The following is a 56,687-nucleotide window of genomic DNA, read 5'->3' on the forward strand; positions in this document are numbered from 1 at the left end:
TGTTCCCGCTGGATGGCGTGATCCTGGCGATGGGTATTTTCTACGGCGGTATCGCGCAGATTTTTGCAGGTCTGCTGGAATTTAAAAAAGGCAATACCTTTGGTTTAACCGCCTTTACCTCTTACGGCTCTTTCTGGCTGACGCTGGTCGCCATTCTGCTGCTGCCGAAAATGGGTCTGGCGGCTGCGGCTGACGGCCATTTCCTCGGCGTGTATCTGGGCATCTGGGGCGTGTTCACCCTGTTTATGTTCTTCGGTACGCTGAAAGGCCCGCGCATGCTGCAGTTCGTATTCCTGAGCCTGACCGTGCTGTTTGCCCTGCTGTGCGCCGGTCACCTGGCGGACAACGAAAGCATTGTGCATATTGCTGGCTGGATTGGCCTGGTCTGCGGCGCAAGCGCCATTTACCTGGCGATGGGTGAAGTCCTGAACGAACAATTTGGCCGCACCGTGCTGCCAATTGGTGAAAAGCGCTAATCTCCCTGCTTATTAAAATGCAGAGCCTGGCTCTGCATTTTTTTTGCCCTCGCGCCGCGTCATTGTCCTGCCGCGCAAAAATGCGGTATTTTCATCAGCTCTTTCTTTTTAACAAGGACTGCCGATGATGCGGTTATCTCCCCTTCCGTTGGGGTTACTCTCTCTGGGGCTGATAGCGACAGCACCGGCGCGGGCGATCCCCATGCCACCCGCTCCCGCCGTCACCAATGTTGAATGGCTACCCGGCAGCACCGTGCGCATGGGCGATACCATTAACGCTATTTTTCGCGTCTCGCTGGCGAGCGGCGACGCCAATGATATGTGGATGAATATTGACTGCCGCACACAGCAAAAGACGTTGCTGTTTATGGACGTGCAGGCAAAATCCCGCCCCTCTCTGCGCGTCTATGGCATGAATTCCATTTCCCGTTATACGCCGGGCGTTCCCTTTGAACCTGATGCTGACAGCCTGTTCGCCACCAAAACCGAGCTGGACGTGTGCCAGAAAAATGTGCCGGAACCGCGCTGGGCGGGGCTATCCTCCGCCGACGAACAGGCTGACCGCCTGTATGTGGATGTGAACAACAGCCAGCGTGAAGAGCGGATGCTGAAAGTGCGGCTCGCCACGGATTACGCGCGCATTTACCGTGACGAGAAGTACGCCGCGCCTTACTCAATGAAAATTGACGAGATGATGCTTAACTGCGAAACCGGCGAGGGCATGGCGCTTAACCACTTTGCGCTGGATAAGCAGTTTGTTACCGACAGCCAGACGCCCATCGCGGCAAAATTCACCCCGCTCGCCCCGCCGCTGGCAAAAGTGGCGAAAACCCTGTGCAGCGTAAAAGATCTGCATGAGTTTACCGGCAGCGGCCCGCTGGCGGCGCGGGAAAAAACGCCTGCGGAAAACCAGCTGACGCCGCCGGATTTCCCGCAAAACGAACCTGGCCCCATTCAGCGCTATCCGCTGGGCAAACAGGCCGCTGAGGGTGTCAGCCAGGCGATGACCCGCCCCGATCAGCATCCCGCCTTCACCCGCCTGACCTACACCCAGCACTGGGCCGATGATGCCAGTGAAACCTCCGTCACCCGCATCGACGTGCTGCCGGATGGCTCCACCCTGGCGCTGGATACGCTGACGCTGGGCAATGTGACCTTTTATTCGCAGTATCAGCGGCTGTTTAATATCGTCAACATCCGGGAATGGGATTCGATGAATCCTGCGCCGCTGGTCGGACAGACGCTGGACAACAGCTTCAGTCTGCCGCCACAGCCGGGCGGTGAATACCGCTGGCAGACCCTGCTTGCCGACGGCAAAAGCGCCGGGAAAGAGAAAACGAAAAGCCAGCTGTGCCGGGCGGAAGATGAGTGGCAGTCTGCCTCCGCGCTCAGTAAGCGTTTCAGCGGACGTTATCTGGAACTGAGCTGCACCGACGATCGCGGCGATGGCAAAGCGATGAGCAGCGATTACGCGTGGATAGAAGATCTGCGGGTGTTTATCCGCATCGGCTATCAGGAAGACGGGAAGAAAAAACGCTTCACCTTCTCAGACGTCACCATCCTGCGCTGAGCGTAAAACAAAAATGCAGAGCCAGGCTCTGCATTTTTTTACATCTGCTGAAGCGGCCGCTCCGCTACCGTATCGTCATGATACAGATCCTGGCGCAGCCAGACGCCCAGTCCTAACCCCACCAGCGACAGCGCCAGCACGTACCACGCGGGCGCCATTGGCGAGACGCCCATCAGCATGGTGACGGCGATCGGCGTCAGGCCGCCAAAAATGGCGTAAGAGACGTTGTAGGAAAAGGAGATGCCGGTAAAACGTACTTCCGCGGGGAAAGCCCGCACCATCACATAAGGCACCGCCCCCACCACGCCGACGCACAGCCCCACCAGGCCATAGAGCGCGAAGAGATACTGCGGATGCGCCCCCGCCAGGTGGTAAAACAGCCAGCTTGAGCAGGCCAGCAGCAGGCTGCCGGTAATAAAGGTTTTGCTCGCCCCAAAGCGATCCGCTGCCAGCCCCGCCAGCAGACAGCCGATGCACAGCATAATGGTGGCGATACTGTTGGCCTGTAAGGTAAGCGCAGGCGCAAGGCCATACTGTTTTTGCAGCCAGACGGGGGACATCAGGATCACCACCACGATCCCCGCCGACAGCAGCCAGGTCAGCAGCATGGATACCACCACCGCTTTCCGGTGCCTGACCACCACGGCCTTCACCGGCAACTCCTGGGCCAGCGCTTTACGCTGCTGCATTTCGAGGAAAATGGGCGTCTCCTGCAACCAGCGGCGCAGATACATGGCAATCAGACCAAACACGCCCCCCAGCAGGAACGGAATACGCCAGCCGTACTCGTGCACCGCCTGTGGCGTCAGGCTGGTGTTAACCAGCGTCGCCACCACCGAGCCCAGCAGGATCCCGACGGTCAGCCCGGCGGTCAGCGTGCCGCAGGCGATACCGATACGGTTGCCCGGCACATGCTCGGCAACAAAAACCCAGGCCCCCGGCACTTCACCGCCAATCGCCGCCCCCTGCAACAGGCGCATCAGCAGCAGCAACAGCGGCGCTGCGATACCAATGGAGGCATAGGTCGGCAGCAGACCCATCGCCAGCGTCGGGATCGCCATGAGCAGGATGCTCAGGGTGAACATCTTTTTACGCCCCACCAGATCGCCAAAGTGCGCCATGATGATGCCGCCCAGCGGACGCGCCAGGTAACCGGCGGCGAAAATACCGAAGGTCTGCACCTGGCGCAGCCATTCCGGTATATCTGCCGGGAAAAACAGCTCGCCGACAACGGCGGCAAAGAAGACGAAGATGATGAAGTCATAAAACTCCAGCGCCCCGCCAAGGGCAGCGAGGGAGAGCGTTTTGACATCCTGACGATTCAGAGGGCGTGTGTAATGTGACATAACCGACCATTGTGCAGAGGTGAATTGACGTTATTTTCGATACAGCATGTAAAGTAAAAATTACTATATCGTAAATAATTCAGCACGCCACAGGCAGCTCAGGTTATGTCACAAAAGGCTTATTTTTAGCCGTTTATGTCGCGTATTGCGCTTTTAGGACGAAATGCTGCTACCACTTCCGGATGCGTCTCCACATAGGGGCCATCCAGCAGCTGTACACAATACGGTACACTGGCAAAAATACCGTGCACCAGCGGGCTGCCATCGGCGGCTTTCACGCCTTCCAGGGTTTCCTGAATGGATTTCGGCTGGCCGGGAAGGTTAAGGATCAGCGCCTGTTTGCGGATCACCCCCACCTGGCGGGAAAGGATAGCCGTGGGCACATAGTGCAGGCTGATCTGGCGCATCTGCTCGCCAAAGCCGGGCATCTCGCGATCCGCGACCGCCAGCGTGGCGTCCGGCGTGACGTCACGACGCGCCGGGCCGGTGCCGCCGGTGGTCAGCACCAGGTGACAGCTCATCTCATCCACCAGCTCGCACAGCGTCTGCTCGATGATCGCCTGCTCATCGGGGATCAGTCGGGTTTCCAGCGTAAAGGGGGTTTTGAGGGCGCGCGTCAGCCAGCTTTCCAGCGCGGGCAACCCTTTGTCTTCATAGACACCGCTTGATGCGCGGTCTGAAATTGACACTAAGCCAATGCGTAAAGTATCCATCGTCATTCCGTTTTTAGTCATTCACTATCACGGAATAATACACGTCGGGGAAAAGGACAGACAGGGGGGAAGCGGATAAGCGTGACCGGAGGCCCGGCCACGCTTCGGGGATTACAGCAGATCGCCGATCATTTTTTCCAGTTTTTCCTGGTCGACCGCAAACTTACGGATACCATCCGCCAGTTTGTCTACCGCCATCGGATCCTGGTTGTGCTGCCACAGGAATTCAGATTCGGTGATACGTGCCGGACGCGCTTTAACTTCGCCGCTGAAGGAAAGTTTACGCTCGATAGTGCCTTCGCTTTCCGCCAGCTCTTTCAGCAGGGCCGGAGCGATGGTCAGACGATCGCAACCCGCCAGCTCAACGATTTCGCCAACGTTACGGAAGCTTGCGCCCATGACCACGGTTTCATAGCCGTGCTGTTTGTAGTACTCGTAGATTTCCGTTACGGAAACCACGCCCGGATCTTCAGCCGGTGCGTACTCTTTCTTATCGGTATTCGCTTTGTACCAGTCGAGGATACGGCCGACGAACGGAGAAATCAGGAACACGCCCGCTTCCGCACAGGCACGGGCCTGCGCGAAGGAGAACAGCAGCGTCAGGTTACAGTTGATACCTTCTTTTTCCAGCTGCTCAGCGGCACGAATACCCTGCCAGGTGGACGCCAGTTTGATCAGGATACGGTCATTGCTGATGCCCGCATCGTTATACAGTTTGATCAGGCGCTTAGCTTTGGCGATAGACGCTTCGGTATCGTAGGACAGACGCGCATCCACTTCAGTTGAGATACGGCCCGGGATCAGTTTCAGAATTTCCAGACCGATATTGACGGCCAATTTGTCCGAAGCATCGACGATCTGCTGCGCGCGATCGCTGCTCTGGCTTTTCGCCCAGGTGACAGCGTCGTCAATCAGTTTGCGGTATTCAGGGATCTGGGCTGCGTTAAGGATCAGAGAAGGGTTGGTTGTGGCATCCTGCGGCTGATACAGCTTCATTGCCGCGATGTCTCCAGTGTCGGCCACCACGGTGGTGAACTGACGAAGGGAGGTCAATTTATCCGTCATAATAGTGTTTCTCTTTAAACAGCTTGTTAGGGGGATGTAACCGGTCTGCCCAGATAATATCACGCCACTCTGTCAGCGCAACCGCAGTCAATTGGCAAGCGCAGAGTATGATAAACTCGCGGTTCGACAGCGCCGCGCGCGGTAAGCGGGCGTGGCCTAACGGCATGAACAAGAGGAATGTGAATGCCTGATTTCTTTTTATTCATCAATGAAATACTGTGGGGATCGGTGATGATCTACCTGCTGTTGGGTGCAGGGATCTGGTTCACCTTTCGCAGCGGTTTTATCCAGTTTCGCTATATCCGTCTCTTCGCACGCAGCCTTATTACCAGCGTCAGGCCGCAGCCCGGCGGGCTCTCCTCCTTTCAGGCGTTATGCGTCAGCCTTGCCGCCCGTTTTGGCAACGGCAACCTTGCCGGCGTGGCGCTGGCGGTCACCGCTGGCGGACCGGGGGCGGTGTTCTGGATGTGGGTTTCTGCGCTGATCGGCATGGCGACCGCCTTTGCCGAATGTTCCCTCTCCCAGCTGTATAAAGAGCGCGACCAGAACCAGCAGTTTCGCGGCGGTCCGGCGTGGTATCTCGCCAGAGGGCTGGGAATGCGCTGGCTGGGCGTGCTGTTTTCCGTTTTGCTGTTGATCGCCTACGGTCTGATCTTCAACACCATGCAGGCGAACGCCGTAGCCGGTGCCGTTCACTTTGCTTTTGCGATGCCGGGCGGCGTGGCGGGCCTTGTGCTGGCGCTGCTCAGTTTGTTGTTTATTCTGCGCGGGATGCACGGCGTGGCGCGGCTGATGCAGTGGGTGGTGCCGGTGATGGCGGTGCTGTGGGTGGGCGCCAGCCTGCTGATTACGCTGTGGCATGCCGACCAGCTTCCGCACATCCTCATGCTGATTGTGAAAAGCGCCTTTGGCTGGGAGGAAGCCGCCGCCGGGACGCTGGGCTATACCTTAAGCCAGGCGATCACCAGCGGCTTTCAGCGCGGAATGCTCTCCAACGAGGCCGGGCTTGGCTCAACGCCCAACGTCGCCGCGGCGGCAGTCTCCTGGCCGCCTCACCCGGCAGCGCAGGGGATCGTGCAGATGATTGGCGTGGTGATCGACACCATTGTGGTCAGTACGGCCAGCGCAATGGTGATCCTGCTGGCGGATGAATATGCCACCCGGCCTGCCAGCGATGGCATACAGCTGATGCAGCACGCGCTGGTGTCGCTGACCGGCAACTGGGGGGCGGGTTTTGTCGCTTTTGTCATTCTGCTTTTCGCCTTCACCTCTATTGTGGTGAACTACCTCTATGCCGAAAATAACCTCGTCTTCCTGCGGCTACATAACAAAAAGAACGTCTGGCTGCTGCGCGCCGCGACTCTGACAATGGTGATGGCCGGTTCGCTGGTGAGTCTGCCGGTTGTCTGGCAGATCGCCGATGTGGTGATGGCGTTAATGGCGCTGATCAACCTGATGGCGCTGCTGCTGCTCTCGCCGGTGGTAACCATTATCGCCAGCGATTATCTGCGCCAGCGTAAGCTGGGTATCAGGCCGGTATTCAATCCCGGACGTTATCCGGAAATCGAACGCCAGCTGGCGCCCGGCACCTGGGACGAGGTGCCGCGCGAATAATGGCGGCAATCGCAACAATCGATCAATCAGGGTGATTTTTTTGCTACAGTCACCCAAAATTTCCCGCAAGGACTGGATATGCTGATTCTGATTTCACCGGCAAAAACGCTGGATTACCAAAGCCCGCTGGCGACAACCCGCTATACGCAGCCGGAGTTACTGGATCATTCCCAGCGTCTGATTGACGTTGCGCGTAAGCTCTCCGCGCCGCAAATTAAAGCGCTGATGGGCATCAGCGATAAGCTTGCCGATCTCAACGCCACCCGCTTTCACGACTGGCAGCCGGACTTCACTCCGGACAATGCCCGCCAGGCGATCCTCGCCTTTAAAGGCGACGTTTATACCGGCTTGCAGGCGGAAACCTTCAGCGAAGAGGATTTCGATTTTGCCCAGCAGCATCTGCGTATGCTCTCCGGGTTATACGGCGTGCTGCGTCCGCTGGATCTGATGCAGCCTTATCGCCTGGAAATGGGTATCCGCCTTGAGAACCCGCAGGGCAGCGATCTCTATCAGTTCTGGGGCGAAACCATCACCCAAAAACTGAACGAGGCGCTGGCGGCGCAGGGCGATCAGGTGATCGTGAACCTCGCCTCGGATGAGTATTTCCGCGCGGTGAAACCGAAGCTGCTCGACGGCGAGATCATCAAGCCGGTGTTCCTGGATGAGAAGAACGGTAAGTTCAAGGTGATCAGCTTCTACGCCAAAAAAGCGCGTGGGCTGATGAGCCGCTACATTATTCAAAATCGCCTGAAGACTCCGGCGCAGCTGAAGGATTTTGCGGTGGAAGGTTATGCGTTTGACGAAGAAATGTCAGGGAAAGGTGAGTTAGTGTTTAAGCGCCGCGAGCAGTAATCGCCCCCGTTGATGCCCTTGCTGCCCGGTGGCGCTACGCTTACCGGGCCTACGGGTGGTTGGGCTGGACATGCCCGGTGGCGCTACGCTTACCGGGCCTACGGTGGTGACGGGACGTTGTTGATTTGTAGGCCCGGCAAGCTTGCGCCGCCGGGCAACGTCATCACATTACGCTCTTGCCATCATCAGCTTACGCAGCGCCGCGAAATCCGCCGGCAGGGTATGGGACAGCTGCGGTAAATCGGCGCGTGCCGCCAGTTCCTGCGGCAGTTCCAGCGGTTCGCCGAGGATCGCTTCCACGCTCTCTTTGAATTTCGCCGGATGCGCCGTGCCGAGGAACAAACCGTATTCCCCCGGATGCAGCTGATCGCGCAGCGCGCGGTAGGCTATCGCCGCATGCGGCTCAGAAAGGTAGCCCTTCTCTTTCAGCTCGCGCATGGTGGACTTCGTGGTCTCATCGTCCACCGCCGCATAGCCCAGCTCGTTAAGACGCCAGATTTTGCGACGGAACAGCTCTTCCACGCGCGGCCAGTTATTTGGCTGGCTCACGTCCATGGCGTTTGACAGCGTGGCCTGGGTCGCTTTCGGCGACCATTCGCCCCCCTGCAAAAAGCGCGGAACGGTGTCGTTGGCGTTGGTGGCCGCGATAAAACGCTTCACCGGCAGGCCGAGGGATTTTGCCAGCAGCCCGGCAGTCAGATCGCCAAAGTTACCGCTCGGCACCGAGATCACCAGCTGGTTACGGGCTTCCTGCGGCAGCTGCGCCACCGCTTCAAAGTAATAGCAGATCTGCGCCAGCAGGCGGCTGATGTTAATGGAGTTGGCGGAGTTAAGCCCCAGCGCCACCTTCAGTTCTTCATCGTCAAAGGCCTGCTTCACCAGCGCCTGACAGGCATCAAAATCCCCGTCAATGGCGACGGTTTCAATATTGCCGCCCAGCGTGCAGAACAATTTTTCCTGCAACGGGCTGATTTTGCCCTGCGGGTAGAGGATCACCACGCGCACGTTTTCGAGGCCGTAAAACGCATGGGCTACTGCCGCGCCGGTGTCGCCGGAGGTGGCGGTCAGGATGGTCACCGGCTTGTCGCCGCTGATGTGCGTCAGCATCTGCGCCATAAAGCGCCCGCCGAAATCTTTAAAGGCCAGCGTCGGGCCGTGGAACAGCTCCAGACAGCCGATATCCTCTTCCACCTGGCTGACCGGCGCCGGGAAGGCGAAGGCGGCGCGCACGCGGGCTTCGAGGATCTCCTCCGGGATCTCATCGCCAATAAAGGCGGCGAGGATTTTGCTGCTGCGGGTGACGAAATCCATCTCCAGCATGGCATCGATTTCGGTCAGGCCGAATTCCGGCAGATCGTGCGGGAAGAACAGCCCCTGATTTTTACCTAACCCCTGCGTGATTGCCTGGGCAAAACTGACCTGCTCGTTGTGATCTTTAAGATTGTAGAGTTTCATTCGTTATCCCAGTACGCGTGCGCCAGCCGTATCCAGCCGACAAATATGGACAAAACCTTCGTTGTTTTGCAGATAATGCTGGCTGAGCCAGTCTGCCACGCGCTGCGCGGTGGCCGGGTTATCGCACACCGCAAACATCGTCGGCCCGGATCCGGAGATCCCGCAGGCCAGCGCCCCCATCTCTGTCGCCGCCTGACGGGCATCGTTAAAGCCAGGCAGGAGTTTGGTGCGATAAGGTTCAGCGATGACATCTTTCATTAATTTCGCCGCCAGCGCAGGCTGCTGCGTATGGCAGGCGTGGATAAATCCCGCCAGATAGCGGCCGTGCGCAATGCAATCCTGACGGCGGTACTGTGCGGGCAGGATGGCGCGCGCTTCGGCAGTGGAGACTTTAATGCCCGGATAGGCCATCACCCACAGCCACTCTTCAAAGCCTGGCACGTCCTGACTGATGATGCCGTTTTCTTCCAGCATCAGCTGCAGGCCGCCCAGGAAGCAGGGCGCGACGTTATCGTAGTGAATACTGCCGGAAATACGGCCTTCCAGCTCGCCCATCAGCGCCAGCAGGCGGGCGTCGCTGAGCGGTTTGCCGCAGAATTCATTCATCGCCATCAGGCCGGCCACCACTGAGCAGGCGCTGGAGCCGAGGCCGGAGCCAATCGGCATATTTTTTTCCAGCGTCATCGCCACCGGAATGGTTTTGCCGATCTCCTGGCAAAAACGTTCCCAGCACTGATAGACGATGTTTTCACGCGGTTCGGCAGGCAGCTTGCTGACGAAGCGCCCTTTGTTGGTCAGCGAGAATTCCCCCGCCGCCTCGACGCTGACGCAGTCGCCCAGCAGCTCGCCGTTGACCGGCGACACCGCGGCGCCCAGAACATCAAACCCCACGCTCACGTTGCCAATGGAGGCCGGGGCATACACTTTCACCATGTTAAACTCCTAACTTCCATGACAGGGTGCGCAGCAGATCGGCGAACACGCCCGCCGCCGTCACATCGTTACCCGCACCGTAACCGCGCAGCACCAGCGGCAGCGGTTGATAATAGTGGCTGTAGAAAGCCAGCGCGTTTTCGCCGTTTTTCACTTTATACAGCGGATCGTTGCCGTCCACTTCGGCGATCTTCACCCGACAGACGCCATCTTCTTCAATATTGCCCACGTAGCGCAGCACGTTTCCGGCATCCCGCGCTTTCGCAACGCGTGCGGCGAAGGCATCGTCCAGTTCCGGCAGACGGGCCATAAAGCTCTCCACGTCGCCACTGGCGTCGAAGCTTTCCGGCAGCACCGGTTCGATAACGATGTCAGACAGCTCCAGTTCGCGTCCGGTTTCGCGCGCCAGGATGAGCAGCTTGCGCGCCACGTCCATACCCGACAGATCGTCACGCGGATCCGGTTCGGTATAGCCCATTTCACGGGCGACGCGGGTGGCTTCCGACAGCGACACGCCTTCATCGAGCTTACCGAAGATAAAGGACAATGACCCGGAGAGAATGCCGGAGAAACGCTGTAATTCATCACCGGCGTTAAGCAGGTTTTGCAGGTTCTCAATCACCGGCAGACCCGCGCCGACGTTGGTGTCGTAGAGGAATTTACGACGCGATTTGCTGGCGGCGTTGCGCAGCTCGTGGTAGTAGGCCATCGACGAGGTGTTGGCTTTTTTGTTCGGCGTCACCACATGGAAACCTTCCCGCAGGAAATCCGCGTACTGATCGGCCACCGCCTGGTTAGAGGTACAGTCGACGATCACCGGGTTCAGCAGGTGGTACTCTTTCACCAGACGGATCAAACGGCCAAGGTTAAACGGCTCTTTCGCTTCCGCCAGTTCAGCCTGCCAGTTTTCCAGATCCAGCCCGTGCACGTTGGTGAGCAGCGCTTTGGAATTCGCCACGCCGCAGACGCGCAGATCGATATGCTTGCTCTTGAGCCAGCCCTGTTGACGCTTCAGCTGCTCCAGCAGCGCCCCGCCGACGCCACCGACACCGACTACAAAGACTTCGATCACCTGATCGGTGTTAAACAGCATCTGGTGCGTGACGCGCACGCCGGTGGTGGCATCGTCATTGCTGACCACCACGGAAATGGAGCGCTCGGAAGAGCCCTGGGCAATGGCGACAATATTAATGTTCGCCCGTGCCAGCGCAGCAAAGAACTTCGCCGAAATGCCGCGCAGGGTACGCATGCCGTCGCCAACCACGGAGATGATCGCCAGCCGCTCCATCACCGCCAGAGGTTCGAGCAGGCCTTCTTTCAGCTCCAGATAGAACTCTTCGCCCATGGCGCGCTGGGCGCGGGCGCAGTCCGCCTGAGGTACGCAGAAGCTGATGCTGTATTCGGAGGAGGACTGGGTGATCAGCACCACCGAAATACCGGCGCGGGACATGGTGGCGAACACGCGCGCCGCCATGCCGACCATGCCTTTCATGCCGGGGCCGGAGACGCTGAACATCGCCATATTGTTGAGGTTAGAGATGCCTTTTACCGGCAGTCCGTCTTCATTAGAACTGGCGCCAATCAGCGTGCCGGGGGCCTGCGGATTACCGGTATTTTTAATCAGGCACGGGATCTGGAACTGGGCGATGGGCGTAATGGTGCGCGGGTGTAACACTTTCGCGCCGAAGTACGACAGCTCCATCGCCTCCTGATAGGACATGGATTTCAGCAGGCGGGCGTCCGGCACCTGGCGCGGATCGCAGGTATAGACCCCGTCGACATCGGTCCAGATCTCACAACAGTCGGCGCGCAAACAGGCGGCCAGTACCGCGGCGGAATAGTCAGAGCCGTTGCGCCCCAGCACCACCAGCTCGCCTTGTTCATTACCGGCGGTAAAGCCCGCCATCAGCACCATATGATCCGCGGGAATGCGGCTGGCGGCGATACGGCGCGTGGATTCGGTGATGTCGACGGTGGATTCAAGGTAATGGCCGACCGCGAGCAGTTTTTCCACCGGATCGATAACCGTCACTTTATGACCGCGCGCTTCCAGCAATCCAGCCATAATGGCGATAGAGAGCTTTTCACCCCGACAGATGATCGAGGCATTGATGCTGTCCGGGCACTGACCAAGCAGGCTGATGCCGTGCAGTACATGTTTGATCTGGGCGAATTCCTGATCCACAACGCCTTTCAGGCGGGTGAGAGGGAAATCGGGCTGGAGGTCGGAAAGACCCTGAAGAAGTTCGGCAAAAATGCGCTCTGCGTCGCTGATATTAGGTACGGCATCCTGACCGCTGATGGTTTTTTCAATCATCGCCACCAGGTGATTGGTGATTTTAGCCGGGGCAGACAGCACGGTGGCGACCTGCCCCTGCCTGGCATTGCTTTCCAGGATGTCGGCAACACGCAGAAAACGTTCTGCATTTGCCACTGATGTACCGCCGAACTTCAAGACTCGCATGGAATTACCCCTTGATCTTTAGCCGAAAAAAAAGCCCGCACTGTTAAGGTGCGGGCTTTTTCCTGTGTTTCCTGTGCGCGTCAGCCCGCCCCGTTACCTGTGGTAATGGTGGTTGTCGTAATAATGGTGACGGTGCTGATGCGTTTCATGGATGTTGTGTGCTCTGTAATTATTATCTGTCTGTGTTGTATGCCTATATTGGTTAAAGTATCTGCCCTGCCAAGTCAATTTATTTTTAATTTTGCGACTTTTCCACTGGCGGGACGCTCACGCTGTTCGTGCGCAGATTTTGCTGAAAATTCGCCACAGCGTGGCAATCAGGCAGTCGATATGACTGCCATAAAGCATTATCTCAAACTTTTAACCGGCGAGCTTTTTTTCGATATCATGCAGCAAACGATGCAGCATTGCCGTGTCGCGCTGCTCAAAAAGACCAATGCGCTGTTCCAGCCAGTCGACCATTTTGATGTCGTCGTCGACGCCCAGTTTTTCCAGTAATGCCCGCGCGCGTATACGCAGAGCGCGTAACTGGTTCTCGTCACTGATAACGGCCGGCGCGACGGCCGTTTGTTGCATTAAAGTTGTTAACTGATAGCAATAGACCATCACGGCCTGCCCCAGATTGAGCGACGGATAATCGGCCACCATAGGCGCGCCGGTTAACACATCCGCCAGCGCCAGCTCATCATTGGTCAAGCCAGAATCTTCACGGCCAAACACCAGCGCGGCGTGATGGAGCCACTGGCTTTTCTCCTGCATCAGCGGCACCAGTTCGGCAGGCGTGGCGTAGTAATGGAATTTTGACCGGCTGCGGGCGGTGGTCGCAACGGTAAACTGCACATCATGCAGGGCCGCTTCAAGCGTTGGATAAACCGTAGCGTTATCAAGCACATCGCCGGATCCATGCGCCACTCTGCGCGCCCCTTCCTCCAGATGCGCGCGACTGTCCACGATGCGCAAATCGGTAAAGCCCATGGTCTTCATGGCGCGTGCCGCCGCACCGACATTTTCCGCGCGGGCGGGTGAAACTAATATGATGGATACCTGCATGTGGGACTCTCTTTTATTACGCCTGGCCTTCTGCAAGACCACTTTCGCCAAGATATTACGCGATGCAAATTTACATTTTTGCAACAGAAATCACTGAAATCAGCGTCCGGTATGCTTAAAAAGAACTACACTGTTGCATAGATTGACTACCTGATTTTATGTTAACAGAAGCAGTGCAGGCTCCTGTTTATGCTGGCTAATTATGCCATAAATGCTTATCTCTTTTCGGATTCACAACACTTATTAATTTACTGTTGCAACTGGTTGGTTTATTGATAGATTGTGAAAGCGGCTCATATAAAGCTACGAATATTTCATCAAAGTGTTAACGTGCTACAATTGAACTTGATATATGTCAACGAAGCGTAGTTTTATTGGGTGTCTGGCACCTCTTAGCCTGTTATGTTGCTGTTAAAATGGTTAGGATGACAGCCGTTTTTGACACTGTCGGGTCCAAAGGGAAAGTAACCACGACCAAGCTAATGATGTTGTTGACGTTGATGGTAAGTGCATCAAGAACGCAATTACGTACTTTAGTCATGTTACGCCGTGCATGTTAATTTGCGACATGTATCAGGCAGGTCAGGGACTTTTGTACTTCCTGTTTCGATTTAGTTGGCAATTTAGGTAGCAAACATGCAGACCCCGCAAATTCTTATTGTTGAAGACGAGTTGGTAACACGCAACACGTTGAAGAGCATTTTCGAAGCAGAAGGCTACGATGTCTTTGAAGCGACTGATGGCGCTGAGATGCATCAGATCCTCTCCGAAAATGACATTAATCTGGTGATCATGGACATCAACCTGCCTGGTAAAAACGGGCTGTTGCTGGCACGTGAGCTGCGCGAGCAGGCGAACGTCGCCCTGATGTTCCTGACCGGTCGTGATAACGAAGTGGATAAAATCCTCGGCCTCGAAATCGGCGCTGACGATTACATCACCAAACCGTTTAACCCGCGTGAGCTGACCATCCGTGCACGCAACCTGCTGTCCCGTACGATGAATCTGAGCGCCATCAGCGAAGAGCGTCGCACCGTTGACAGCTACAAGTTCAACGGCTGGGAGCTGGATATCAACAGCCGCTCGCTGATCAGCCCTAACGGTGAGCAGTACAAGCTGCCGCGTAGCGAATTCCGCGCCATGCTGCACTTCTGCGAAAATCCGGGCAAGATCCAGTCCCGCGCCGATCTGCTGAAGAAGATGACCGGCCGCGAACTGAAACCGCATGACCGTACCGTTGACGTGACCATTCGTCGCATTCGTAAGCATTTCGAATCAACGCCGGACACGCCGGAAATTATCGCCACCATCCACGGTGAAGGTTACCGTTTCTGCGGCGATTTAGCGGAATAAGAATAAAAACGGCGCATGATGCGCCGTTTTTCTTTTCTCCATCCGGACCCGTTTCCACGGCATCTGTGCAGCCTGCTATTTACCCCACGGCATAATCGGCACCGCGCTGATGGCGTTTTTCGGCGAGCCTTCCACAACTTTATCCGAGTACGTCAGGTAGGCCAGCGTGTTGCGCTTCGCGTCGTAGAAACGCACCACCTGCAATTTCTTGAACACCAGCGAGGTGCGTTTCTGGAACACCACATCGCCCTGCGCCTTACCGGTTTTCACCTTATCGCTCAGCTCAATCGGCCCGACCTGCTGGCAGGAGATCGCCGCGTCTGAGGTATCTTCCGCCAGCCCCAGACCGCCTTTGATACCGCCCGTTTTTGCGCGGCTCAGATAACAGGTGACGTTTTTCACATCGGGATCGTCAAAGGCTTCCACTATGATCTTGTGATCCGGGCCAAACATTTTAAATACCGTATCTACAGAGCCAATTTGTTCAGCCTGAACCGACTGTCCGGCAGCGCACAGGAACAGGCACAGCAGCAAACGCTTGTATTTCATATTGTTACCATTGATAAAAATTACGTTGAGTGATTATTGTCCGTTACAGAAGAAAATAGCTATAAATCACTGAATTACGAAAAATCAGAATAAATTCAACCATGAAAAGCATTTATGCGCAAAAAAAACACTGAATGCTAAAAGAACGAAAAATGCTATTATCCGCTACCTTAGTATCAGGCACCCGCTAAATAAGGATGAGGACACAATATGGATCAGGCTGGGATTATTCGCGAACTGCTTGTCTGGCTGGAGGGGCATCTGGATCAATCCCTCGCTCTGGATAATGTGGCGGCGAAAGCAGGCTATTCCAAGTGGCATCTGCAAAGGATGTTCAAGGATGTGACAGGTCATGCGATAGGTGCCTATATTCGCGCACGACGCTTATCCAAGGCGGCGGTGGCGCTGCGTTTAACAGCACGTCCGATTCTGGACATCGCCCTGCAATACCGTTTTGACTCGCAGCAAACCTTCACCCGCGCGTTCAAAAAGCAATTTAACCTGACGCCAGCACTATACCGCCGCGCCCCGGACTGGAGCGCCTACGGCATCCGCCCTCCGCTGCGTCTGGGCGAATTCCATATGCCCGAATATCAGTTTGTTACGCTGCCGACGATGGATCTGGTGGGCACCACGCAGAGCTATACCTGCTCGCTGGAGGAGATTTCGCGCTTCCGTAACGACATGCGTATTCAGTTCTGGCGGGAATTCTTAGGCAACTCGCCGCAGTTACCAGCCGAACTGTACGGCCTGCATGAAACGCGTCCGGGCAGCGAAAAGGATGACGAACAGGAGGTGTTCTACACCACCGCCGTGACGCCGGAAATGGCGAACGGTCACCTGCAAAATGCCCATCCGGTGACGCTGGAAGGGGGTGAATACGTGATGTTCACCTATGAAGGGCCGGGCAATGAGTTGCAGGAATTTATCCTGACCATCTACGGCACCTGTATGCCGATGCTGGATCTCACCCGCCGCAAGGGGCTCGATATAGAGCGCTTCTTCCCGCAGGATGAGGCCCGGAACCAGGAGCGGCCGATTGAACTGCGCTGCGAATACCTGATCCCGGTGCGTCGTTAACGCTGTAGCTCGTCCAGTGCCGGAGCATCCAGATGCGAGACGTCTCCGGCCGTTTCCACCACCCAGCCGGAAGCCAGCCACGCGCTTTCCTGGTAATCGATACGCGAAATAGAGCAGTTGCGCAGACGCAGGCGGCGTTCCGCCCAGGCTGGCAGCCCCAGAATGGTGCTCACCAGACAGCCCAGCGCCATACCATGACTCACCAGCAGCGGACGGCTGCCTTTCGGCAGATCCAGACAAGCCGCCAGCGCCGCGTGCATACGTTCGCTCAGCTCCTGCATGGTCTCGCCATCCGGAATGCGCCCTTCTGCGGTGCCGTTGACCATCTGACGACGCCAGCCTTCTTCTTCGTCCGTCAGGGAATCGATATGGCGGCTTTCCAGCACGCCCATATCCAGCTCACGCAGACGGGCGTCAAAAATAATGTCGCAGCCGCAGGCGTCGGCGATAATTTCCGCCGTGCGACGCGTGCGCCCTAAATCACTGGCGATGATATGGGTGATACCGAGCGTTTTCGCCCGTTCGCCCACCTGCCATGCCTGATGCTCACCTTTTGCCGTCAACGGACTGTCTGACTGCCCTTGAATACGACGCTCGGCGTTCCACTGCGTTTCACCGTGGCGAACAAGGTATACCTGTAACATGCGTTTTTTCCATTATACTGCGGGGCAAATTTATAAATCTGAGTGATATTGATTATGTACCATGTTGTCTCAGCTACCAGCAATCCAGCGAAAATTAAGGCTATTCTGCACGCATTTCACGAGATTTTCGGCGAAGGATCCTGCCATATGGAGTCTGTCGCCGTCGAGAGCGGCGTGCCGGAACAGCCCTTCGGCAGCGCAGAAACGCGGGCTGGCGCACGTAATCGTGTCGAAAACGCCCGTCGTGAAAGGCCGCAGGCGGATTTCTGGGTGGCGATAGAAGCGGGTATTGACGATGACAGCACCTTCAGCTGGGTGGTGATTGAAAGCCGCGATCAGCGCGGAGAAGCGCGCTCCGCCACCCTGCCGCTGCCGGCCGTCATTCTGAAGCATGTACGCGCCGGAGAAGCGCTTGGCCCGGTGATGTCGCAGTTTACGGGTATTGATGAAATTGGACGTAAAGAAGGGGCAATTGGCGTGTTCACCGCCGGAAAGCTGACGCGTACCAGCGTCTACCATCAGGCGGTGATCCTGGCGTTAAGTCCGTTTCACAACGACGTTTATCGCTGATCTTTAAGCAGCGCCTTTTCGAGCCATTCACGCAGCTCGGCGGGCGCCGCCTTCAGGCTGTTCGAGCCGCGGGTGATGGTCGCAATGCCGGTCCCCAGCTCATTTTTCAGTTCGCGCTGGCTCATCTCGCCGCGTAACAGTTCTTCAATGATCCGTACCCGCGTTCCCAGGGCTTCGCGCTCGTCCGGCGTCAGCATTAAATTGAGCAACGGAAGATGCAAATCCTGTTCGCAGGATTGGGTAAGCAGCTCAACGAAGCGCAACCATTCCTGGTGGCGCTGTTCGGCGACGGCTGCTGAATAAGGAGATTGCTGCGTCATGTCATACCGCCATACTCATCAACGAGTACAGCAGCATAACACAAACCCGGCAGATCAGTAACGACGCCCCCATTCCGTCGCCGTGAGCAGCATCGGTTTACCGCCCATGAAGTACTGATAATAGGCGTCATACGCCAGCACGTTCTTCACATACCCACGCGTTTCCGAGAACGGAATGCTCTCGACAAAAGCGATGGCGTCAATGCGTCCGCCGCTGTTGCCAAGCCAGGTGCGCACCCGTCCGGGGCCGGCGTTGTAAGCCGCCGAGGCGAAGATACGGTTATTGCCAAACTGCTGATAGACGTACTGTAAATAGCTGGTGCCGATGTTGATATTGATCTCCGGATCCAGCAGCTGGCCCGGCGAGCTGTAGCCCGGAATATTAAACATCTTCACCGTATGCGTCGCGGTGCCCGGCATGATCTGCATCAGACCGCTGGCGCCGACCGGCGAGCGCACTTTCGGGTTCCAGGCGCTCTCCTGACGTGAAATAGCCATGGCGTAGCTCTGGGAAATATCTTTGCCGCTGGTATAACGCTCAAAGAGATCTTTATACGCCAGCGGGAAACGCTCCTCCAGCTGATCCCACAGCTTACCGGCGATGGTCGCCTGCACGCTCAGATCCCACCACTGACGCTCAAAGGCATAGCGCGCCAGCTGCGCCTGCTGTTGCGTGGTGCGGCTGGTGACCAGATTGGCCCACTCGCTGCGGGCCGTATTATCCAGCCCCCAGTACATCAGCTCGCGCACGCGTGCCATCTCCGGACCCTGTACCAGCGTCGGATCGATGTTGCCGGGCGCTTTATCCACTTTCAGCGGATAGTCTTCCCCCAGGCGCTGCGCCGCCACCATCGGATAGAAACCGCGCTGCTGCATCAGGGATCGCAGAATGGTGTTCGCTTCTTCTTCACGGCCACGCTCCAGCAGCAGATCCGCCTGCCAGTAGCGCCACTCGTCTTTCTCTTTGGCATCCATCGGCAGACGGGCCAGCCAGGTATTCAGCCCGCGGCGATCTCCCTGCCCTAAGGCGATACGCACCCGGCGCTCCACCAGCGACGTGGACTGGGTACGCATAATGGCATCGTCACGCCAGCGCGCCTGCTCGTCGGTGACATCGTTGCCCATCAGTCGCCAGGCGATAATATCGCGCAGCGCCTGGGTTTGATCTTCATTAAGCTGCTGGGCCTGCACCAGCGACGGCAGCATCAGGCGCGCATTTTCCACATCCTGACGCGCCACGCTGGCGAAGGCTTCTTCCGCCATCTGGCGGGTAAAATCGGTGGCCCCGGTGGTGCGGGCGAAGGTCAGCACGCTGTTGGGATCGTTCGCCAGCGTCACAATCGCCGTCGAAATGGTCTGGTACTCCGCGGGCATCTGATTTGCCAGCACCGTCACCAGCTGGGTATTCCCGGCTTTCATTGCCAGGCGGATACGTTCCAGATAGGCCAGCGGATCCTGAGTGCCGGAGGCGCGCCAGGCGCCGAACAGTTTGTCACAGGCGTTAGGCTGGCTTTTACCCGTCAGCCAGAGTTCTTTTGCGCCCTGCCAGGCTTCGCTGGCCTGTCCGGTGTTCCATTTGGCGTAGTAATAGTTACATTGCGCTTCGGTGGTGCCCGGCTTTTGCGGGCTGAACGCCAGCAGGCCGCGCCAGTCTTCACGCCGCGCCAGCTCGTTCACAAAACGGTTTTGCAGGCTGCGCGCCGGGGGCAGCGTCGGGTTTGACTGAATAAAATTGCTGACCTTGATCGCCGGCTGGTTCATCAGATCGTCAGTAATCTGGCGGTATTCCAGGTAAGGGTAGAGGGGGTAATCGGTGAGGGTCGGCATCAACTGCGCCACCACGTCCATTTGTTTGCTATCCCACGCCTGCTTGATTTGCGCATAACGGTTACGCTGATCGTCCAGCGAATCGGCGCGTGCCGTATGGCTGAGGGTCAGTAAACAGCTGCCCACCACCAGCATCTGCCAGACGACGTGTTTTGCTTTCTGCACAGGCTTTTCCTCTTATAAATAAAACGCTTCACCGCATCATGCGCGCGAATACTTTATGCTAACCAGGCATCCCCTATCGCGCCACGCCCCGGACACTTTTTTACCTTTTCGGTGTGATTTAACACTCTCGCCCGGGCCTGCTGGGATTGCGCCGTGAAAACCGCTACACTGCGCAGTTAAAGACCATTCACATCCCGATAAAAGAGGCGAAGTCCAACGTGGCTCAATTCGTTTATACCATGCATCGTGTCGGCAAAGTGGTTCCGCCGAAACGTCATATCCTGAAAAATATCTCGCTGAGTTTCTTCCCGGGCGCAAAAATTGGCGTGCTGGGTCTCAACGGTGCCGGTAAGTCCACCCTGCTGCGCATTATGGCCGGCATCGATACCGACATCGAAGGTGAAGCCCGTCCGCAGCCTGGCCTGAAAATTGGTTATCTGCCGCAGGAGCCGAAACTCAATCCTGAACATACCGTGCGCGAGTCCGTTGAAGAAGCGGTCGCCGAAGTGGTTAACGCCCTGAAAGGCCTGGACGAAGTGTACGCCAAGTACGCCGAGCCGGATGCCGACTTCGATAAGCTGGCGGCGCAACAGGGTAAATTTGAAGAAATTATCCAGGCGCATGACGGCCACAACCTGAACGTGCAGCTGGAACGCGCCGCCGATGCGCTGCGTCTGCCGGACTGGGATGCCAAAATCGAAAAACTGTCCGGTGGTGAACGCCGCCGCGTCGCGCTATGCCGTCTGCTGCTGGAAAAGCCGGACATGCTGCTGCTCGACGAACCGACTAACCACCTGGATGCGGAATCCGTCGCCTGGCTGGAACGCTTCCTGCACGACTTCGAAGGCACCGTGGTGGCGATCACCCACGACCGTTACTTCCTTGATAACGTTGCGGGCTGGATCCTGGAGCTTGACCGCGGTGAAGGTATTCCGTGGGAAGGTAACTACTCCTCCTGGCTGGAGCAGAAAGATCAGCGTCTGGCGCAGGAAGCTTCTCAGGAAGCGGCGCGTCGTAAGTCGATTGAGAAAGAGCTGGAGTGGGTTCGTCAGGGCGCGAAAGGCCGCCAGTCGAAAGGTAAGGCGCGTCTGGCACGCTTTGAAGAACTTAACAGCACCGAATACCAGAAACGTAACGAAACCAACGAACTCTTTATTCCACCTGGACCGCGTCTGGGCGATAAAGTCGTTGAGGTTACCAACCTGAGCAAATCCTACGGCGATCGTCAGCTGATCGACGGCCTGAGCTTCTCCGTGCCGAAAGGCGCGATCGTCGGCATCATCGGCCCGAACGGCGCGGGTAAATCCACGCTGTTCCGCATGCTGTCCGGTCAGGAGCAGCCAGACGGCGGCACCATCGAGCTGGGTGAAACCGTGAAGCTGGCGTCCGTTGACCAGTTCCGTGATGCGATGGATAACAGCAAAACCGTGTGGGAAGAAGTGTCCGGCGGGCTGGATATTATGCGTATCGGCAACACCGAGATGCCAAGCCGCGCCTACGTTGGCCGCTTTAACTTTAAAGGGGTTGATCAGGGTAAACGCGTGGGCGAACTGTCCGGCGGTGAGCGTGGTCGTCTGCACCTGGCGAAGCTGTTGCAGGTTGGCGGCAACATGCTGCTGCTCGATGAACCGACCAATGACCTGGATATCGAAACCCTGCGCGCGCTGGAAAACGCCCTGCTGGAGTTCCCGGGCTGCGCGATGGTGATCTCGCACGACCGCTGGTTCCTTGACCGTATCGCCACCCACATTCTGGATTACCAGGATGAGGGCAAAGTGGAATTCTTCGAAGGTAACTTTACCGAATACGAAGAGTACAAGAAACGCACGCTGGGCGCGGACGCGCTGGAGCCGAAGCGTATCAAGTACAAGCGTATTTCGAAGTAATGCCGGTGCCCCTTTCCCACCGGGAAGGGGCATTTTTTTAGCCCTGCTCGCCCATCAGCTGCTTCACCAGATCCACACAGCGCAGGAAACGCGCGTCGTAGTCCGCCTCTTCCACATGCACAAAATCGATATTGTTCTGCTTCAGCAGTGACACCAGTAACGCCTGGAACTCTTTTCTGTCCACCGAGCTGCCGAGGCTGCGCAGGCCATCCGAGACCCATGGCGTGTTGTTTTCCAGCAGGATCACCAGGTCAAAACGGTACTCGTCGATCAACGCCTGCACAAACGGATGCTCGCGCCCCTCGTACTTTTTACAGAACGCCTGGGTGCTGACAAAGTCTGTATCCACAAAGGCCACTTTGTTCGCGTATTTCACCGCAAAATCAATGTACTGCGCATGGCCCAGCGCGATCTTGTCATAGTCCGAATACTGCAACGCCATCTCGTCGCCGCCCAGATGCGAGAAGACATAATCGCGGCCATATTCCCAGGCGCTGGTGGTGTTAAAGATGTTGGCGAGCTTGTTGATAAGCGTGGATTTGCCGCTCGACTCGCCGCCAAGAATGGCGACGGTGCGCACAAAGAAAGGTTTCACTTCGGTGGGAATGTAATCCCAGTAGCGGAACGGGTTCTCGCGGATCTGTGCGCCGCTGATGTTCATAAAGGTGCGTTCAGGATCGATGAGGATGGTTTCTGTTCCCAGATGTTCCAGATACTGCGGCGCATCCAGCGCTTCGGAGGTGTAGATCCGGTTCGGCTCGATGCCCTTCTCTTCCATAAAGGCTTTCATGCCCCGGCTCCACACGTCCCAGCCGTGGGGATACGGCTCCATGCCCTCTTCGTTAAAGGCATGAATATGAATGTTCTTCTGGTATTTGAAGGTCTGCAACAGCCAGCGCAGGCGATCCGGCACGGTCGGCTGCTGTGACATGGCGCTGTCTTCAAAGAGCGCGCGGTCACGGGTGTCGTCATAGCCCATGATGATATGCAGCTCGTCCACCTGGCTACAGGCGCGCTGGATCAGATAGATATGCCCGGTATGCAGCGGGTAAAACTTGCCGAACACCACGCCGACGGATTTGCGGCGGCGCGGGAATTCCAGCCCTAAAAAGCGGTGCAGCGCTTCCAGCTTCTGCGCGCTCGGGCTTTTGATTTTGGCGTTGAGCAACTGGCTGAGGTAGCCCTTGGTCATGCCGCTGGCATCCGCCACCTGCTGCAGGGTGCAGCCTTTCTGGCGGATCGCGGTCTTCAGGTAATCAAATGACGACATAGGTGCCTCCTGCATCAGTGCGGTTAATTTCCGCTTAATAAATCATTATAAGTCGTCAAAAACAGATAGCGCATCAGAAAGCTTCTTGACACCAAAGACTTGCATCCCTGCCGGCGGTTTTTTCGGCACGTTGGCCGCAGGCACGATGGCGCGTTTAAAGCCGTGTTTGGCGGCCTCGGAGATACGCTCCTGCCCGCTCGGCACCGGGCGGATCTCGCCCGCCAGCCCCACTTCGCCGAACACCACTAAATCGTCCGGCAGCGGGCGGTCGCGCAGGCTGGAGACCATCGCCAGCAACAGCGCCAGGTCCGCGCTGGTTTCGGTGACTTTTACGCCGCCGACCACGTTAACGAACACGTCCTGATCCGACATTTGCAGACCGCCGTGACGGTGCAGCACCGCCAGCAAAATCGCCAGACGGTTTTGCTCAAGACCAACGGCCACGCGGCGCGGGTTAGCCATCATTGATTGGTCCACCAGCGCCTGAATTTCCACCAGCAGCGGGCGCGTGCCTTCCCATACCACCATCACCGAACTGCCGGCGGTAACTTCATCGCCACGGCTTAAGAAGATGGCGGACGGGTTGCTCACTTCGCGCAGGCCCTGCTCGGTCATGGCGAACACGCCGAGTTCGTTGACCGCGCCGAAGCGGTTTTTATGGCTGCGCAGCGTGCGGAAGCGGGAGTCGGCATCGCCGTCCAGCAGCACTGAACAGTCGATGCAGTGCTCCAGCACTTTTGGCCCGGCCAGCGAGCCGTCTTTGGTGACGTGGCCGACCATCACAATGGCCACGCCGCGCGTTTTGGCGTAGCGCGTCAGATAGGCCGCCCCTTCACGCACCTGCGCCACGCTGCCCGGCGACGACTGGATATCCGCCATGTGCATCACCTGGATGGAGTCGATAACCATCAGCTTCGGCTGCTCTTCATCGGCGATAGTACAGATGTCTTCTATGCTGGTTTCAGACAGCATATTGAGATTCGCCGTCGGCAGGCCCAGACGGTGCGCGCGCATCGCCACCTGTTGCAGCGACTCTTCCCCGGTGACGTACAGGGTTTTCATCTGCTCCGACAGCTTGCACAGCGTTTGCAGCAGCAGCGTGGACTTGCCCGCGCCGGGGTTACCGCCGATAAGTATTGCGCTGCCCGGCACCACGCCGCCGCCCAGCACACGGTCGAATTCTTTAAAGCCGGTGGAAAAGCGCGGCAATTCCTCAAGGCTGATCTCGGAGAGCTTCTGCACCTTCGAGCCGCCCGCATTACCGGCATAGCCGCTCAGGCGCTCGTTACGGGCAACCACGGGCGATGCCGCCACACGCACTTCGGTGATGGTGTTCCAGGCATGGCAGGCGCTGCACTGCCCCTGCCAGCGCGGATAATCGGCACCACATTCATTACATACAAATGCGCGTTTCGGAGCTTTTGCCACTTTTACCTCGTTATTTCTGATTCATGCTGCCCGACAGGATGCAGAACACGCCCATCAGGTCAGCGTGACGGATCGTCACTTCTGTCTTTTCGTTCACTTTTGGCTTGGCGTGATAGGCAATGCCCAGCCCTGCCGCTTTAATCATCGGCAGATCGTTAGCGCCATCGCCAATGGCCACGGTCTGCTCAAAGGGCACGTCATATTTTTCCGCCAGACGTTTCAGCGTTTTCGCTTTGTACTGCGCATCCACGATGTCGCCCAGCACATGGCCGGTGAGCCTGCCGTCCATGATTTCCAGTTCATTGGCGACCACCGCCGTCAGGTGCAGCTTGTCGCGCAGGTAATCGGCGAAGAAAGTGAAACCGCCGGAGGCAATGGCGACTTTCCAGTCCAGTGACTGTAGCTTCAGCACCAGTTGCGTGAGGCCCGGCATCAGCGGTAAGTCATCGCGTACCTGGCGCAGAATATTGGCGTCGGCCCCTTTTAAGGTCGCCACGCGGCTGCGCAGGCTTTCGGTAAAATCCAGTTCGCCGCGCATGGCGCGTTCGGTGACTTCCGCCACCATCTCGCCGGTGCCCGCCAGTTTGGCGATTTCATCTATACATTCGATCTGAATGGCGGTGGAATCCATGTCCATCACCAGTAATCCCGGCGTTTTCAGGTGCGGGATCTTGCCGAGCGGCGCGACGTCAAGCCCCGCGTCGTGCGCCAGACGGGTGGCGCGCGGCGTCAGCGAACCGGCCAGGCGGATCACCTGATACTCATCCACGCCCCAGGCCGCCACAATCACCATGGCTGCGCCCAGCTTACGCTGATACTCCGTCAGGCGCGCTTTATTCAGATCGCGACCGTAAAGCAGCCAGCCGCTGCGACCGGCATGATAATCCAGCGGCATCACCTCATCGCCACTTAACGAGAGCGGCAATCCAGGCCACTGAGAAACCTCTTCAGGCAGATCGCACCAGGTCAGACTGTTAAGCATTAATGCTCCTGTTTACACGTTCGCGTCGGAAATTGTCTATACCCTGAATAATTCGGGTTGCAGGAAGGCGGCGACGCAGTGAGTCCCCGGGAGCTTACATAAGTAAGTGACCGGGGTGAACGAGGAAAGCCAACACACCTGCAACCTGAAGTATGACGGGTATAAGGAAAATAACGCATGAGGCTACCTTGTAACCATCGCTTCTGGCAACAGCTTCATGTGGAATTGTGCAGTGCTGCCGGGCCCGGAGAGAGGGTACCCGGCAGGACGTTTACCGTTACGCTACGCTTCCAGTTCCTGCACGCCCGCCTGCGTTCGCACCCAGCGCGGGGCTTTCATGATGTCCGTGAAATACCACACCAGTTCACAGAGCAGCCCGGTGAGGCTTTTTTCCATGTCCGGCGGCAGCGACTGGCTGTTGAGCACGCGCGTTAACGTCAGGCAGTATTCACATAACAGGTCAGATTCCGGTTCGAAACGGGGCGGTTGCGCGGGCGGTGTATCCACCGTGAGCGCCCCAACCAGATGCGGCGGTATCACCTCATTCAGCGTGGGCTGGAGCAGCATCAGGCAGGCATTGAGCCGTCCGCACATGGCGAGGCGCAGCGCCGGATCGTCGCTTTCAATCAGCGCTTCGGCGAAGTGCTCGCAATGATCCGCCAGCAGGGTGAAATCGGTGTCAGCAGTAAAAGGAACGGTAAGTAATGGGTACAACTGATCGGGGATGGTAGCCATAAGGCAGTCTCCTGTAACGGTTTAATATTCCGCCAGCGGAGAGGCTAATCCCACGGGTGGCGGAACCGGACGAGGTTAGCCTTACCGGTGTTACAGGAAACCGGCGCGTCTTGCGACGCCCTCGCCCGGCCCACCATTGAGGTGTAGCCGAACGCACGACATAAAAATTATGTCGCCTGTAACAATTCGTGGAGGCTAATCCCGGCACCTGATTTTGCAGGTGCGGGAAGATGCTACTGCCGGAGTCGATTAACGGCAAGTGGATTTAGCTGTACGGTTTGCGTAGCGGCTCGCAAAGGTGTTTGAAAAAGGGAGGATGTCTAAAAGGGAGGATGTCTGTACGATCATTTCTACCCCCTCTAATCATTACGGGCCCACATGAACATCCCCGGCTAGTTTGCTTTTTAGGGGCGTGTTTTGCAGCGTTAGATCTGGACGGGACGATAAAGGAAGTCAGGATGCGGTAAAAAGTATTGCTGAGTAGTATGGTGGGATCGGTAATGGTCTGGAATTCGGTTCAAGGGTGGCTTTGTGCCATAAGCGGAGGTTACTAGTTTCCGCCTAAATTAATCACTAAAGCAGTTCAGTCTTGTAACCGGAACTTTATACTCTGGACTTCCTAGTAGACCTTTTCTTCCTGAGGCCACGAACGATAAAGAAATCATTGCCGACTTCTGCTCAAGCTTTAACAGCATGCTGTTCGACAAAATTCTTAGATGGGCATATTATACGATTCGTAATCATTGGACAGAATATGAACAATGTCAGCAAGCCTACTATGATCGTATAGCCTCTACTTTTATACATCTTGACGATAAGGAAGTTTCATGTATTACGCTAGGCATTGGCAAATGGACGATCTAAAATTAGCCGCTGGCTCATTTCATAAGTATGTCCCAAAGGCTCATGTATCAAAAATTAGGCATTGAGGGTAAAGCGAAGCAAATAAGAAGGAGGGACGGTAGTTAAGCTTTTGATTTTATTATAAATAATTCTTTAAATTTACTTTAGAAATAAAAAGGGGCTTTAAATGAGTGACGTAGAAAATCAAATAGTAGAACTTAAAAAAACTGTGGCTTACGATAGCAAAGATTACACAATTGAGCTGCTAGTTAGCAAATATAATAATGGCTTAGATGATGATGAAAACGAAATTTATGTACCAGATTATCAGCGGGATTTTGTGTGGGATGATTCGAGGCAATCAAAATTAATTGAGTCTATAGTATTAGGTTTGCCTGTCCCTCCTATATTTGTCGCTGAAAATAAAAGCGGAAGACTTGAGATAGTTGACGGGTCTCAGAGGATAAGAACTTTAAGCGCCTTCATTGAAGGAACTCTTGAGCTAACTGGGCTAGAAAAGGTAACAAAGCTGAATGGAATGCACTTCGCTGATTTTGATATATCCAGGAGAAGAAAGTTCAACAATACTACGATATCTGTATTTGTTCTTTCCGAAGCAGCTAATGAAGAAGTGAAAAATGACTTATTCGAAAGGATAAATAAAGGCAGTGATATTCTAAGGAATATGGAAACAAGAAAAGGGGTGTACAGAGGTAAATTCACAGATTTTATATATAATGAATGTGCTAAGAATGATAAATTTAAAAAAGCAGTGCATCTTTCTAAAAACGTCGAAAAAAGACAGGAGCATGAAGAGTTAATTCTTAGATTTTTTGCTTTGGTCGATCACTACCCTAAGTTCAATGCGTTTTCAAGAAGCGTTAGTAAGGCCCTTGATAATTATATGGGGGACAAACGCGACTCATTCACCGATCAGGAGAAGAAAGATAAAAGGGAAAAGTTTGAAAGAATGGTCAACTTTGTAAGTGATAACTTCAAATATGGATTCTCTAAGAAACAAGGACAAGATGTATCAAGAATACTTTTTGAGGCAATCTCGGTAGGGACTCACCTTGCACTGGAAGAAAAAAAACCTCTCATTTTGAAAAAACAAATTGAGGTTCAATATTTTTTCACCGATCGAGAGTTCAGCCGTGCAGCAACCGGGCAGTACAGGACTCACTCAACGGAAAACCTAAACAAAAGAATCGAATTTGTTAAGAATAGAATCATAGAGCTTTCAAAATGAATAGCGTAATGGCAGATTTTCAGGAAAGAAGTGACTCTGTTAAATCTCTATTATCTCATATAGAGTCGGTATCTTCTATAAATGGAAATGTAGATATAACTATCATTCTAAAGTCTGGTTTTTATGTCGCTCTATATAATAATATAGAGGCCACGATTTACTCCATTCTTGAAAGAGTTCACGAAGAATGTAATAAATGTCACTTTGTTGATTTGTCGCCAAAGATAAAAGATAAATTTTTACACTATCACTTTGGAAATGGCGATCTCAATATAAAAAGGAAGAGAAAGTTAGCTGAGGATTTTGCCTCATCCAACCTCACCTTTCCCTATTTAAGTGAATATCAAAAAGTTAAAACTGTTTTCTCTGGAAACTTGGACTGTTTTAAAATAAGAGAGGTATTTAAAAGTTATGGCATTATTGTAGGGAATGTAAAAGGTAATGCAGAACATATTTTATTAGTGAAAAACAAAAGAAACAAGATCGCGCACGGAGAGCAGTCCCTGTCGGAGGCTGGTTTGCAAGTTACAAATAAAAAACTAGGTGAGGTGCAAAAGTCAGTAAATGAAGCGCTGTTCGACTTTATTTCCTATGCCGATCTTTTTTTGAATCAGCGACAGTTCCTCGCTCAAACCTGAAAGTGAGGCTAAATAATCTATATGAGATAACAGCCCTCTTTAGTAGAGGGCTGTTTTTAGTAGTATTCACACACTAAAATTTTTTACAATTTTGCAGGCTTCGACAGACTTCAGAACAATAACAATTTTTTTATTCGGTAGAACGAGTTTGCGCATAGTGAACCCACAATCATATGTGATGGTTACATGTCGGCTGCGGTTGATTTTACGGGACGAAAATTCTTGCTCAGGATGCTATGTCCAACAACCTAACTTTTATAAAAAAGATAGTCGTAAAGACATTGATATTATTCATGGCAAGTCTGCTCTTGGCTCATTACAAATAACTATTAAGCATCCTTCCCACCACCTTGCCCTCCCCCCAACCCCATGCAACAATCGTAATAACATTTGTCATTACACAAGGGTTTGATTATGGGTAGTATCACCCTGCGCATCGACGATGAACTCAAAGCGCGTGCCTATACCGCGCTGCAAAAAATGGGCATCACGCCTTCTGAGGCGCTTCGCCTGATGCTGGAGTATATTGCTGAAAACGAGCGGCTGCCGTTTAAACAAACGTTGTTAAGTGATGAAGATGCCGCGCTCGTTGAAATCGTTAAGAAGCGCCTTCGCGATCCTGCGTCCGGGGTCTGAAGCTGGACGATCTCTGATGGTGTATCATGCAGAGGTTAACAATCGCGCCCTGAAGGCAGGGCAAAAGCGCGGACCGTTATGCCGCAGCGGAAGCGTAAAATTTTCAACAGGTAGACTATGGCTCGCGCAAAATTAAAATTCCGGCTGCATCGCGCCGTGATTGTCCTGATCTGTCTCGCCCTTCTGGTGGCGCTGATGCAGGGGGCCAGCTGGTTCAGCCAGAGCCACCAGCGGGCGCGCAATCCGCAGCTGGAGGAGCTGGCCCGCACACTGGCGCGTCAGGTGACGCTGAATCTCGCGCCGCTGATGCGCAGTGAAACGCCGGACGAAAAACGTATCGGCCAGATCCTGCGTCAGTTAACCGACGAAAGCCGCATTCTGGATGCGGGCGTCTATGACGAACAGGGCGATCTGGTGGTCCGCGCGGGCGAAAGCGTCGATGTGCGCGACCGGCTGGCGCTGGATGGCAAAAAAGCGGGCGGCTATTTTAACCAACAAATTGTCGAACCGGTGCCGGGTAAAAATGGCCCGCTGGGCTATCTGCGCCTGACGCTGGATACCCATACGCTGGCGACCGAAGCGAAACAGGTCGATAACACCACCAATATTTTACGCCTGATGCTGCTGCTCTCCCTCGCCATCGGCGTGGTGCTGACCCGCACCCTGTTGCAGGGCAAACGCACCCGCTGGCAGCAATCCCCCTTCCTGCTGACGGCCAGCAAGTCGGTGCCGGAAGAAGAAGAGCGTGATAAAAAGGAACCGTAACGGGACACCGTATAAAGGAGACTGGCTATGTCCACCCTGCGTTTATTGATTTCTGACTCTTACGACCCCTGGTTTAACCTGGCGGTGGAAGAGTGCATTTTCCGCCAGATGCCCGCCACGCAGCGCGTGCTGTTCCTGTGGCGCAATGCGGATACCGTGGTCATTGGCCGGGCGCAGAATCCGTGGAAAGAGTGTAATACCCGGCGCATGGAAGAGGACAACGTGCGTCTTGCCCGTCGCAGCAGCGGCGGTGGCGCGGTGTTTCACGATCTGGGCAATACCTGCTTTACCTTTATGGCGGGTAAGCCGGAATACGATAAAAGCATTTCCACGGCCATCGTCTTAAACGCGCTGCGATCCCTTGGCGCGACGGCGGAAGCCTCCGGGCGTAACGATCTGGTGGTGAAAACCCCGGATGGCGACCGTAAAGTGTCCGGCTCCGCCTACCGGGAGACGCCGGATCGTGGTTTTCATCACGGCACGCTGCTGCTGAATGCCGATCTCAGCCGCCTGGCGAACTACCTGAACCCGGACAAGAAAAAGCTCCAGGCCAAAGGGATCAACTCGGTGCGCGGGCGGGTGGCGAACCTTGTCGATCTGCTGCCCGGCATCACCCATGAGGCGATCTGCGAAGCCGTCACCCGCGCCTTTTTCGAGCACTACGGTGAAAGCGTGGAGGCGGAGATCATCTCCCCGGACAAGACGCCGGATCTGCCGAACTTCGCCGAAACCTTTGCCCGCCAGAGCAGCTGGGAGTGGAACTTTGGTCAGGCCCCGGCCTTCAGCCATTTACTGGACGAGCGCTTTACCTGGGGCGGCGTGGAGCTGCATTTCGATGTGGAAAAAGGCCATATCACCCGCACGCAGGTGTTCACCGACAGCCTGAACCCCGCGCCGTTAGAGGCGCTGGCGGCTCGTTTGCAGGGCTGCCTGTATCGTGCCGATGAGTTACAGCTGGCGTGTGACGCGCTGATTGCTGATTTCCCCGCTCATGAAGCCGAGCTGCGGGAAGTGGGCGCGTGGATCGCGCACACCGTGCGCTAATTCCTCTTACCTGCCGCCCTGCTCCGGGCGGTATGATTTCTCTCCCTGCATAATTCCCTTTTGCCTGTCTGCCAGTGGTCATAATGACCAGTTGTGCAGATTTTCTGTGCAGACTCCCACAACTCATCGTTATGTCGCGTGTTATTTATAGGTTGGCTGTTTAATTCCCATAATTACAGGAGTTGTTATGGCTTCCTATTATAAACACCATCGACACCGATTTATTATTTCGGAGCTTAAAAAACAGGGTCAGGTCAGCGTGGCGATACTGGCGAAAACGTTAATGGTCGCTGAACGGACGATACGACGGGATATTCATGAACTGGCAACAGCGGGTCGCGTTCGTGCGCGCTATGGCGGCGCCACTGTCATTAATCATCCTGAACATGATCTCTATTTAAATAATCACATCCCTCTCTACCGCAATATGAAAACAGAAAATAGTCATTCGTCTGTCACCCCCGATGAAAAAAGCGGAAAGGTATTTATTATCGGCTCTTTTAATACCGATCTGGTGTATCGGGTAAAGGATTTTCCGGCAGCGGGCGAAACCATTCAGACCCTAAGCAGTTGCTGTCTGCCAGGCGGAAAAGGCAGTAATCAGGCCATCGCCTGCGCTATGGCCAATGCCCGCACGCATTTTGCCGTCAAGCTGGGTGACGATGAGTACGCCCATAAAGCGCGGCTGTTTCTGCGCGGCTCGCCGCTGGCGCAGTTGACCTGTTTTGAGCAGCCGCAGTGCGCCACCGGCAGCGCGGTGGTGATGGTGTCAGAAACGACGGGCGACAACGCGATCATCATCAACCCTGGCGCGAACCAGACCTTTACCGCCAGTGAAATCAGCGCCTGCTACGGGGCGATTGCCGAAAGCGATGTTTTCCTGACCCAGATGGAGAATAACCCGGACGCCACCGCGCTGGCGCTGAAATATGCCTGCGATCAGGGCGTTACCACCATTCTTAACCCCGCGCCCTGGCGGGAAGAGGTGAACGATTTGATCCCCTGGGCCAGGGTGATCACTCCCAATCTGACGGAAGCCGCCGCCATTGCCGGTATGCCGCTGACGGACGAGCGGGCAATCCGCCTGGCGGCGGAAATCATTCATGCTCGCGGCGCGCGCGAGGTGCTGATCACCCTCGGCAGCGCGGGCTGCTGGCTGTTCGACGGCAAACGGCACCGCCGGTTTAAGGCCTTCCCGGTGGTTAACGTCGATACCTCCGGCGCAGGCGATGCCTTTAATGGCGCGCTCGCCGCCCGGCTGGCGGAAAAGCAGAGTCTGGAGGCAGCCATTATCTACGCCAGCGCGTTCGCGGCGCTGGCTGTAGAGCGGGAAGGCGCGGCGAATATGCCGGATCACCGCGCCGTCATGGAAAAACTCACCAGGATGTAACCCTTTTAATTATCGTAATAAAGGCGATTATATGGACATCAATAAACAACCGCAGGAAGTTTCCTTTCGGGAGCGCATCTGTTTTGGCCTGGGCGACGCAAGCGTAAATGTTTTTATGGGCGTCACCACCATGTTTTTATCCATTTATTATACCGACGTCTTTGGATTATCTCCGGCTTTTATCGGCGTATTGTTTTTAAGTATTCGTTTTGTCGATGCGATTACCGATCCCCTGGTCGGCGCATTAACCGATCGCTTCGTGGGGAAATTAGGGCGTTACCGTACGTGGATGAAATGGGCGGCGGTGCCTTATGCATTATCGTTACTGGCGGTATTCTGGGGCCCGGATTTACCCGGCCCGTGGGCGAAAATGGCCTACGCCACTATTACCTATCTGATTTTAATTCTCTGTAATACCTGTTTTAGCGTGCCCTATATTTCCCTTAACGGCGTGATCACCTCGAACCCGGCGGAAAGAATTGAAATCAACGGCATCCGCTTTTTCCTCGCCATCGGTTCGCGTCTGGTGATAAGTCTGTTGATCCCCACCCTGATGGCCTGCTTCGCCGACGCCCAGCAGTCCTACCGCGTCTCGATGCTGTGCATCTCGGTATTAACCCTGGTGCTGGCGCTTTTCTGTATTTACGGCACTAAAGAGCGGGTGACGCATATCGAAAGTCAGAACGCCGATTCTATTACCCGCCTGTCGCCCCGCCAGCAGTTAAGCGCCTTTTGGGAAAATGAGCAGGCGCGTCTGATCTGCCTGTTTCTGGCGAGCATTAATATCTGTTACACGCTACGTATGGCGGGCTTGGCGTACTACGTTAAATACTATTTGCAGCAGAGCGATTATTACCTGTCGCTGTTTCTGGTCGCCAGCTCGGTGGCGGGGATGATTTCACCGTCGATTTCGCTCTGGTTCGTGAAAAGGAAGCGCGTCACTATCCGTACCCTGCTTATCGCCTCCCAGGTGGTGCCCGGCATCCTGATGCTGCTCGGCGGGCTGGTAAACCGCGACGGCTGGATGGTAGCGCTGGCGCTCACCGCTGCCGTGACCTTTGTGGCGGAGTTTCAGTCGGCGATTGTCTGGTCGTCGCCGGGCAACTGCGCGGATTACGGGCGCATCAAGTATGGCAAGAACATTCGCGGCGTACTGAATGGCGCGCTGATGTTTTTTCTCAAGGCAGGCATGGCTATCGGCGGCGCATTAGTGGGCTTTATCCTGGCGGTGTATGGCTATGAAGCCGGTACGCCGGTCACCGCGCCGCAGATCCAGGGCTTTGTGTATATTGTCTGGACGCTCCCCGGAGTGATTTCCCTCGCCAATACCTGGTTTGCCCGTAAGTGGCTGCTGACCCCGGAGTATATGCAGCGGTTTATGACGCAGAGCCGCGCTTGATCCCCTACAACCCGTTTTAAGGAGTTTTTATGGAGACGTTTCGTGTACCGGTAAAAGGCAAATACCGGGTGGTGATCGACACCGACACCTTCAATGAAATCGACGATCAGTTCGCGGTGGTCCAGGCGTTATTGTCGCCGGATAAACTGACCGTCGAGGCGATATTCGCCGCCCCCTTTTGCAACGAACGCGCGGCGACGCCCGCGCAGGGTATGCAGTTTAGCTACGATGAGATCCTGCGTTTGCTGGAGCGGATGCATATCTCACCGGACAACCTCGCGTATCGCGGCGTCACCGACTATATAACGGCGCAGAAAATCCCCCGTCACGCCGACGCCGTTGAACGGCTAATCGCCCTTGCCAGAAGCGCCACGCCGCAGGAGCCGCTGTATGTGATCGCCATTGCCGCCATCAGTAACGTCGCCTCTGCCCTGCTGCTGGCCCCGGATATTATCAATAATATCGTGGTGGTCTGGCTGGGCGGCAATGCGCTGGACTGGCCGGAGCCGTGGGAGTTTAATCTGTCGCAGGATATTGCCGCCGCGCAGGTGCTGCTGGACAGCAAAGTGCCGCTGGTGCTGGTGCCGTGTAAAGGCGTGGTCACCCATTTGCGATCGACGCTGGCGGAAATCGAACGTTACGTTGAGCCGCACGGCGCTATCGGCGCGTTTCTGGCGTCACGCTTCCGACTGTACCACGACGATCATCTGGGCTGGTCGAAAGAGATCTGGGATATGGCGGCGGTGGGCTGGCTGCTGCATCCGGAGGCGATGCTATGCGAGGTGATCCCGGCCCCGGTGCTGGACGACAGCGGCGCATGGCGCAGCGGGCGCAACCGGCATCCGGTGCAGTATGTCCGCTATGTGGAGCGCGATATTATTCTGCGGGATTTCTTTATCCGGCTGGCGAAATGGGCGGAGCAGAACGGGTAAAAGCAGGGCAAAAAAAACGCCCCGCCCGCACTCAGATGCGCGGGCGGGGCGGACAGTCAAAGGATCTTACTCTTTATCGCCCAGCAGAACGGATTCCAGCGCGATTTTGATCATGTCGTTGAACGTGGTCTGACGCTCAGCGGCAGTGGTCTGCTCGTGGGTACGGATATGGTCGGACACGGTGCAGATGGTCAGCGCTTTCGCACCGAATTCCGCCGCCACGCCGTAGATACCCGCGGCTTCCATTTCCACGCCCAGAATGCCGTATTTTTCCATCACGTCGAACATGGACGGATCCGGCGTATAGAACAGGTCGGCAGAGAAAATGTTACCGACGCGCGCGTCAACGCCCAGCGCTTTGGCGGCGTCAACCGCGTTACGCACCATGTCGAAGTCCGCGATGGCCGCGAAGTCGTGATCTTTAAAACGCAGACGGTTCACTTTGGAATCGGTGCAGGCACCCATACCAATCACCACGTCACGCAGTTTTACGTCGGCACGTACCGCACCGCAGGAGCCGACGCGGATGATTTTCTTCACGCCGAAATCGGTGATCAGCTCTTTGGTGTAAATGGAGCAGGACGGGATACCCATGCCGTGACCCATTACGGAAATTTTGCGGCCTTTATAAGTGCCGGTGTAGCCCAGCATGCCGCGCACGTTGTTTACTTCACGCGCGTCTTCCAGGAAGGTTTCCGCGATGTGCTTGGCACGCAGCGGATCGCCCGGCATCAGTACAACGTCAGCGAAATCACCCATTTCTGCATTAATGTGTGGGGTAGCCATCTTTCATTCCTTTTTAAAATTTTGCCGGGTGGCGGCTGCGCCTTACCCGGCCTACAAAATCACAGCAATGACCTCAGAACATGGCTTTGCCATATTCCATATCGGACGTGCCAAAATATTTCGCCAGCGTCTGACCAATGTCCGCGAAAGTTTCACGGTGACCGAGCGAGCCAGGTTTCACTTTCGGGCCGTAAATCAGCACCGGAATGTGTTCGCGGGTGTGATCGGTGCCTTTCCAGGTCGGATCGCAGCCGTGGTCAGCGGTGAAGATAATAATGTCATCTTCACCCACCAGCTCCAGCAGCTCCGGCAGACGGCGGTCGAACAGCTCAAGCCCACCGGCATAGCCCGCCACATCGCGGCGATGGCCCCAGGTGGAGTCGAAATCGACAAAGTTGGTAAACACGATAGTGTTATCCCCTGCCTCTTTCATCTCCTGAACGGTGGCGTCAAACAGCGCATCCAGACCGGTCGCTTTCACTTTTTTGGTGATGCCGACGTGGGCGTAGATATCCGCGATTTTACCCACGGAAACCACCTGGCCGTTTTTCTCTTCAACCAGCTTTTTCAGGATGGTTGGCGCCGGTGGCTCTACCGCCAGGTCGTGACGGTTACCGGTACGCTGGAAGTTGCCCGGCTTGTCGCCGATAAACGGACGCGCGATCACGCGGCCAATGTTATAGCCGCCTTCGGTCAGCTCTTCACGGGCGATTTCGCACAGCTCATACAGCTTATCCAGGCCAAAGGTCTCTTCGTGACAGGCGATCTGGAACACTGAGTCGGCAGAAGTATAGAAAATCGGTTTCCCGGTTTTCATATGCTCTTCGCCGAGCTGGTCGAGGATCACCGTACCGGAGGAGTGGCAGTTACCGAGATAACCCGGCAGGTTTGCGCGTTCCACCAGCTTGTCGAGCAGCTCCTGCGGGAAGCTGTTGGTCTCGTTGCTGAAATAGCCCCAGTCGAACAGCACAGGCACACCGGCGATTTCCCAGTGGCCCGACGGCGTGTCTTTCCCGGAGGAGAGTTCATGCGCCCAGGCATACGCGCCGATCACTTCCGCGTTGCCATCCAGACCCGCCGCAATCTTGCCGGTGGAACCTTCGTGGGCTTTCGCCAGACCCAGACGGGTCAGGTTAGGCAGATTAAGCGGACCCTGACGACCCTGGTCAGCTTCACCTTTTGCGCAGGCTTCTGCGATGTGGCCAAGTGTGTCTGAACCTACGTCGCCAAAGCGCTCCGCATCTTCAGTCGCACCGATGCCGAATGAGTCCAGCACCATTATAAATGCACGTTTCATAGTTTCTCCGTACCTTGCGCGCTGTAAAAAAGCGATCAGATCAGTATACCCGAACTCTTCCTGTAACGGGAAGCTCGCCGGGCGGTTATTCAGTAATTCTGCGATATACCACCGGGGTTTGGGCCGGTGCGCTGTCGTCGACGCGGATGGCGGCTTTCACCGCGCGGGCCGCTTCCTGCCAGCTGTTTTCGTCTCTGGCATGAATGACCGCCAGCGGACGCTGACCGTCCACGCTGTCGCCCAGACGGGCCATATCAGTAAAGCCGACGCTGTAATCAATGGCGTCAGAGGCCTGACGGCGACCGCCGCCCATCGATACCACCGCCATGCCGAGGGCGCGGGTGTCCATTTCCGACACATAACCTTCGGTATCAGCATATACCGCTTTGGTCAGCGTCGCCGTCGGCAGATATTTGTCGTAGTTTTCCACGAAGTCGGTCGGGCCTTTCTGGGCTGCAACCATACGACCAAAGATTTCCGCCGCTTTGCCGTTGTCGAGCACGTTTTGCAGCATGGCGCGGGCGCTGGCGTCATCTTTCGCCAGGTTGCCGGAGATCAGCATTTCCACGCACAGCGCGGTGGTCACTTCCAGCAGGCGCGGGTTGCGGTATTCGCCAGTGAGGAACTGCACGGCTTCGCGCACTTCCACGGCGTTACCGGCGCTGGAAGCCAGCACCTGGTTCATGTCCGTCAGCAGCGCGGTGGTGCGAACACCCGCACCGTTCGCCACGCCGACAATCGCCTGCGCCAGTTCCGCAGAGAGTTCGTAGGTTGGCATAAAGGCGCCGCTGCCGACCTTCACGTCCATCACCAGCGCATCCAGACCTTCCGCCAGTTTTTTGGCGAGGATCGAGGCGGTGATCAGCGGGATGGAGTCCACCGTGGCGGTAATGTCACGGGTGGCATAAAAACGTTTATCCGCCGGTGCCAGCGAGCTGGTCTGGCCGATGATCGCCACGCCCACGTCTTTGATGATCTCGCGGAAACGTTGATCGTTCGGGAAAATATCAAAGCCCGGAATGGCTTCCAGCTTGTCGAGGGTGCCGCCGGTATGCCCCAGGCCGCGCCCGGAAATCATCGGAATGTATCCGCCGCAGGCGGCGACCATCGGCCCCAGCATCAGCGAGGTGACATCGCCCACGCCGCCGGTGGAGTGTTTATCTACAATCGGGCCGTTAAGGTTGAGGCTTTTCCACTCCAGCACGCTGCCGGAATCACGCATCGCCATGGTGAGCGAGACGCGCTCTTCAATCGCCATGTCATGGAAGAAAATGGTCATTGCCAGCGCCGCAATCTGGCCTTCGGAAACGGTATTGTCACGAATGCCGTTAATAAAAAAGCGGATCTCTTCATCGCTTAATGCGATGCCGTCACGTTTTTTGCGGATAATTTCTTGAGCGAGAAACAAGGGAACCCCCTGAGGAAAACGAGTCGAAGGCCAGTCTGTAGGCCGGGTAAGCAACGCGCCACCCGGCGTTACGATGACATGCCGGGTGGCGGCGATGCCTTACCCGGCCTGTGGTCTGGCAAATAACAACTTAATACGCGCTTGCGCTTTTACCGTCGCCGTGGCCCAGCGCTTTCAGCAGGCTCGCCAGCAGGCTGGACGCGCCAAAACGGTAGTGACGGGAATCTGCCCAGTCAGCGCCAAACAGCTCGTCGGCGATAGCCAGGAACTGCGCGGCATCTTCAGCCGTACGTACGCCGCCCGCCGGTTTGAAGCCCACGGTTTTTTCCACGCCCATATCACGGATCACTTCCATCATAATGCGCGCGCTTTCCGGCGTGGCATTGACCGGCACCTTACCGGTGGAGGTTTTGATAAAGTCAGCGCCCGCTTTGATGGCGATTTCAGAGGCTTTACGGATCAGGGCTTCTTCTTTCAGCTCACCAGTTTCGATGATCACTTTAAGCAGCACGTTCGCTGCGGCACAGGCGTCTTTACAGGCTTTCACCAGATCGAAACCGACCTGCTCGTTACCGGCGATCAGCGCGCGGTACGGGAAAACCACGTCCACTTCATCCGCACCATAGGCGATGGCGGCGCGGGTTTCGGCCAGCGCGATCTCAATGTCGTCGTTACCGTGCGGGAAGTTAGTCACGGTGGCGATGCGCACGTCAGGCGTACCCTGCTCGTTCAGCGTCTTACGCGCAATCGGGATAAAGCGCGGATAGATGCAAACCGCGGCGGTGTTGCCAACCGGGGTTTTCGCCTGGTGACACAGCGCGATCACTTTCGCATCGGTGTCATCGTCGTTCAGGGTGGTCAGATCCATCAGTTTCAACGCGCGCAGGCTGCTTGCGGTTAAATCAGTCATAACATTCTCCGGTTAACATTTATTCCGGCGGGTGTGTGAGTATTCTAACATTCACCCGCCACGACACTTCGACATTCATCACAGTTAATGAAAACGACATTCACATTTGCATAACTGATATGAGATTCAGATCAACTTTTTCAGCACCAGGGCCAGGGTTTTTCCGCTGCGCACCCATCAGGATCAAAAGACGTGCATCCGGCATTTCTTACACTGCCCGCCTCACTCAAGGAACCCGAGGAAAGCCCATGCCCGCGTCTGCGCCCCAAACGATGCTGCAACGTTGCCAGCAAATTGTGACAAGCCCTGTACTCTCATCCGCACAAAAGCGACATTTTCTGGCGCTGGAGGCGGAAAACGCTCTGCCTTATCCCGCCTTACCCCAGGCCGCGCTTGCGGCGCTGGATGACGGCGTGATATGCGATATGTTCGAGGGCAACGCGCCTTACAAACCGCGCTATGTGCTGCCCGATTACGCGAAATTTCTGGCGCAGGGTTCGGAATGGCTGGAGCTGGAACCGGCAAAAGATTTCGACGATGCGCTGTCGATGCTCACCATTCTTTATCACCATGTGCCGTCGGTCACCTCAATGCCGGTGTTCCTCGGCCACCTCGATGCCCTGCTGCAACCTTATGTTAGAATTCTAACACAAGACGAAATCGATAGTCGCATAAAACGTTTCTGGCGCTATCTGGATCGCACCCTGCCGGATGCCTTTATGCATGCCAATATTGGCCCGCAGGATACGCCGGTCACCCGCGCCATTTTACGCGCTGACGCAGAGCTAAAGCAGGTTTCGCCGAATCTGACCTTTATTTATGATCCTGAAATCACCCCCGAGTCGCTGCTGCTGAAGGTGGCGGAAAACATCTGTGAGTGCAGTAAACCGCATATTTCCAACGGCCCGGTAAATGATAGAATTTTCACAAAAGGCGGCTACGGCATCGTTAGCTGTTACAACTCGCTGCCGCTGGCAGGGGGCGGCAGTACGCTGGTCAGGCTGAACCTGAAGGCCGTTGCCGAACGCAGCGCGTCAGTGGACGACTTTTTTAATCGCACGCTGGCGCACTACTGCGCACAGCAGATCGCCATTATTGATGCGCGCTGCGACTTCCTTTATCAGCAGTCCCGTTTCTTTGAGCATAGCTTCCTGGTAAAAGAGGGGCTGATCGATGCACAACGTTTTGTGCCGATGTTCGGTATCTACGGTCTTGCGGAAGCGGTGAACACGCTGTGTGAGAAAAGCGGCAGCGCGGGCCGTTACGGGCAGGACGAGGCGGCGAATCAACTGGCTTACCGCATCAGCGAATACCTGGCGGATTTTGTCGCCCGCACGCCGGTGAAGCACGGCTGGCAGCAGCGCGCCATGCTGCATGCGCAGTCCGGCATCAGCAGCGATACCCTCACCACGCCGGGGGCGCGCCTGCCGTACGGCGAAGAGCCGGATCCCATCACCCATTTGCAGACCGTCGCGCCTCATCATGCCTGGTATGCGGCGGGCATCAGCGACATTTTAACCCTCGACGAAACCATCAAACGCAACCCGCAGGCGGTGATGCAACTCTGTCTCGGGGCGTTTAGTCTCGGGATGAGGGAGTTCACCGCCAACGTCAGCGGCAACGACCTGGTGCGCGTTACCGGTTATATGGTGCGGCTGTCGGATCTGGAAAAATTCCGCGCAGAAGGATCGCGCACTAACACCACCTGGCTGGGTGAAGAAGCCGCGCGTAATACGCGCATGCTGGAACGTCAACCCCGCGTGGTCAGCCATGAACAGCAGATGCGCTTTAGTCAGTAAGCTGATCCCTTTCTCCTGCGTCGACGGGCCGGGCAGCCGGCTGGCGCTGTTTTTACAGGGCTGCTCCATGCGCTGTAAAAACTGCCATAACCCCTGGACCATGGGGCGCTGCAATCACTGCGGCGAGTGCGTGCCGCACTGCGCGCATCAGGCGCTGTCGATAGTAAACGGGCAGATAGCGTGGGATGAAGCCGTCTGTCAGCAGTGCGACACCTGCTTACGGCGCTGCCCGCAACGGGCGACGCCGATGGCGCAGCGCATGAGCGTGGCGGAGGTTATCGCGCAGATCAAAAAAGTGCGCGCATTTATCGGCGGTATTACCGTCAGCGGCGGCGAGGCCACCACGCAACTGCCCTTTTTACTGCAACTCTTTGCGGCCATAAAAGCCGATCCCACGCTCTCAGCGCTGAGCTGTCTGGTGGACAGCAACGGTCTGCTGAGTGAAACCGGCTGGCAAAAACTGCTGCCGTTGTTTGACGGGGCGATGATCGATCTGAAAGCCTGGGACAATTCCACCCACTGTCAGTTGACCGGGCGGGACAACGCGCGGGTGAAAGAGAGCATCCGCTGGCTGGCGGCGCGCGGCAAACTGGCCGAGCTACGGCTGCTGGTGATCCCCGGTCACAGCGATTTCCTGCAACACATTACAGAACTGAGCAATTTTATTGTCAGCCTCGGCGACGTCAGCGTGCGCCTGAACGCCTTTCATGCCCACGGTGTTTATGGCGAGGCGGCACAATGGCGCAGCGCCACCCCGGCGGATGTGGAACCGCTGGCGGCGGCGCTGCGGGAACGGGGCGTGGAGAAGATTATTCTGCCTGCGCTTTATCTGTAAAAAACAGACGGCGGGTGTTGGCAAATATCGTTTCGGCGATCGCTTCCGGTGCTTCCGGGCGCAGTTCGCACAGGGTGTCGAACACCAGCGCCACCCGCTCCGGGCGGTTGGGCTGGCCCTGAAAACCATTCAGCGGCATATCCGGCGCGTCGGTTTCCAGCAGCAGCGCCGACAACGGCAGTCGCGCCATCACGTCGCGGGTTTTACTGGCGCGCGGATAAGTAATGGTGCCGCCGACGCCGATGTAATAGCCCAGTTCAATAAATCGCTGTGCCTGTTGCAGGCTACCGGCAAAGCCGTGCACCACGCCAGTACGCGGCAGCGCGTGGCGCTTCAGGTGCATCGCCAGCTTATCGTGGGTGCGCCTGGAGTGCAGGATCACCGGAAAAGCATAGCGTTTCGCCAGCGCCAGCTGGGCGTCCAGGATCTGTTTCTGACGATCAAACTGCGGGTTGTCACGATACAAATCAAGGCCGATTTCGCCGATGGCGATCAGCCGTGGATCAGGGGCGGCAAGGTGCGCCTCCAGCTGTTGCAGGCAGCGATCGGTATGCTGCTCAATAACAATGGGATGCAGACCCAGCGCGGCATAAAGCGCGTCGTGCTCGCGGGCCAGCGTCAGCACGCGGGAGAAATTCGCCGCTTCCGTCGCCGGAACAATAATGGCCTGCACGCCTGCGTCGGCGGCACGGCTAATGCTGCTGGTTTCGTCGCCGGTAAACGGCGGGAAATCAAAGTGGCAGTGGGTGTCGATAAAACGGAAGGTCACGCCGTCCCCTCGCTGTTAAAGCTGGCGTCATCGTTAGCCTGGGGCGCATCCACCAGCGGCGTGGTGATGGCGTCGTTGGCGACCGCGGCGGGCGGCACCACGACGGTAGGCGGTACGGTGACGGCTGGCGGCGTCATAATGCGCGGGCCATGGCGCAACAACGGCGGCGTTTCCGCCAGTAGTTTACCCACCGTTGCCAGGAAATAGCGTCCACAGAGGCGGCCCAGTTTGTAGTCGTCCCGCAGCGCAGGCAGACGGCTGCCCAGCGCCATGCTTTTCAGCAGCCGCGGCGGGTAGATCTCAAAGATGCGCAGTTTTCCCGGCGGCTTTTCGATGAACTGCTGAATGGCGCGATAGCTGGTTTCATGATGCTGCACCAGCGCCATCAGCGGTTGCAGGCTGCTGTCGCCCAGCCAGCGCTCCATACGCTTAAACCATTGCGGGGTGTAGTACATCTGCGACGGCACGGTGCGGATCACCACAATCGTCTGCGCCCCCCGATTCGCCGCTTCCTGCACCGGGATCGCATCGCTGATGCCGCCATCCAGATAGTTAATGCCTTCCAGCATCACGCCGGGACGGTAAAAGCCGGGAATGGCGCTCGACGCGCGGATCAGATCCAGCCAGGTCTGGCTGGTGGGCGAAAAGTAGCCGGGCGTGAAGTCATCGCCGCGACAGGCGCACATGTAAAAGGATTTGCCGCTGTCGAACAGCCGGGCGGCGGTGTCCATGGCGAGCGGCATCTGGCTGGCGGTGGATTCAATCAGCCAGTCGAGATCGATAAGATTGCCGCCGCGCACGAAGCGCACCGGGTTAAAGAATTCCCGCGAGGTGGTGTAGCGCATAATGACTTTTCGCGCATAGCCAGGTTGGTTACACAGATACGCCGAGAGGTTTTGCGCCCCGGCGGAGGTGCCGAAGTACAGGTCAAAGGGGTTGAAATTTGCGCGCATGAATTCATCCAGCACGCCTGCTGTGAAAATGCCCCGTTGACCGCCGCCTTCACACACCAGCGCGAGTCGACCCGGGCGAAATGGACGTAACGCTAACGGTGCAATATTGCCGAGCGTTACCGGAATTCGCTGTCCCACCCTGTCACCCTGTTAAATTATTGTGTCTTACAAAGTAGCGCAATTTTAACGCCTCTGAAACAACGAAAGCCAGTCACGAGGACTGGCTTTGCGATGTATCGGGGTATGTCAAACTGCTATGGACGTCTGCGGCCCATGAACAGGCTGACCAGGAACAGAATGATACCAACAACAAATACGATTTTTGCTGCACCCGCTGCGGTACCTGCTAAACCACCGAAGCCCAGGGCGGCGGCGATTAACGCGATAACCAGAAATATAATGCCCCAACGAAACATATGACTCTCCTTTACCATAATTAATGTCGACCGCTGCTCGTGAGCGCTCAGGCTACTCACTGCGATTTTTTTCGGTATCCTGCCTGCAAGACCCGGCATCAACCGGGCAATGCATTACTTCGCTTTAAGGTCGTTCTTCACACTTTTCACACCATCGACCGCTTTGGCGATACTTTCCGCACGATCAATTTGTGCCTGGGAATCCACCGTACCGCTCAGCTGTACCACGCCATCCGTGGTTTCAACTTTCACTTTACGTGACGGGACGATGTCATCAGCCAACAGTTTGGCTTTCACTTCGCTGGTGGTCGCAGTATCGCCTGCGTACCCTTTAACGGATTCGGATTTGCCATCACGAACGTGGAGTTTGTCGCTTACAGAAGCTACGCCCTCAACCTGTTTGGCAACCTTAACCGCTTCTTCAGCCTGGGCCTGACTTTCGACGAAACCGCTCAGCGTTACGACCGCTTTATCCGTTTCCACCGAAATATCTGTACTCTTGATGCTCTCATGATCCACCAGTGCCGCTTTTACCTTGGCGGTAATGGCGCTGTCATCCATGAAGTTACCGACTTTATTCATAGAGCTATCGATTTTTTGCCCTGCGTCGCTTGCGGTGGATTTCGCTTTATCAGTGGCGCTGGTTTCTGCCAGTGCAGAACCGCTTGCCAGCACGGAACCCAGCATTACTGCCAGCAGAGTTTTAGAAATCTTCAGTCTTGTCATAGTCATCGATTTATTCCTTTCAGTTTGCCCGCACCCGGGCGTCAAGCGGCCCTACTGGCTGCTTCGTTGCTGTGGTGAAGCTCACCTAATGCAGATTTCAATGGCATCGGTCACATAATCATGATGTCCCGTGGCACACTGGCCTGCTCCAGTTATTAATATTATGGTTATCCGTTAAGCCAGGATGAAAGGTCAGTATTCACGCATTGAACAGTGCTTTCAGCCACCCCTTCGGTAACCACTTTGTTAAATATAGCTAACAAAATTAAAAGCGCTTGCGCGAAAGACTAAAAAATAAGCAACAAACTGAAAAAGCGGGGTAATTAAGAACATTCCGCAAGAGGCTAATAAGACAGGGAAAGTCATTGAGCGCGGCGGCTGCCGCGCTCTGAGGGCCGGGATTAGTGTTCGCGTGTTTTACGGAACTGAACGTCAGGATAACGTTCCTGGGTCAGGTTGAGGTTAACCATGGTCGGGGCGATATACGTCAGGTTGTCGCCACCGTCCAGCGCCAGCTGGATTTCGTTCTTCCGTTTGAATTCTTCAAACTTCTTCACGTCAGTGCTTTCAACCCAGCGCGCCGTGGCGACGTTTACGGATTCGTAGATCGCCTCCACGTTGTACTCGCTCTTCAGACGGGCAACCACCACGTCAAACTGCAACACACCCACCGCGCCCACGATCAGATCGTTGTTGGAGATCGGACGGAACACCTGCACCGCTCCTTCTTCAGAGAGCTGCACCAGCCCTTTCAGCAGCTGTTTCTGCTTCAGCGGATCGCGCAGGCGAATACGGCGGAACAGTTCAGGGGCAAAGTTCGGGATACCGGTGAACTTCATCATTTCGCCCTGGGTGAAGGTATCGCCAATCTGGATAGTGCCGTGGTTGTGCAGACCGATGATATCGCCGGGGAAGGCTTCTTCAACGTGCGAACGGTCGCCCGCCATAAAGGTCAGCGCATCGGAGATCACCACATCTTTACCGGTACGCACCTGGCGCAGCTTCATGCCTTTTTCATATTTTCCGGACACCACGCGCATAAAGGCGACGCGGTCGCGGTGCTTCGGATCCATGTTGGCCTGAATTTTAAACACGAAGCCGGAGAACTTCTCTTCCTTCGCTTCCACGGTGCGGGTATCGGTTTTACGCCACATCGGCGCAGGCGCCCAGTCCACCAGACCGTCGAGCATATGGTCTACGCCGAAGTTACCCAGCGCGGTACCGAAGAACACCGGGGTGATTTCACCGGCGAGGAACAGCTCCTGATCGAATTCGTTGGATGCGCCCTGCACCAGCTCCAGCTCGTCACGCAGCTGTTGCGCCAGGTCTTCGCCCACGGCGCTGTCCAGCTCCGGGTTGTTCAGCCCTTTAACAATGCGCACGTCCTGAATGGTGTGGCCTTTACCGGTCTGATACAGATAGGTTTCATCTTTATAAAGGTGGTAGACGCCTTTAAACAGCTTGCCGCAGCCAATTGGCCAGGTGATGGGCGCGCAGCCAATCTTCAGCTCGTTTTCCACTTCATCCAGCAGCTCCATCGGATCGCGGATGTCACGGTCAAGTTTGTTCATAAAGGTGAGGATCGGCGTATCGCGCAGACGGGTCACTTCCATCAGCTTACGGGTACGATCTTCAACGCCTTTTGCCGCATCGATTACCATCAGGCAGCAGTCCACCGCCGTCAGCGTGCGGTAGGTATCTTCGGAGAAGTCTTCGTGGCCGGGGGTATCCAGCAGGTTCACCAGGCAGTCGTGATACGGGAACTGCATCACGGAGGTGGTGATCGAGATCCCACGCTGCTTTTCCATTTCCATCCAGTCAGATTTCGCGTGCTGATTCGAGCCACGGCCTTTTACCGTACCAGCGGTCTGGATCGCCTGTCCGAACAGCAGCACCTTTTCGGTGATGGTGGTTTTACCGGCATCGGGGTGAGAAATAATGGCAAACGTGCGGCGCTTCGCCACCTCTTGTAAATAAGGAGACAACGTCATAATGATATTCTTCTTAGTCAATGCGCGGCGCAAAGCCACGCAGCATGAAATTCAAATTGCGGCTATTTTACCCATCAATAGAGGACAGACAATCAATGTTTACACAGCAGCTGCTCCAGTTCGCCAAGGGAGGTCACGGTCCAGGTGGGAGTCACACCGTCCGGTAATGCGCGCTGATGGGCGTTAAGCCAGCAGGTGGACAATCCGGCGTTCATGCCGCCCAGAATGTCCGACTCGGCGGTATCCCCCACCATTAATACCCGCTCACGCGCCGGGTTACCCGCCTGCGCCAGCGCATAATCAAAAATCTTCGGATGCGGCTTCGCCACGCCGATCTGCTCGGAAATCACCAGCAGATCGAAATAGTCCCGCAGTCCGGTACGCTCAAGGCGGATTTCCTGCAAAGCGGTAAAGCCATTGGTGATAATGCCCAGCTTCGCTTTACCTTTCAGCGATTTCAGCAGGGATACCGCGCCCGGCAGCGGTGTACAGATCTCCGCCATCGCGTTAAGAAAGGCGTCATTCAGATCCCCCGCCGGAACATTAAGCTTCGCCGCCCATCCTTCAAAACGCTGGTGTTGCAGCTGTAAGGCGGAAATCGCGCCGTTCTGGTATTCCACCCACAGCGGTTTATTAACGGCCTGATAATCCTGGAAATCGTCAGCGGTAAAGGTCACGCTATAGTCAAGAAACATCCGCTGTAAGCCGCCGAACGAATCAAAGGTAAACAGCGTTTCGTCGGCGTCAAAGAAAATCCAGTCCCAGTTCATTACATCACCTTACGTCTTGTTAAATCGGCAACGCCATAATGATTGCGTCTTCGCGGCCTGTTGCCGTCGGGTAGTAGTTACGCCGGACGGTGGCTTCGTTGAAGCCCAGGCTTTCATACAGCGCGATGGCGGCGGCGTTTGAAGCGCGCACTTCCAGCCACAGCGTCAGCACATCGCGTTTTTCCAGCTCGGCAATCAGATGCTGAAGCAGCATTTTGCCCAGCCCCTGGCGCTGAAAAGCGGGATCGACCGCAATGTTAAACAGCGTGGCTTCGTCGAGCACCACCTGCGTAATGGCAAATGCGGCCATGGTATCGCCCGCCATCAGCCGAAAATTGAGATAGCGATCGCCCTGATTGCTGGCGAAGGTTTTTTCACTCCACGGAAAGGCGTGCGCGCGGGTTTCGATCTGAAAAGCCGCTGCCAAATCAGTCGTGGTGAGGGAAGAAATCGTGTTCATGTTCGCAGATTTGTTGCCATAGGGCGGCGCGAGCCGCAGGGTTAACCCGTAATTCATCGAAGAGCGGGGACGTTACCTTCACGCCTTCAAGCGCCACGGTTTCGTCAGCGCCCAGCAGCCAGCAGTTACAGCGGCTGCCCGGTGGCAACATCGCGATCCGTTCCGGCGTAATTTGTAAAACCTGGTCGGGCGAGATGGTCAGCGCCCGCAGTACGTCGCTGATAAGCGGTTCGGTTAACGCCGGCAGCGCAGAGGACACCATCACCAGACGAATGTGCGCCGGCAGCGAAATCGCAATTTCGCCCTGCAACGCCGCGGGCCTGCGCAAAGCCCACTGGGTAATGCCCAGCTGCTGTAGTTGCCAGTCGCGTCGGGATGTCATAGCGGATCACTCCTGTCTGTCAGGCGCGCAAATATAGCAAATTCGTCGTATCTGCGCCAACAAACTACTATAATCGCCGCCTGAGTTTAATGAGGAGTGTTTAATGTCTGCGTTTACCCCGGCAAGTGAAGTCTTGCTGCGCCACAGTGATGATTTCGAAGAGAGCCGTATTCTGTTTGCCGGAGATATGCAGGATGACCTGCCTGCTCGCCTGGAGACGGCGGCAAGCCGTGCGCACACCCAGCAGTTCCATCACTGGCAGGTGCTGAGCCGTCAGATGGAAGATCGCGTGCGTTTCAGCCTCGTCGCCGACGCCTCTGACGTGGCGGACAGCGATACCCTGATCTACTACTGGCCGAAAAACAAGCCGGAAGCCCAGTTCCAGCTGATGAACATTTTGTCGCTGCTGCCGGTGGGCATCGATATTTTCGTGATTGGCGAAAACCGCAGCGGCGTGCGTAGCGCCGAGCAAATGCTGGAAGCATACTGCCCGCTGACCAAAGTTGACAGCGCCCGTCGCTGTGGCCTGTATCATGGTCGCCTGGAAAAACAGCCTGCTTTCGATGCCGAAAGCTTCTGGGATGAATACCCGCTGGACGATCTGACCATCAAGACCTTACCGGGCGTTTTCAGCCGCGACGGTCTGGATGTCGGCAGTAAACTGTTGCTCTCCACCCTGACGCCGCACACCAAAGGTAAAGTGCTGGACGTGGGCTGTGGCGCCGGCGTGTTATCCGTGGCACTGGCCAGCCATTCGCCAAAAGTGCGTCTGAGTCTGTGTGATGTGAGCGCTGCTGCGGTGGAAGCCAGCCGCGCGACACTGGCGGCAAACGGTATTGAAGGCGAAGTGTTCGCCAGTAACGTGTTCTCGGAAGTGACCGGGCGTTATGACATGATCATTTCTAACCCGCCGTTCCACGATGGTTTGCAGACCAGCCTTGAAGCCGCGCAAACCCTGATCCGCGGCGCGGTACGTCATCTGAACAGCGGCGGCGAGCTGCGTATTGTCGCCAACGCCTTCCTGCCTTATCCGCAGGCGCTGGACGAAACCTTTGGCTTCCACGAAGTAATCGCACAAACCGGTCGTTTTAAAGTTTACCGCACGGTTATGACGCGCCAGGCAAAACGCTAATTGCCAACGTGCCGTTTTTTGCAGCAAATGAAGAAACGGCACGCAATTAATTGTTGACGAAAATCCTAAAACATCTAGAATGCGCCTCCGTGGTTACGATACTTCAAGAGTATCGATGGTATGCGAAGGTGGCGGAATTGGTAGACGCGCTAGCTTCAGGTGTTAGTGTCCTTAGGATGTGGGGGTTCGAGTCCCCCCCCTCGCACCATAAATCACATGATATTGCTCGCACTGGGCGAAGGTGGCGGAATTGGTAGACGCGCTAGCTTCAGGTGTTAGTGTCCTCAGGATGTGGGGGTTCGAGTCCCCCCCCTCGCACCAACGAGGCAATATCAAAAAATAAGATAACTGTGCGAAGGTGGCGGAATTGGTAGACGCGCTAGCTTCAGGTGTTAGTGTCCTTAGGATGTGGGGGTTCGAGTCCCCCCCCTCGCACCAATTATCTTGTTTTCTTCTGTTTCTTCCCGCTGTTCTTCCTGCTTACATCATCCGCTTGAGATTCATCAGCAGCATCATCATCCCGCTGACCAGCGCAATGCCTGACGGCAACAGCACGAAGTGCCGTAACTGCTTGTGATAAAGCATCACTGGCGTCAATACCAGCCCCAGCACGATCAATACTCGCCATGCATTAAGAGAAAGATCGGCATACGCCAGTCCGGACACGATAATACCCGGCAATAAAAGACCCCATCCACTTCCCAGCGCCCGCTGCAACATGCTTTCGCCTCTCACACTGATAATGATAACCAATATCATATGATAAGTTTTCTCATTTGTCAGCGGGTATAATGAGGATTGCATGAACTTTACGCATCGCCTGATGACATACATTCACTAAGGTGATAAATTGCTCACCCAGAAAAAGCAGATAACAATTTTATAATATTTTCGCGATTAACTATTCCCCGCGTTATTTTTCGTTTTGGCAACCATTACATTTTAAATTGCAGATTAATAACGACTTTAAGTTTAAAGATGACAGCACACTCATGGCATTCCCTTTGTAACAAGAAATACCGTTTATCCCTGCGTTTGTTCTTGTTTCTCAATGCAGCTTCGGCGCTTTTTTCCTTTCTGCTTCCGCTCTATAACGCGCGGTCGCTGACGATCCCGCTGTGTCTGCTGTTTACTATCAGCGTGACGCTGCTGGCGTGGCACTGGCGCTTTCCGGCTAAGAAATTAAATGTGTCGCCGATCTCAGTTTTATTTGGCGCATTATGGGCGTGGCATGTCGCCATTAAATTTTCGCTGCTTGCCGATCCCGGCTCGCCTTATCTTCTGATTGCGTTAATTAGCGTGTTATTTATCGGCTCCATAGCTTTTTCCAATAATATCATCGCATTCACGTTGCACTCGTTGCCGGTATTTTTATGCTGCCTGTGGTTTAGCGAGGGTGAGAACATGGTGCGGATGATATTTTCCTTCGCCCTGCCGATGGCAGGTATTGCTATTCAGAACGTGATCCAGTCGCGCAATGATAAGTTTGCCCTTGATTTGATGTGTCGGTTGCTGGAAGAAAGAGAGACGCTGAATGATTTAAGCATGCTCGATCCGCTTACCGGCCTGTACAACCGTCGCGGTCTGCAAAACAAAATCGATAACCTGCTGGCGCTGGATAGCGGCGTTCGCTATGTCCTGCTGCTTGATATCGACCATTTCAAAGCCTACAACGATCACTATGGTCATATGATGGGTGATCAGGCGCTGATCCGCATGTCGGCGGCTATCCGCGATGCCGTGCGTTCGCGGGATATTGTCGCCCGTTTCGGCGGCGAAGAATTTATGATCCTGTTAAGCAATGTTGATCTGGAGCGGGCGCGCATGGCCGCCGAGCGCATTCGCCAGCAGGTTTACGATCTGAAAATTCCGCACATGTTTAACGAAAGCGTGGCGACCAACGTGACGGTCAGCATCGGCATCGCGCCGCTGACGGACACCAATATTGAAGCGGCGCTGGATCAGGCGGATAAGGCGCTTTATGAAGCCAAGCACCTGGGCCGCAACAATATCCTGTTCAGCGGCGAGCTAAAGGTCGCCTGAATCGCGATCGCCCTCCACTTTCCCGACAAAGATCTTGCGATCGGTTTTATCTATAGTTAGGATTGGCAATCATTATCATTTAGATTCCATTTCAGTTGCGCACTATGGCCTATCGCTTCGCTCCGATCACTGAAGATGCTGTCTGGCGTATCCCGCTTCGTCCTGAAACGGTATCGCTGGCCGATGCCCTGCGTGATGCGTTTGCCACGCACCGTGCGCACTTCCTGGATGTGATAAAACTTGATGAGGCTTATCCTCACCAGGCCATGACGCTGGCCGAATGGTCACAGCCGTCAACGCTTCAGTCGTTGCAGGCTATCTATGCCGATCACATCTACCGTAATCAGCCAACGCAACTGCGGGAAAATAAGCCGCTGCTGTCGTTATGGGCGCAGTGGTATCTGGGCCTGATGGTGCCGCCGCTGCTGCTGGCGCTGTTAACCCAGAAAACCGCGCCGGATGTTTCTCCGGAACATTTTCACGTTGAGTTCCATGAAACCGGACGTGCCGCCTGCTTCTGGATGGATGTGCATGCGGATCACGTCACCACCCGTCTTTCCGATCAGCAACGTATTGAGCGGCTGATTGTCCGGGCGATGGTGCCGGTGGTGCAGGCGCTGGAGTCGACCGGCGACATCAACGGCAAGCTTATCTGGAGCAACACCGGTTATCTGATCAACTGGTATCTCAACGAGATGAAACCCCTGCTCGGCGAGGAGCGCGTCGCGGCGCTGCGTCAGTTCTGCTTCTTTGAAAAACAGCTTTCTGATGGTCAGGATAATCCGTTATGGCGCACCGTGGTGCTGCGTGATGGGTTACTGGTGCGCCGCACCTGCTGCCAGCGCTACCGTCTTCCGGACGTGCAGCAGTGCGGTGATTGCACGCTGAAATAAAAAAGGGGCTTTCGCCCCTTCAGATTTCCTTGCCGGGTGGCGCTTCGCTTACCCGGCCTACAAAAACCATCCTCTTTTACGCCACCTGTTGACGCTCTTCCTCTGCACGCAATGCCTCTTCGGCTTCCTGCGCCAGCAACTGCTTCTCATACACTTTAAAGAACGGGTAATAGATGATGGCGGACACCACGGCCAGCACTACCACGAGGATCGCCGCACGGAAATCCCAGCCCAGCCCCCATGCCGCACCGATTGGCGCAGGCGCAGTCCAGGGCACCACGGAAATCACCCGGCCAATCAGATCCATTTTCATGGCGGCCCAGGCGATCACCGCATTCACCATAGGCGCAAGCAGGAACGGAATGAAGAATACCGGGTTCATCACGATAGGCGTGCCGAAGATCACCGGCTCGTTAATGTTAAAGAAGCTCGGCACCACGCTCAGTTTACCTATCGAACGCAGGTGCACTGAACGGCTGCGCAAATAGCACAGCACCAGCCCCATGGTGGCCCCGGAGCCGCCGATCACAATAAAGAAGGTCCAGAAAGCTTCCATAAAGATATGCGGCAAGGGCGCGCCCTGCGCCAGCGCGCTCTGGTTCATGCCAAGGTTAGTCAGCCAGAACATTTGCAGCATTCCGGAGACGATAGCCGCGCCATGGATCCCGGCAAACCACAGCAGATGCCCAATCAGCACCGCGAGCAGAATAGCCGGCAGTGAATCCGCCGCCGAGACCAGGGGTTTAAACAGCGACATGATGGCCTGCGGGATCAGCATATCGAACTGTGACTGGATAAACAGGCTCAGCGGATAGAGCGTTACCACCACCACCAGCACCGGGATCAGCAGGTCGAATGAGTTTTTGATCATCGGCGGCACCTGATCCGGCAGGCGGATACCAATGTTATGCGCCTTCAGAAAACGCATCATCTCTACGCAGTAGATAGCGACGAGGATCGCCGTAAAGATGCCGGTGCCTCCCAGACTGTCTACCGGCATCGCGCCTTTGGTTTTCGGGGCGGCGACCAGCAGGAATGCCATCAGCGACAGCATGGCGCACATGAAGGGATCAAGCTGATGCGATTTCACGTAGTGCTTGCCGAGGTTATAGGCGATTGCCGCACAGATGTAGATCGACATGATGCCCATGGTCATATCAAAGGGCGTCAGGATCTGCCCTTCGAACTGTTTGGCCATATCCAGCCAGGCGCGGGCAAAGCCTAATGTGGTATCCGGTGAAAACGGCGGATAGGCAAAGACCAGTAAAAACGAGCCGACGATCATAAAGGGCATGGCGGAAATAAAGCCATCACGGATCGCCATCACATGACGCTGGGAAGAAATTCGCCCGGCAATCGGGCTGACGTAATTTTCAACGAAGCGGAAAATCAGATTAAACGCAGCATGGTTATCAGACATAGCAGCTCTCCTGTCAGGCGAACAAGTTAAACGCAGCAGCGGTAAACAGCGAGCTGTGCGGCAATCCATTATGCGGGTTTACAACCATGCCGGGCGCAGGACCAGCATTAAAGCTCAGTAGGATACGTTTCATAGACGGCTCTTTTTATCTGAGACAGAGGAAGGGTAAAACGAGTATTAATCTCCGCCACGGACACTGCAACCGGTTACTGTAACCGGTTTCCGTGATTGTGAAGAGGATCGAGAAATCCGGCAGATCCGTTTGTGATTAATTAATATTTACAGCACACGAAGGCTTATGCCAGATTACTGCCAGTCGTTCCCAGGAGATAACAATGAGTCTGCATTCTGTGCGGGAGTTTTTTGCAAGCCAGGCCCCCGATATTGAAATTATTGAACTAAGTCAGAGTACTGCAACAGTGGCACTGGCCGCAGCGGCGCACAATGTTGAACCCGGACAAATTGCCAAAACGCTGTCGTTGAAAGTAAAAGATGAAGTGATCCTGATCGTGGCGAAAGGTGACGCCAGGCTGGATAACAAAAAGCTGAAATCCACCTTTGGCGCGAAAGCGCGCATGCTGAGCAGCGATGAAGTGGTGCTCACCACCGGGCATCCGGTTGGCGGCGTCTGCCCTTTCGGGCTGGAGAACCCGCTGGCCGTCTACTGCGATGTATCCCTTAAGCAGTATCAGGAAGTGCTGCCTGCCGCAGGCGCTACCCACAGCGCCGTGCGTATTTCACCGTCGCGCATGGCGCAACTTACGTCTGCCACCTGGGTGGATGTCTGTGAATAAAAGACTGCGCCAGAGTCTCGTCTGGCGCAGCTGTGCAGGTTGATAGCAAAATTCACGCAACCATATGGACCGCAGGCGGTTTTCGGTCAACCGAGATGTGCATCAGAATATCCGCCGCGTCCAGCAGTCCCGCATCCGAATGCACGCCCAGCTTGGTCATGGCGTTAAACTTGTGCGCGCGCACGGTTTTAATATTACGCGACAAATAGTGCGCGATCTCCGGCATCGAATACCCATAGGTCATGTAGTGCAGGATCGCGCGCTCCGTCGGACTCAGCCCATTATTTTTGCTGACGTACCAGTCGTTTATCACGTTTTGATTAAGCCGATGCGTATTGTTGAGCAGTATCGAAAGCTGCTCCTGTAACAGCCCAATCGCCAGCGTTTTGCTGATGATGCCATGCAGACTGGAAGGGGAAAGCAAACTCATCAGACGTACTTCGGTATCATCCTGCGCCAGCACAATTCGCTGAGCGGACGGATACCCTTTTGCAAGTTTTAGCAGACTCTTCAGGCAGTCAATACGCTCTGCCCGCAGTCCGGAAAGTGAAAATATGACAGAAAAAAAAGGCATCTTCAGCGCGGCCGCTTCAAACGATGGGTAATCTTTAAAAAAATGGAGCTTATACATACTTAAGGCTGAGGTGCTGAAAAGATGTGACAGCCCGATCTCACTCATTACACAACTTTCGATGACAGCAACATGCCGCTTTGCACATTTCTTTTCCATTCTGTTTGCTCTCCGTAGGCTGAAGCCAGATTCAGCTCTCTCATTCCCTGTGCACTGTTAATCCATGCGTACATTTCAGCATTGCTGCGCAGTGAAAGGCGGCGCATGGCGCTATTCTTTTGCGCACTCACGGTCTTATTACTCTTCTTGAGCAACATGGCGACCTGATTGATGCCCCAACCTTTTCCGATAAGCCGTAATACCCGGCGTTCAGACAGCGTCAGCAGTGCTGATTTTTCCTCTTCTTCGTCAAATTCACCTGGCTCCGGGGACAGCAGGCTTTGGCTGATCCGCTCGGCGCTGATGCTGCCTGCGCGAATGGCGTTCACCACGACCTCAATGGGATCAACCTGAGACAGTAAGGTACTTTCCGGGCGCAGCAGCATTTCTACCGCCAGCGGGTATAACGGACGCGGGACAATAAAAATCCAGTGAATATCAAGATACTGAGTCAATAACTTGTAGTACTGTTCGCAGAGATTTTTTGGATGACGAATGTCCCCTGACAAATCGGCAACCACTAAATCTGCGCGCCGCAATTGCAGTAACGTAAGCTCTTCTAATGCGCGGCAATACGAGAGTTCATATTCGGGAAAATGGTGGGCAATAATATTGCCAAGGCCATTTTGTATGATAGGTGCTTTACTAATAACGATTCCGAACTTACAACTTCCTGTAACCATAATTTATCCGTCTCCTTTTTTAAGTACAGAAACTCAGGAGAAAACATACGCTTTTAATAAGCGCTGATTTCATCCTTAACTTTTCTGACACTTTTCCCTGGATACTAACCGTAGCGTGCCACCTGGCACGTCTGTTCCTTCTGGAGAGATTAACCATGAGATTATTTCATCCTGCTCTCACCGCGCTAATATCGCATAAATTGTGAAAAATAAATAACCAGGGTGATGGTTAAAAAATACAAAAAAA

55 protein-coding genes, 3 tRNA genes and 1 other annotated feature (1 of these 59 only partly in view) are annotated in these 56,687 nt (G+C 55.5%); of the genes, 25 read left to right on the plus strand and 33 right to left on the minus strand.

All coding sequences use genetic code 11. The features are described 5' to 3' along the window. Both satP and ACQUTD_RS12575 read left to right on the plus strand, forming a co-directional pair. On the plus strand, positions 1–476 hold the 3' portion of the coding sequence (gene satP / locus ACQUTD_RS12570) for an acetate uptake transporter (protein ID WP_072570473.1). The gene continues 91 nt to the left of window position 1, outside the view; 476 of the gene's 567 nt are visible here — the last part of the coding sequence; its start codon lies beyond the left edge, outside the window; the stop codon is at positions 474–476. 124 nt (positions 477–600) lie between these two features. Next, entirely contained in the window at positions 601–2,046 is a 1,446-nt protein-coding gene (locus tag ACQUTD_RS12575; protein ID WP_473276372.1) for a hypothetical protein, read from the plus strand. A gap of 38 nt (positions 2,047–2,084) precedes the next feature. Here ACQUTD_RS12575 and ACQUTD_RS12580 read toward each other — a convergent pair whose 3' ends face one another. The 3 genes from ACQUTD_RS12580 to tal form a co-directional block, all read right to left on the minus strand. Then, positions 2,085–3,392, minus strand: a complete 1,308-nt coding sequence (locus tag ACQUTD_RS12580; protein WP_318364097.1) for an MFS transporter — start codon at positions 3,390–3,392, stop codon at positions 2,085–2,087. 125 nt (positions 3,393–3,517) lie between these two features. Beyond that, positions 3,518–4,105, minus strand: coding sequence for a molybdopterin adenylyltransferase (gene mog / locus ACQUTD_RS12585; protein ID WP_321988570.1), 588 nt, complete (start codon positions 4,103–4,105; stop codon positions 3,518–3,520). A 111-nt stretch (positions 4,106–4,216) separates the two neighbouring features. After that, positions 4,217–5,170 (minus strand): transaldolase, encoded by a 954-nt coding sequence (gene tal / locus ACQUTD_RS12590; protein WP_072570469.1) that lies wholly within the window; start codon positions 5,168–5,170, stop codon positions 4,217–4,219. 183 nt (positions 5,171–5,353) lie between these two features. Between tal and ACQUTD_RS12595 the strand changes: the two genes are divergently transcribed. Further along, complete coding sequence (locus tag ACQUTD_RS12595) at positions 5,354–6,784, plus strand: amino acid carrier protein (RefSeq protein WP_473276376.1); 1,431 nt, start codon at positions 5,354–5,356, stop codon at positions 6,782–6,784. 78 nt (positions 6,785–6,862) lie between these two features. Further along, a complete protein-coding gene (gene yaaA, locus ACQUTD_RS12600) occupies positions 6,863–7,636 on the plus strand; it encodes a peroxide stress protein YaaA (RefSeq protein WP_473276378.1) in 774 nt (257 codons plus the stop codon). Positions 7,637–7,804: 168 nt separating this feature from the next. Here the strand turns inward: yaaA and thrC are convergent, their stop codons facing one another. The 6 genes from thrC to yjjY all read right to left on the minus strand — a co-directional run bounded on the left by thrC (position 7,805) and on the right by yjjY (position 14,079). Then, positions 7,805–9,091 carry a threonine synthase gene (gene thrC, locus ACQUTD_RS12605; protein ID WP_473276379.1) on the minus strand — a complete coding sequence of 429 codons (1,287 nt, stop codon included), beginning with the start codon at positions 9,089–9,091 and terminating at the stop codon, positions 7,805–7,807. A 3-nt stretch (positions 9,092–9,094) separates the two neighbouring features. Further along, complete coding sequence (gene thrB / locus ACQUTD_RS12610) at positions 9,095–10,024, minus strand: homoserine kinase (protein WP_318377613.1); 930 nt, start codon at positions 10,022–10,024, stop codon at positions 9,095–9,097. A gap of 1 nt (position 10,025) precedes the next feature. Next, on the minus strand, positions 10,026–12,488 hold the full coding sequence (gene thrA / locus ACQUTD_RS12615) for a bifunctional aspartate kinase/homoserine dehydrogenase I (protein ID WP_473276381.1): 2,463 nt from the start codon (positions 12,486–12,488) through the stop codon (positions 10,026–10,028). A gap of 24 nt (positions 12,489–12,512) precedes the next feature. Next, positions 12,513–12,630: a sequence feature (Thr leader region), on the minus strand. After that, positions 12,569–12,637 carry a thr operon leader peptide gene (gene thrL, locus ACQUTD_RS12620; protein WP_072570818.1) on the minus strand — a complete coding sequence of 23 codons (69 nt, stop codon included), beginning with the start codon at positions 12,635–12,637 and terminating at the stop codon, positions 12,569–12,571. (Overlaps the previous feature by 62 nt.) A 211-nt stretch (positions 12,638–12,848) precedes the next feature. Continuing rightward, on the minus strand, positions 12,849–13,538 hold the full coding sequence (locus ACQUTD_RS12625) for a tRNA/rRNA methyltransferase (RefSeq protein WP_318377615.1): 690 nt from the start codon (positions 13,536–13,538) through the stop codon (positions 12,849–12,851). Between the two features lie 400 nt (positions 13,539–13,938). Then, a complete protein-coding gene (gene yjjY / locus ACQUTD_RS12630) occupies positions 13,939–14,079 on the minus strand; it encodes a YjjY family protein (RefSeq protein WP_088220722.1) in 141 nt (46 codons plus the stop codon). Positions 14,080–14,174: 95 nt separating this feature from the next. On the opposite strand from yjjY, the gene arcA reads away from it, so the two are divergent. Beyond that, a complete protein-coding gene (gene arcA / locus ACQUTD_RS12635) occupies positions 14,175–14,891 on the plus strand; it encodes a two-component system response regulator ArcA (RefSeq protein ID WP_072570462.1) in 717 nt (238 codons plus the stop codon). 75 nt (positions 14,892–14,966) lie between these two features. Here arcA and creA read toward each other — a convergent pair whose 3' ends face one another. Continuing rightward, positions 14,967–15,440 (minus strand): protein CreA, encoded by a 474-nt coding sequence (gene creA / locus ACQUTD_RS12640; protein ID WP_473276385.1) that lies wholly within the window; start codon positions 15,438–15,440, stop codon positions 14,967–14,969. Positions 15,441–15,650: 210 nt separating this feature from the next. Here creA and robA point away from each other — a divergent pair, with 210 nt between their 5' ends. After that, positions 15,651–16,520: an MDR efflux pump AcrAB transcriptional activator RobA gene (gene robA, locus ACQUTD_RS12645; RefSeq protein WP_072570460.1), complete on the plus strand. Its 870-nt coding sequence runs from the start codon at positions 15,651–15,653 to the stop codon at positions 16,518–16,520. Here the strand turns inward: robA and gpmB are convergent. Then, a complete protein-coding gene (gene gpmB / locus ACQUTD_RS12650) occupies positions 16,517–17,164 on the minus strand; it encodes a 2,3-diphosphoglycerate-dependent phosphoglycerate mutase GpmB (protein ID WP_473276387.1) in 648 nt (215 codons plus the stop codon). The genes robA and gpmB overlap by 4 nt on opposite strands. Before the next feature lie 54 nt (positions 17,165–17,218). Here gpmB and yjjX point away from each other — a divergent pair, with 54 nt between their 5' ends. Beyond that, positions 17,219–17,734, plus strand: coding sequence for an inosine/xanthosine triphosphatase (gene yjjX, locus ACQUTD_RS12655; protein WP_473276391.1), 516 nt, complete (start codon positions 17,219–17,221; stop codon positions 17,732–17,734). Here the strand turns inward: yjjX and trpR are convergent. Both trpR and sltY read right to left on the minus strand, forming a co-directional pair. Beyond that, positions 17,725–18,054 carry a trp operon repressor gene (gene trpR, locus ACQUTD_RS12660; protein ID WP_072570457.1) on the minus strand — a complete coding sequence of 110 codons (330 nt, stop codon included), beginning with the start codon at positions 18,052–18,054 and terminating at the stop codon, positions 17,725–17,727. The two genes, yjjX and trpR, sit on opposite strands and share 10 nt — an antisense overlap. A 54-nt stretch (positions 18,055–18,108) precedes the next feature. Further along, the gene (gene sltY, locus ACQUTD_RS12665; RefSeq protein WP_473276393.1) at positions 18,109–20,046 is read right to left on the minus strand and encodes a murein transglycosylase; all 1,938 of its coding nucleotides are present in this window, start codon (positions 20,044–20,046) and stop codon (positions 18,109–18,111) included. A gap of 218 nt (positions 20,047–20,264) precedes the next feature. Between sltY and ettA the strand changes: the two genes are divergently transcribed. Further along, the gene (ettA, locus tag ACQUTD_RS12670) at positions 20,265–21,932 is read left to right on the plus strand and encodes an energy-dependent translational throttle protein EttA (RefSeq protein ID WP_318364089.1); all 1,668 of its coding nucleotides are present in this window, start codon (positions 20,265–20,267) and stop codon (positions 21,930–21,932) included. 37 nt (positions 21,933–21,969) lie between these two features. Here the strand turns inward: ettA and nadR are convergent, their stop codons facing one another. The 4 genes from nadR to ACQUTD_RS12690 all read right to left on the minus strand — a co-directional run bounded on the left by nadR (position 21,970) and on the right by ACQUTD_RS12690 (position 26,347). Beyond that, complete coding sequence (gene nadR / locus ACQUTD_RS12675; RefSeq protein WP_072570454.1) at positions 21,970–23,202, minus strand: multifunctional transcriptional regulator/nicotinamide-nucleotide adenylyltransferase/ribosylnicotinamide kinase NadR; 1,233 nt, start codon at positions 23,200–23,202, stop codon at positions 21,970–21,972. 45 nt (positions 23,203–23,247) lie between these two features. Next, a complete protein-coding gene (gene radA, locus ACQUTD_RS12680; protein WP_072570453.1) occupies positions 23,248–24,630 on the minus strand; it encodes a DNA repair protein RadA in 1,383 nt (460 codons plus the stop codon). A 10-nt stretch (positions 24,631–24,640) separates the two neighbouring features. After that, positions 24,641–25,612, minus strand: coding sequence for a phosphoserine phosphatase (gene serB, locus ACQUTD_RS12685; protein WP_072570452.1), 972 nt, complete (start codon positions 25,610–25,612; stop codon positions 24,641–24,643). A 282-nt stretch (positions 25,613–25,894) separates the two neighbouring features. After that, positions 25,895–26,347: a hypothetical protein gene (locus ACQUTD_RS12690; RefSeq protein WP_473276396.1), complete on the minus strand. Its 453-nt coding sequence runs from the start codon at positions 26,345–26,347 to the stop codon at positions 25,895–25,897. Positions 26,348–27,377: 1,030 nt separating this feature from the next. On the opposite strand from ACQUTD_RS12690, the gene ACQUTD_RS12695 reads away from it, so the two are divergent. The 8 genes from ACQUTD_RS12695 to ACQUTD_RS12730 all read left to right on the plus strand — a co-directional run bounded on the left by ACQUTD_RS12695 (position 27,378) and on the right by ACQUTD_RS12730 (position 35,243). Next, positions 27,378–28,439, plus strand: a complete 1,062-nt coding sequence (locus ACQUTD_RS12695) for a GmrSD restriction endonuclease domain-containing protein (RefSeq protein WP_473276398.1) — start codon at positions 27,378–27,380, stop codon at positions 28,437–28,439. 8 nt (positions 28,440–28,447) lie between these two features. Further along, the gene (locus ACQUTD_RS12700; protein WP_473276400.1) at positions 28,448–29,077 is read left to right on the plus strand and encodes an MAE_28990/MAE_18760 family HEPN-like nuclease; all 630 of its coding nucleotides are present in this window, start codon (positions 28,448–28,450) and stop codon (positions 29,075–29,077) included. Between the two features lie 414 nt (positions 29,078–29,491). Next, a complete protein-coding gene (locus ACQUTD_RS12705; protein WP_473276402.1) occupies positions 29,492–29,713 on the plus strand; it encodes a type II toxin-antitoxin system RelB/DinJ family antitoxin in 222 nt (73 codons plus the stop codon). A gap of 117 nt (positions 29,714–29,830) precedes the next feature. Continuing rightward, a complete protein-coding gene (locus tag ACQUTD_RS12710; RefSeq protein ID WP_072570447.1) occupies positions 29,831–30,478 on the plus strand; it encodes a YtjB family periplasmic protein in 648 nt (215 codons plus the stop codon). Positions 30,479–30,505: 27 nt separating this feature from the next. Beyond that, a complete protein-coding gene (gene lplA / locus ACQUTD_RS12715; protein ID WP_473276404.1) occupies positions 30,506–31,522 on the plus strand; it encodes a lipoate--protein ligase LplA in 1,017 nt (338 codons plus the stop codon). A 187-nt stretch (positions 31,523–31,709) separates the two neighbouring features. After that, positions 31,710–32,912 carry a PfkB family carbohydrate kinase gene (locus ACQUTD_RS12720; RefSeq protein WP_473276406.1) on the plus strand — a complete coding sequence of 401 codons (1,203 nt, stop codon included), beginning with the start codon at positions 31,710–31,712 and terminating at the stop codon, positions 32,910–32,912. 31 nt (positions 32,913–32,943) lie between these two features. After that, positions 32,944–34,311 (plus strand): glycoside-pentoside-hexuronide (GPH):cation symporter, encoded by a 1,368-nt coding sequence (locus ACQUTD_RS12725; protein ID WP_473276409.1) that lies wholly within the window; start codon positions 32,944–32,946, stop codon positions 34,309–34,311. A 29-nt stretch (positions 34,312–34,340) separates the two neighbouring features. Then, positions 34,341–35,243 carry a nucleoside hydrolase gene (locus ACQUTD_RS12730; RefSeq protein WP_473276411.1) on the plus strand — a complete coding sequence of 301 codons (903 nt, stop codon included), beginning with the start codon at positions 34,341–34,343 and terminating at the stop codon, positions 35,241–35,243. A 66-nt stretch (positions 35,244–35,309) separates the two neighbouring features. Here ACQUTD_RS12730 and deoD read toward each other — a convergent pair whose 3' ends face one another. The 4 genes from deoD to deoC all read right to left on the minus strand — a co-directional run bounded on the left by deoD (position 35,310) and on the right by deoC (position 39,644). Next, positions 35,310–36,029 carry a purine-nucleoside phosphorylase gene (gene deoD, locus ACQUTD_RS12735; protein ID WP_072570445.1) on the minus strand — a complete coding sequence of 240 codons (720 nt, stop codon included), beginning with the start codon at positions 36,027–36,029 and terminating at the stop codon, positions 35,310–35,312. Between the two features lie 73 nt (positions 36,030–36,102). Further along, the gene (gene deoB, locus ACQUTD_RS12740; protein WP_473276413.1) at positions 36,103–37,326 is read right to left on the minus strand and encodes a phosphopentomutase; all 1,224 of its coding nucleotides are present in this window, start codon (positions 37,324–37,326) and stop codon (positions 36,103–36,105) included. 85 nt (positions 37,327–37,411) lie between these two features. Next, complete coding sequence (gene deoA / locus ACQUTD_RS12745) at positions 37,412–38,734, minus strand: thymidine phosphorylase (protein WP_473276415.1); 1,323 nt, start codon at positions 38,732–38,734, stop codon at positions 37,412–37,414. A 130-nt stretch (positions 38,735–38,864) separates the two neighbouring features. Further along, entirely contained in the window at positions 38,865–39,644 is a 780-nt protein-coding gene (gene deoC, locus ACQUTD_RS12750) for a deoxyribose-phosphate aldolase (protein WP_072570442.1), read from the minus strand. A gap of 248 nt (positions 39,645–39,892) precedes the next feature. On the opposite strand from deoC, the gene ACQUTD_RS12755 reads away from it, so the two are divergent. Then, complete coding sequence (locus tag ACQUTD_RS12755) at positions 39,893–41,443, plus strand: YjjI family glycine radical enzyme (RefSeq protein ID WP_473276417.1); 1,551 nt, start codon at positions 39,893–39,895, stop codon at positions 41,441–41,443. Then, entirely contained in the window at positions 41,415–42,278 is an 864-nt protein-coding gene (locus tag ACQUTD_RS12760) for a YjjW family glycine radical enzyme activase (protein ID WP_473276419.1), read from the plus strand. Before ACQUTD_RS12755 ends, ACQUTD_RS12760 begins: the two co-directional genes overlap by 29 nt. Here ACQUTD_RS12760 and ACQUTD_RS12765 read toward each other — a convergent pair. The 8 genes from ACQUTD_RS12765 to ACQUTD_RS12800 all read right to left on the minus strand — a co-directional run bounded on the left by ACQUTD_RS12765 (position 42,253) and on the right by ACQUTD_RS12800 (position 48,745). After that, positions 42,253–43,047 (minus strand): TatD family hydrolase, encoded by a 795-nt coding sequence (locus ACQUTD_RS12765; RefSeq protein WP_473276421.1) that lies wholly within the window; start codon positions 43,045–43,047, stop codon positions 42,253–42,255. The genes ACQUTD_RS12760 and ACQUTD_RS12765 overlap by 26 nt on opposite strands. Then, the gene (locus tag ACQUTD_RS12770) at positions 43,044–44,138 is read right to left on the minus strand and encodes a patatin-like phospholipase family protein (protein WP_473276423.1); all 1,095 of its coding nucleotides are present in this window, start codon (positions 44,136–44,138) and stop codon (positions 43,044–43,046) included. The genes ACQUTD_RS12765 and ACQUTD_RS12770 overlap by 4 nt, the downstream gene beginning before the upstream one ends. Positions 44,139–44,254: 116 nt before the next feature. Beyond that, entirely contained in the window at positions 44,255–44,416 is a 162-nt protein-coding gene (locus tag ACQUTD_RS12775) for a DUF1328 domain-containing protein (protein ID WP_002437547.1), read from the minus strand. Between the two features lie 114 nt (positions 44,417–44,530). Next, positions 44,531–45,148, minus strand: a complete 618-nt coding sequence (osmY, locus tag ACQUTD_RS12780; protein ID WP_318376379.1) for a molecular chaperone OsmY — start codon at positions 45,146–45,148, stop codon at positions 44,531–44,533. Positions 45,149–45,543: 395 nt separating this feature from the next. Then, positions 45,544–47,133: a peptide chain release factor 3 gene (gene prfC / locus ACQUTD_RS12785; protein ID WP_473276427.1), complete on the minus strand. Its 1,590-nt coding sequence runs from the start codon at positions 47,131–47,133 to the stop codon at positions 45,544–45,546. 92 nt (positions 47,134–47,225) lie between these two features. Next, positions 47,226–47,903, minus strand: a complete 678-nt coding sequence (gene yjjG / locus ACQUTD_RS12790) for a pyrimidine 5'-nucleotidase (protein ID WP_318376381.1) — start codon at positions 47,901–47,903, stop codon at positions 47,226–47,228. Positions 47,904–47,922: 19 nt separating this feature from the next. Further along, complete coding sequence (rimI, locus tag ACQUTD_RS12795; RefSeq protein ID WP_318364080.1) at positions 47,923–48,363, minus strand: ribosomal protein S18-alanine N-acetyltransferase; 441 nt, start codon at positions 48,361–48,363, stop codon at positions 47,923–47,925. Beyond that, positions 48,332–48,745, minus strand: a complete 414-nt coding sequence (locus ACQUTD_RS12800) for a DNA polymerase III subunit psi (protein WP_318374657.1) — start codon at positions 48,743–48,745, stop codon at positions 48,332–48,334. Before ACQUTD_RS12800 ends, rimI begins: the two co-directional genes overlap by 32 nt. Before the next feature lie 103 nt (positions 48,746–48,848). On the opposite strand from ACQUTD_RS12800, the gene rsmC reads away from it, so the two are divergent. The 4 genes from rsmC (at position 48,849) to ACQUTD_RS12820 (ending at position 50,315) form a co-directional block, all read left to right on the plus strand. Continuing rightward, positions 48,849–49,877, plus strand: a complete 1,029-nt coding sequence (gene rsmC, locus ACQUTD_RS12805; RefSeq protein ID WP_473276431.1) for a 16S rRNA (guanine(1207)-N(2))-methyltransferase RsmC — start codon at positions 48,849–48,851, stop codon at positions 49,875–49,877. A 122-nt stretch (positions 49,878–49,999) separates the two neighbouring features. After that, positions 50,000–50,085: transfer RNA gene (locus ACQUTD_RS12810), tRNA-Leu, on the plus strand. 27 nt (positions 50,086–50,112) lie between these two features. Continuing rightward, a tRNA-Leu gene (locus ACQUTD_RS12815) sits at positions 50,113–50,198 on the plus strand. Between the two features lie 31 nt (positions 50,199–50,229). Next, a tRNA-Leu gene (locus tag ACQUTD_RS12820) sits at positions 50,230–50,315 on the plus strand. A 42-nt stretch (positions 50,316–50,357) separates the two neighbouring features. On the opposite strand, the gene ACQUTD_RS12825 is transcribed toward ACQUTD_RS12820, so the two are convergent. Further along, positions 50,358–50,636, minus strand: coding sequence for a DUF1435 domain-containing protein (locus tag ACQUTD_RS12825; RefSeq protein WP_083580985.1), 279 nt, complete (start codon positions 50,634–50,636; stop codon positions 50,358–50,360). A gap of 219 nt (positions 50,637–50,855) precedes the next feature. On the opposite strand from ACQUTD_RS12825, the gene ACQUTD_RS12830 reads away from it, so the two are divergent. Both ACQUTD_RS12830 and fhuF read left to right on the plus strand, forming a co-directional pair. Further along, entirely contained in the window at positions 50,856–51,920 is a 1,065-nt protein-coding gene (locus ACQUTD_RS12830) for a diguanylate cyclase domain-containing protein (protein ID WP_473276433.1), read from the plus strand. Between the two features lie 104 nt (positions 51,921–52,024). Then, the gene (gene fhuF, locus ACQUTD_RS12835; protein ID WP_318364077.1) at positions 52,025–52,813 is read left to right on the plus strand and encodes a siderophore-iron reductase FhuF; all 789 of its coding nucleotides are present in this window, start codon (positions 52,025–52,027) and stop codon (positions 52,811–52,813) included. A 76-nt stretch (positions 52,814–52,889) separates the two neighbouring features. Here fhuF and ACQUTD_RS12840 read toward each other — a convergent pair whose 3' ends face one another. Beyond that, a complete protein-coding gene (locus ACQUTD_RS12840; protein ID WP_072570428.1) occupies positions 52,890–54,233 on the minus strand; it encodes a PTS sugar transporter subunit IIC in 1,344 nt (447 codons plus the stop codon). Positions 54,234–54,568: 335 nt separating this feature from the next. Between ACQUTD_RS12840 and ACQUTD_RS12845 the strand changes: the two genes are divergently transcribed. Beyond that, positions 54,569–55,027: a YbaK/EbsC family protein gene (locus ACQUTD_RS12845; RefSeq protein WP_072570427.1), complete on the plus strand. Its 459-nt coding sequence runs from the start codon at positions 54,569–54,571 to the stop codon at positions 55,025–55,027. 52 nt (positions 55,028–55,079) lie between these two features. Here the strand turns inward: ACQUTD_RS12845 and bglJ are convergent, their stop codons facing one another. Both bglJ and ACQUTD_RS12855 read right to left on the minus strand, forming a co-directional pair. Then, a complete protein-coding gene (bglJ, locus tag ACQUTD_RS12850) occupies positions 55,080–55,706 on the minus strand; it encodes a DNA-binding transcriptional activator BglJ (protein WP_318376388.1) in 627 nt (208 codons plus the stop codon). Further along, positions 55,706–56,440, minus strand: a complete 735-nt coding sequence (locus ACQUTD_RS12855; protein ID WP_072570425.1) for a helix-turn-helix transcriptional regulator — start codon at positions 56,438–56,440, stop codon at positions 55,706–55,708. The genes bglJ and ACQUTD_RS12855 overlap by 1 nt, the downstream gene beginning before the upstream one ends. Positions 56,441–56,687: the final 247 nt, after the last annotated feature.

This window comes from Enterobacter sp. K510, from assembly GCF_055804875.1.

Bases quoted from the DNA above. Each gene is read 5' to 3' on its own strand.
- ACQUTD_RS12830 (WP_473276433.1), top strand. From the start codon at position 50,856: ATGACAGCACACTCATGGCATTCCCTTTGTAACAAGAAATACCGTTTA.
- arcA (WP_072570462.1), top strand. From the start codon at position 14,175: ATGCAGACCCCGCAAATTCTTATTGTTGAAGACGAGTTGGTAACACGC.
- yjjG (WP_318376381.1), bottom strand. From the start codon at position 47,903: ATGAACTGGGACTGGATTTTCTTTGACGCCGACGAAACGCTGTTTACC.
- ACQUTD_RS12710 (WP_072570447.1), top strand. From the start codon at position 29,831: ATGGCTCGCGCAAAATTAAAATTCCGGCTGCATCGCGCCGTGATTGTC.
- ACQUTD_RS12760 (WP_473276419.1), top strand. From the start codon at position 41,415: ATGAACAGCAGATGCGCTTTAGTCAGTAAGCTGATCCCTTTCTCCTGC.
- ACQUTD_RS12575 (WP_473276372.1), top strand. From the start codon at position 601: ATGATGCGGTTATCTCCCCTTCCGTTGGGGTTACTCTCTCTGGGGCTG.
- prfC (WP_473276427.1), bottom strand. From the start codon at position 47,133: ATGACGTTGTCTCCTTATTTACAAGAGGTGGCGAAGCGCCGCACGTTT.
- lplA (WP_473276404.1), top strand. From the start codon at position 30,506: ATGTCCACCCTGCGTTTATTGATTTCTGACTCTTACGACCCCTGGTTT.
- ACQUTD_RS12840 (WP_072570428.1), bottom strand. From the start codon at position 54,233: ATGTCTGATAACCATGCTGCGTTTAATCTGATTTTCCGCTTCGTTGAA.
- ACQUTD_RS12705 (WP_473276402.1), top strand. From the start codon at position 29,492: ATGGGTAGTATCACCCTGCGCATCGACGATGAACTCAAAGCGCGTGCC.
- ACQUTD_RS12755 (WP_473276417.1), top strand. From the start codon at position 39,893: ATGCCCGCGTCTGCGCCCCAAACGATGCTGCAACGTTGCCAGCAAATT.
- trpR (WP_072570457.1), bottom strand. From the start codon at position 18,054: ATGACGCAGCAATCTCCTTATTCAGCAGCCGTCGCCGAACAGCGCCAC.
- ACQUTD_RS12855 (WP_072570425.1), bottom strand. From the start codon at position 56,440: ATGGTTACAGGAAGTTGTAAGTTCGGAATCGTTATTAGTAAAGCACCT.
- fhuF (WP_318364077.1), top strand. From the start codon at position 52,025: ATGGCCTATCGCTTCGCTCCGATCACTGAAGATGCTGTCTGGCGTATC.
- mog (WP_321988570.1), bottom strand. From the start codon at position 4,105: ATGGATACTTTACGCATTGGCTTAGTGTCAATTTCAGACCGCGCATCA.
- nadR (WP_072570454.1), bottom strand. From the start codon at position 23,202: ATGTCGTCATTTGATTACCTGAAGACCGCGATCCGCCAGAAAGGCTGC.
- ACQUTD_RS12800 (WP_318374657.1), bottom strand. From the start codon at position 48,745: ATGACATCCCGACGCGACTGGCAACTACAGCAGCTGGGCATTACCCAG.
- yjjY (WP_088220722.1), bottom strand. From the start codon at position 14,079: ATGACTAAAGTACGTAATTGCGTTCTTGATGCACTTACCATCAACGTC.
- osmY (WP_318376379.1), bottom strand. From the start codon at position 45,148: ATGACTATGACAAGACTGAAGATTTCTAAAACTCTGCTGGCAGTAATG.
- thrB (WP_318377613.1), bottom strand. From the start codon at position 10,024: ATGGTGAAAGTGTATGCCCCGGCCTCCATTGGCAACGTGAGCGTGGGG.
- gpmB (WP_473276387.1), bottom strand. From the start codon at position 17,164: ATGTTACAGGTATACCTTGTTCGCCACGGTGAAACGCAGTGGAACGCC.
- thrC (WP_473276379.1), bottom strand. From the start codon at position 9,091: ATGAAACTCTACAATCTTAAAGATCACAACGAGCAGGTCAGTTTTGCC.
- robA (WP_072570460.1), top strand. From the start codon at position 15,651: ATGGATCAGGCTGGGATTATTCGCGAACTGCTTGTCTGGCTGGAGGGG.
- ACQUTD_RS12725 (WP_473276409.1), top strand. From the start codon at position 32,944: ATGGACATCAATAAACAACCGCAGGAAGTTTCCTTTCGGGAGCGCATC.
- ACQUTD_RS12775 (WP_002437547.1), bottom strand. From the start codon at position 44,416: ATGTTTCGTTGGGGCATTATATTTCTGGTTATCGCGTTAATCGCCGCC.
- yaaA (WP_473276378.1), top strand. From the start codon at position 6,863: ATGCTGATTCTGATTTCACCGGCAAAAACGCTGGATTACCAAAGCCCG.
- ACQUTD_RS12695 (WP_473276398.1), top strand. From the start codon at position 27,378: ATGAGTGACGTAGAAAATCAAATAGTAGAACTTAAAAAAACTGTGGCT.
- ACQUTD_RS12690 (WP_473276396.1), bottom strand. From the start codon at position 26,347: ATGGCTACCATCCCCGATCAGTTGTACCCATTACTTACCGTTCCTTTT.
- yjjX (WP_473276391.1), top strand. From the start codon at position 17,219: ATGTACCATGTTGTCTCAGCTACCAGCAATCCAGCGAAAATTAAGGCT.
- ACQUTD_RS12580 (WP_318364097.1), bottom strand. From the start codon at position 3,392: ATGTCACATTACACACGCCCTCTGAATCGTCAGGATGTCAAAACGCTC.
- creA (WP_473276385.1), bottom strand. From the start codon at position 15,440: ATGAAATACAAGCGTTTGCTGCTGTGCCTGTTCCTGTGCGCTGCCGGA.
- ACQUTD_RS12845 (WP_072570427.1), top strand. From the start codon at position 54,569: ATGAGTCTGCATTCTGTGCGGGAGTTTTTTGCAAGCCAGGCCCCCGAT.
- deoB (WP_473276413.1), bottom strand. From the start codon at position 37,326: ATGAAACGTGCATTTATAATGGTGCTGGACTCATTCGGCATCGGTGCG.
- serB (WP_072570452.1), bottom strand. From the start codon at position 25,612: ATGCTTAACAGTCTGACCTGGTGCGATCTGCCTGAAGAGGTTTCTCAG.
- ACQUTD_RS12720 (WP_473276406.1), top strand. From the start codon at position 31,710: ATGGCTTCCTATTATAAACACCATCGACACCGATTTATTATTTCGGAG.
- rimI (WP_318364080.1), bottom strand. From the start codon at position 48,363: ATGAACACGATTTCTTCCCTCACCACGACTGATTTGGCAGCGGCTTTT.
- thrA (WP_473276381.1), bottom strand. From the start codon at position 12,488: ATGCGAGTCTTGAAGTTCGGCGGTACATCAGTGGCAAATGCAGAACGT.
- tal (WP_072570469.1), bottom strand. From the start codon at position 5,170: ATGACGGATAAATTGACCTCCCTTCGTCAGTTCACCACCGTGGTGGCC.
- ACQUTD_RS12625 (WP_318377615.1), bottom strand. From the start codon at position 13,538: ATGCAGGTATCCATCATATTAGTTTCACCCGCCCGCGCGGAAAATGTC.
- rsmC (WP_473276431.1), top strand. From the start codon at position 48,849: ATGTCTGCGTTTACCCCGGCAAGTGAAGTCTTGCTGCGCCACAGTGAT.
- bglJ (WP_318376388.1), bottom strand. From the start codon at position 55,706: ATGAGTGAGATCGGGCTGTCACATCTTTTCAGCACCTCAGCCTTAAGT.
- ACQUTD_RS12700 (WP_473276400.1), top strand. From the start codon at position 28,448: ATGGCAGATTTTCAGGAAAGAAGTGACTCTGTTAAATCTCTATTATCT.
- ACQUTD_RS12730 (WP_473276411.1), top strand. From the start codon at position 34,341: ATGGAGACGTTTCGTGTACCGGTAAAAGGCAAATACCGGGTGGTGATC.
- deoD (WP_072570445.1), bottom strand. From the start codon at position 36,029: ATGGCTACCCCACACATTAATGCAGAAATGGGTGATTTCGCTGACGTT.
- ACQUTD_RS12595 (WP_473276376.1), top strand. From the start codon at position 5,354: ATGCCTGATTTCTTTTTATTCATCAATGAAATACTGTGGGGATCGGTG.
- deoC (WP_072570442.1), bottom strand. From the start codon at position 39,644: ATGACTGATTTAACCGCAAGCAGCCTGCGCGCGTTGAAACTGATGGAT.
- ACQUTD_RS12825 (WP_083580985.1), bottom strand. From the start codon at position 50,636: ATGATATTGGTTATCATTATCAGTGTGAGAGGCGAAAGCATGTTGCAG.